This window comes from Rhodococcus sp. 66b (assembly GCF_002076325.1).
Lineage (GTDB): Bacteria > Actinomycetota > Actinomycetes > Mycobacteriales > Mycobacteriaceae > Rhodococcus_F > Rhodococcus_F erythropolis.
Genome location: NZ_MUZB01000025.1, coordinates 1 through 40,704 on the forward strand (window position 1 = coordinate 1; position 40,704 = coordinate 40,704).

General features: G+C 64.6%; 37 protein-coding genes and 1 pseudogene. 18 read left to right on the forward strand and 20 right to left on the reverse strand.

Annotated features, from left to right (window positions below; translation table 11 throughout):
- The 3 genes and pseudogenes from B0E55_RS29800 to B0E55_RS29810 form a co-directional block, all read left to right on the forward strand.
- On the forward strand, nucleotides 1-330 hold a 330-nt coding region (locus tag B0E55_RS29800; protein WP_133053430.1), incomplete at its 5' end, for a vitamin B12 dependent-methionine synthase activation domain-containing protein.
- Complete coding sequence (locus tag B0E55_RS29805; RefSeq protein WP_058037461.1) at nucleotides 323-640, forward strand: MGMT family protein; 318 nt, start codon at nucleotides 323-325, stop codon at nucleotides 638-640. The genes B0E55_RS29800 and B0E55_RS29805, both read left to right, overlap by 8 nt.
- Before the next feature lie 256 nt (nucleotides 641-896).
- Nucleotides 897-2,477 (forward strand): annotated as a pseudogene (locus B0E55_RS29810) (FMN-binding glutamate synthase family protein).
- Here the strand turns inward: B0E55_RS29810 and B0E55_RS29815 are convergent.
- The 3 genes from B0E55_RS29815 to B0E55_RS29825 all read right to left on the reverse strand — a co-directional run bounded on the left by B0E55_RS29815 (nucleotide 2,451) and on the right by B0E55_RS29825 (nucleotide 6,079).
- Nucleotides 2,451-3,056: a DUF952 domain-containing protein gene (locus B0E55_RS29815; RefSeq protein WP_080911065.1), complete on the reverse strand. Its 606-nt coding sequence runs from the start codon at nucleotides 3,054-3,056 to the stop codon at nucleotides 2,451-2,453. The pseudogene B0E55_RS29810 and the gene B0E55_RS29815 overlap by 27 nt on opposite strands.
- Nucleotides 3,057-3,140: 84 nt before the next feature.
- Nucleotides 3,141-3,620: a hypothetical protein gene (locus tag B0E55_RS29820; RefSeq protein WP_080911066.1), complete on the reverse strand. Its 480-nt coding sequence runs from the start codon at nucleotides 3,618-3,620 to the stop codon at nucleotides 3,141-3,143.
- Entirely contained in the window at nucleotides 3,617-6,079 is a 2,463-nt protein-coding gene (locus B0E55_RS29825) for a molybdopterin oxidoreductase family protein (RefSeq protein ID WP_080911067.1), read from the reverse strand. The genes B0E55_RS29820 and B0E55_RS29825 overlap by 4 nt, the downstream gene beginning before the upstream one ends.
- A gap of 145 nt (nucleotides 6,080-6,224) precedes the next feature.
- Between B0E55_RS29825 and B0E55_RS29830 the strand changes: the two genes are divergently transcribed.
- From B0E55_RS29830 to B0E55_RS29845, 4 genes are all read left to right on the forward strand, one after another.
- Nucleotides 6,225-6,731, forward strand: coding sequence for a MarR family transcriptional regulator (locus tag B0E55_RS29830; RefSeq protein ID WP_080911068.1), 507 nt, complete (start codon nucleotides 6,225-6,227; stop codon nucleotides 6,729-6,731).
- Between the two features lie 300 nt (nucleotides 6,732-7,031).
- The gene (locus B0E55_RS29835) at nucleotides 7,032-7,502 is read left to right on the forward strand and encodes a hypothetical protein (protein ID WP_080911069.1); all 471 of its coding nucleotides are present in this window, start codon (nucleotides 7,032-7,034) and stop codon (nucleotides 7,500-7,502) included.
- Between the two features lie 47 nt (nucleotides 7,503-7,549).
- The gene (locus tag B0E55_RS29840) at nucleotides 7,550-9,040 is read left to right on the forward strand and encodes a molybdopterin-dependent oxidoreductase (protein ID WP_080911070.1); all 1,491 of its coding nucleotides are present in this window, start codon (nucleotides 7,550-7,552) and stop codon (nucleotides 9,038-9,040) included.
- The gene (locus tag B0E55_RS29845) at nucleotides 9,040-9,336 is read left to right on the forward strand and encodes a hypothetical protein (RefSeq protein ID WP_080911071.1); all 297 of its coding nucleotides are present in this window, start codon (nucleotides 9,040-9,042) and stop codon (nucleotides 9,334-9,336) included. The genes B0E55_RS29840 and B0E55_RS29845 overlap by 1 nt, the downstream gene beginning before the upstream one ends.
- Here B0E55_RS29845 and B0E55_RS29850 read toward each other — a convergent pair.
- From B0E55_RS29850 to B0E55_RS29865, 4 genes are all read right to left on the reverse strand, one after another.
- Entirely contained in the window at nucleotides 9,291-9,665 is a 375-nt protein-coding gene (locus B0E55_RS29850; RefSeq protein WP_108912749.1) for a hypothetical protein, read from the reverse strand. The genes B0E55_RS29845 and B0E55_RS29850 overlap by 46 nt on opposite strands.
- Nucleotides 9,662-10,714, reverse strand: a complete 1,053-nt coding sequence (locus B0E55_RS29855; RefSeq protein ID WP_080911072.1) for a hypothetical protein — start codon at nucleotides 10,712-10,714, stop codon at nucleotides 9,662-9,664. Before B0E55_RS29855 ends, B0E55_RS29850 begins: the two co-directional genes overlap by 4 nt.
- A 131-nt stretch (nucleotides 10,715-10,845) precedes the next feature.
- The gene (locus tag B0E55_RS29860; RefSeq protein ID WP_080911073.1) at nucleotides 10,846-11,856 is read right to left on the reverse strand and encodes an SDR family oxidoreductase; all 1,011 of its coding nucleotides are present in this window, start codon (nucleotides 11,854-11,856) and stop codon (nucleotides 10,846-10,848) included.
- A gap of 26 nt (nucleotides 11,857-11,882) precedes the next feature.
- Nucleotides 11,883-13,649 (reverse strand): glycoside hydrolase family 15 protein, encoded by a 1,767-nt coding sequence (locus B0E55_RS29865; protein ID WP_080911096.1) that lies wholly within the window; start codon nucleotides 13,647-13,649, stop codon nucleotides 11,883-11,885.
- A 377-nt stretch (nucleotides 13,650-14,026) separates the two neighbouring features.
- Here B0E55_RS29865 and B0E55_RS29870 point away from each other — a divergent pair, with 377 nt between their 5' ends.
- The 4 genes from B0E55_RS29870 to B0E55_RS29885 all read left to right on the forward strand — a co-directional run bounded on the left by B0E55_RS29870 (nucleotide 14,027) and on the right by B0E55_RS29885 (nucleotide 21,646).
- Complete coding sequence (locus B0E55_RS29870; protein ID WP_080911074.1) at nucleotides 14,027-15,820, forward strand: thiamine pyrophosphate-requiring protein; 1,794 nt, start codon at nucleotides 14,027-14,029, stop codon at nucleotides 15,818-15,820.
- A gap of 9 nt (nucleotides 15,821-15,829) precedes the next feature.
- A complete protein-coding gene (locus B0E55_RS29875) occupies nucleotides 15,830-16,960 on the forward strand; it encodes an enolase C-terminal domain-like protein (protein WP_080911075.1) in 1,131 nt (376 codons plus the stop codon).
- Between the two features lie 76 nt (nucleotides 16,961-17,036).
- Complete coding sequence (locus tag B0E55_RS29880) at nucleotides 17,037-20,120, forward strand: FAD-binding and (Fe-S)-binding domain-containing protein (protein ID WP_080911076.1); 3,084 nt, start codon at nucleotides 17,037-17,039, stop codon at nucleotides 20,118-20,120.
- Entirely contained in the window at nucleotides 20,117-21,646 is a 1,530-nt protein-coding gene (locus tag B0E55_RS29885; RefSeq protein WP_080911077.1) for a phytoene desaturase family protein, read from the forward strand. Before B0E55_RS29880 ends, B0E55_RS29885 begins: the two co-directional genes overlap by 4 nt.
- Nucleotides 21,647-21,809: 163 nt before the next feature.
- Here the strand turns inward: B0E55_RS29885 and B0E55_RS29890 are convergent, their stop codons facing one another.
- Together B0E55_RS29890 and B0E55_RS29895 are read right to left on the reverse strand one after the other, a co-directional pair.
- The gene (locus tag B0E55_RS29890) at nucleotides 21,810-22,022 is read right to left on the reverse strand and encodes a hypothetical protein (RefSeq protein ID WP_133053463.1); all 213 of its coding nucleotides are present in this window, start codon (nucleotides 22,020-22,022) and stop codon (nucleotides 21,810-21,812) included.
- Between the two features lie 557 nt (nucleotides 22,023-22,579).
- The gene (locus B0E55_RS29895) at nucleotides 22,580-22,759 is read right to left on the reverse strand and encodes a hypothetical protein (protein WP_133053464.1); all 180 of its coding nucleotides are present in this window, start codon (nucleotides 22,757-22,759) and stop codon (nucleotides 22,580-22,582) included.
- Between the two features lie 134 nt (nucleotides 22,760-22,893).
- On the opposite strand from B0E55_RS29895, the gene B0E55_RS29900 reads away from it, so the two are divergent.
- Both B0E55_RS29900 and B0E55_RS29910 read left to right on the forward strand, forming a co-directional pair.
- Nucleotides 22,894-23,112 (forward strand): hypothetical protein, encoded by a 219-nt coding sequence (locus B0E55_RS29900; RefSeq protein WP_080911080.1) that lies wholly within the window; start codon nucleotides 22,894-22,896, stop codon nucleotides 23,110-23,112.
- 449 nt (nucleotides 23,113-23,561) lie between these two features.
- Nucleotides 23,562-23,891 carry a MerR family transcriptional regulator gene (locus B0E55_RS29910; protein WP_080911081.1) on the forward strand — a complete coding sequence of 110 codons (330 nt, stop codon included), beginning with the start codon at nucleotides 23,562-23,564 and terminating at the stop codon, nucleotides 23,889-23,891.
- Here the strand turns inward: B0E55_RS29910 and B0E55_RS29915 are convergent.
- From B0E55_RS29915 to B0E55_RS29940, 6 genes are all read right to left on the reverse strand, one after another.
- Entirely contained in the window at nucleotides 23,825-24,244 is a 420-nt protein-coding gene (locus tag B0E55_RS29915) for a hypothetical protein (protein ID WP_080911082.1), read from the reverse strand. The genes B0E55_RS29910 and B0E55_RS29915 overlap by 67 nt on opposite strands.
- Before the next feature lie 265 nt (nucleotides 24,245-24,509).
- Nucleotides 24,510-25,232, reverse strand: a complete 723-nt coding sequence (locus tag B0E55_RS29920) for a GAF and ANTAR domain-containing protein (protein WP_206745222.1) — start codon at nucleotides 25,230-25,232, stop codon at nucleotides 24,510-24,512.
- A 747-nt stretch (nucleotides 25,233-25,979) separates the two neighbouring features.
- Complete coding sequence (locus tag B0E55_RS29930; protein WP_157902100.1) at nucleotides 25,980-26,801, reverse strand: ABC transporter substrate-binding protein; 822 nt, start codon at nucleotides 26,799-26,801, stop codon at nucleotides 25,980-25,982.
- 182 nt (nucleotides 26,802-26,983) lie between these two features.
- Nucleotides 26,984-29,491 carry a LuxR family transcriptional regulator gene (locus tag B0E55_RS29935; RefSeq protein ID WP_198538474.1) on the reverse strand — a complete coding sequence of 836 codons (2,508 nt, stop codon included), beginning with the start codon at nucleotides 29,489-29,491 and terminating at the stop codon, nucleotides 26,984-26,986.
- A 603-nt stretch (nucleotides 29,492-30,094) separates the two neighbouring features.
- Nucleotides 30,095-30,226, reverse strand: a complete 132-nt coding sequence (locus B0E55_RS32510; protein ID WP_256066028.1) for a hypothetical protein — start codon at nucleotides 30,224-30,226, stop codon at nucleotides 30,095-30,097.
- Nucleotides 30,227-30,404: 178 nt separating this feature from the next.
- Nucleotides 30,405-31,163, reverse strand: coding sequence for a hypothetical protein (locus tag B0E55_RS29940; RefSeq protein ID WP_080911087.1), 759 nt, complete (start codon nucleotides 31,161-31,163; stop codon nucleotides 30,405-30,407).
- 1,046 nt (nucleotides 31,164-32,209) lie between these two features.
- Between B0E55_RS29940 and B0E55_RS29945 the strand changes: the two genes are divergently transcribed.
- Nucleotides 32,210-32,455, forward strand: a complete 246-nt coding sequence (locus B0E55_RS29945) for a hypothetical protein (RefSeq protein ID WP_080911088.1) — start codon at nucleotides 32,210-32,212, stop codon at nucleotides 32,453-32,455.
- A gap of 1,039 nt (nucleotides 32,456-33,494) precedes the next feature.
- On the opposite strand, the gene B0E55_RS29950 is transcribed toward B0E55_RS29945, so the two are convergent.
- Nucleotides 33,495-34,358 (reverse strand): hypothetical protein, encoded by an 864-nt coding sequence (locus B0E55_RS29950; protein ID WP_133053465.1) that lies wholly within the window; start codon nucleotides 34,356-34,358, stop codon nucleotides 33,495-33,497.
- An 849-nt stretch (nucleotides 34,359-35,207) separates the two neighbouring features.
- Here B0E55_RS29950 and B0E55_RS29960 point away from each other — a divergent pair.
- The 4 genes from B0E55_RS29960 (at nucleotide 35,208) to arr (ending at nucleotide 37,754) form a co-directional block, all read left to right on the forward strand.
- A complete protein-coding gene (locus B0E55_RS29960) occupies nucleotides 35,208-35,822 on the forward strand; it encodes a PAS and ANTAR domain-containing protein (protein WP_241896177.1) in 615 nt (204 codons plus the stop codon).
- 170 nt (nucleotides 35,823-35,992) lie between these two features.
- Nucleotides 35,993-36,223, forward strand: coding sequence for a hypothetical protein (locus B0E55_RS32360; protein ID WP_241896178.1), 231 nt, complete (start codon nucleotides 35,993-35,995; stop codon nucleotides 36,221-36,223).
- The gene (locus tag B0E55_RS29965) at nucleotides 36,166-36,654 is read left to right on the forward strand and encodes a phosphate signaling complex PhoU family protein (protein WP_241896174.1); all 489 of its coding nucleotides are present in this window, start codon (nucleotides 36,166-36,168) and stop codon (nucleotides 36,652-36,654) included. The genes B0E55_RS32360 and B0E55_RS29965 overlap by 58 nt, the downstream gene beginning before the upstream one ends.
- Nucleotides 36,655-37,331: 677 nt before the next feature.
- Nucleotides 37,332-37,754 carry an NAD(+)--rifampin ADP-ribosyltransferase gene (gene arr / locus B0E55_RS29970; protein WP_080911091.1) on the forward strand — a complete coding sequence of 141 codons (423 nt, stop codon included), beginning with the start codon at nucleotides 37,332-37,334 and terminating at the stop codon, nucleotides 37,752-37,754.
- A gap of 887 nt (nucleotides 37,755-38,641) precedes the next feature.
- Here arr and B0E55_RS29975 read toward each other — a convergent pair.
- The 4 genes from B0E55_RS29975 to B0E55_RS29985 form a co-directional block, all read right to left on the reverse strand.
- Entirely contained in the window at nucleotides 38,642-39,004 is a 363-nt protein-coding gene (locus B0E55_RS29975) for a DUF3349 domain-containing protein (RefSeq protein ID WP_080911092.1), read from the reverse strand.
- A 382-nt stretch (nucleotides 39,005-39,386) separates the two neighbouring features.
- Nucleotides 39,387-39,548: a hypothetical protein gene (locus B0E55_RS31745; RefSeq protein ID WP_157902101.1), complete on the reverse strand. Its 162-nt coding sequence runs from the start codon at nucleotides 39,546-39,548 to the stop codon at nucleotides 39,387-39,389.
- Nucleotides 39,549-39,648: 100 nt separating this feature from the next.
- Nucleotides 39,649-39,924: a hypothetical protein gene (locus B0E55_RS29980; protein ID WP_080911093.1), complete on the reverse strand. Its 276-nt coding sequence runs from the start codon at nucleotides 39,922-39,924 to the stop codon at nucleotides 39,649-39,651.
- A 298-nt stretch (nucleotides 39,925-40,222) separates the two neighbouring features.
- Entirely contained in the window at nucleotides 40,223-40,549 is a 327-nt protein-coding gene (locus B0E55_RS29985) for a hypothetical protein (protein ID WP_241896175.1), read from the reverse strand.
- Nucleotides 40,550-40,704 lie beyond the last annotated feature (155 nt).

Consider the following 40,704-nt stretch of genomic DNA (forward strand, 5'->3'; position numbering starts at 1 on the left):
GTTCACGGAATCGGCGTCCAGCTCACGGAATCTCTGGCCGAGTACTGGCATCGACGCGTTCGTGAAGAGCTTGTGCTTCCCGAGGGGCATACCGTCGCGGAGCAGGACCCGACCGAGGTTGCCGGCTACTTCGATCTCGAGTACCGCGGAGCGCGTTACTCGTTCGGATACGGCGCGTGCCCGGACCTCGAGGATCGAGCCAAGTTGGTTGCGTTGCTCGAACCCGAACGAATCGGCGTCGAATTGTCCGAAGAACTGCAGCTGCATCCCGAGCAGTCCACGGACGCTTTTGTCCTGCACCACCCGGAAGCAAAGTATTTCAATGTCTGAATTGTCGACCGAAGTAAACGAAGAAGGACCCTCTCCATTCGCTCGCCGCGTCCTCGACATCATCGACGGTATCCCTGCAGGCCGAGTAATGACATACGGACTGATCGCCACCCTCGTCAACGGACACCCTCGCCAAGTCGGGCAGGTCATGACCCGTTGGGCAGACGAAACGCACTGGCACCGCGTCGTCTACGCCAACGGCACCCCGGCCGCCTGCCACGGCAATAATGCTCTCGCCCTACTACGCGGTGAAGGAACGCCCATGCGCGGCGATCGAGTGGACCTAGCACTCGCGCTCTGGAACGACTGAGCGACGCATGCCCCAATTCGGTCACGCTGCCCTGACCGAACCCTTCCCCCGCACATCCGCTAAGCGTCGTGCTGCGTTACGTCGACTGCCTGCGACCGTGTCACGGAGCGGCGCAATCGGCCGCGAGGGTTGTTGCATCATCGGTCACCCGTCCGGGGACGCAGGTGGCCGGGCGATTATCGTCGAGCTACGTTGGTCTGGGGTGCCTGTGCGACGATCCCTGCTCGATGAGAGGTGTTCGGTGCTGCGAATTTTCATGGTCGGTTCTCTTGGACTTGCACTACTCGTGCTCGGCATCGTGGCAACGCTCGTGGGCGCGGGATGGTGGCTGTTGGTTACCGTCTGCGTTGTCCTGCTTGGTGTGGGGATTTTCGATGTCGCCCAGCGCCGGCATTCACTGCTACGGATCTATCCGGTAGTCGGGCATCTGCGCTACCTTCTCGAAAGCGTGCGACCGGAGTTGCAGCAGTACTTCATCGAGCGGAACTTCGACGGTCGTCCGTTCGACCGAGACGTGCGCACGGTCATCTACGAGCGCGCCAAAGGCATACACGGGGAGCTCTCGTTCGGTACCGAACGTGATATCGGCGAGGTGGGCTACGAATATCTCGTGCACTCGGCATCGCCTGTTCCGGAACCGGAGGAGCCGCCGCGGGTAATGCTCGGCGGACCGGATTGCAGCAAGCCGTACTCGATGTCGTTGCTCAACGTTTCTTCGATGAGCTTCGGCGCGCTCTCTGCCAACGCTCTGCGTGCGCTCAACACAGGCGCTGCCGCCGGGCACTTCGCGCACGACACCGGCGAAGGAGGCATCACCCCTTATCATCTCGACGGGGGCGGTGATCTCGTGTGGGAGCTGGGTTCGGGGTACTTCGGTGCCCGCACCCGGCGCGGCGAGTTCGACGCGGCGCAGTTCGCCGACAAATCCGCCCACGAGAATGTGAGGGCGATCTCACTCAAGCTCAGCCAGGGAGCGAAACCCGGTGTCGGCGGAGTGTTGCCGGCGGCGACAGTCAGCGAATAAATCGCCCGTTACCGCGGTGTCCCGCCGCGGCAGAAATGTGTCAGTCCCTCCGCCCATTCCGTCTTCCACACTCCCCGCGAACTCGTGCGCTTCCTCGCGCAGCTGCGTGAACTCAGCGGCGGCAAACCGGTGGGTTTCAAATTGTGTGTGGGGTCCCGGATCGAGTTCCTCGCAATCTGTAAAGCCATGCAGGCGGAAGGAACTGCCCCGGACTTCGTCATCGTCGACGGCGCGGAGGGCGGAACTGCCGCTGCACCACTCGAATACGAGGACAACGTCGGGCTCCCTCTCACGGAAGGGTTGATGACCGTGCACAACGCGCTGGTCGGCACCGGCCTGCGCGGCAGGATCGCCATCGGCGCAAGTGGGAAGATCGCCACCGGTACCGACATCGTCAAGCGGCTCATCCAAGGTGCGGATTACACCAATTCTGCCCGCGCCATGATGATGGCCATCGGGTGCATTCAAGCGCAGCGCTGTCACACCAACACCTGCCCGGTCGGTGTCGCCACCCAGGATCCGAAACGAACACGCGCCTTGGACGTGCCCGACAAATCTCGTCGCGTCCAGCGATACCACGAGAGCACCGTGCGCCAGGCAGTGCAGATCATGGCATCGATGGGGGCCCGTCACCCGGCCGAACTGACCACCGAGATGCTGCGCAAGAAAGTATCACCCACCGACATCCGGTCCTACGCCGAAATCTATCCACGGCTACGCCCGGGTGAACTGTTGTCCGACCCGCCGCCGTCGTGGGCAGCGGATTGGCATGCGGCATCACCGGATTCATTTCGCCCGATCCCCGAGCACTGACGGCGACCCGTACCAGAGAACCTCCCCGCGCACGTTCCGCAGCGCAATCATTGCGCGTCGCGCGATCGCATCACCGCGACCGCGCGGATCAATGCTCATGGCTGTCGATCGGACAGCGACACCGGCAGACCTCGGACGAGTAGATGATGGGCGAGTATCGACGAACGCACGGTCACAGTGACGTAGGCGCATCCTCGCGCACCGCAAGACCTGCCAGGTCCGGCGCGACCCATCCGCCGTCGTCGTGGTCGAGTTCGATGGCCTCGACGACGATCGGAGCCTCCATCGGGAAGGGCGAGAGTATCCGCGGAGTGAGCTGGGCGCTCCCGTCGGTGCGCCAGCTGTGTCGATTCCGGCAGCGGCGAGACTCTGTTCGTCGAGCACGATCAACAGCAGCGGCAGCTTCACCTGGCCGTAGGGTCGCTCGAGTACGGCCGGTAGGTGAGTGCGGGTGCTGGCGTGAATGTATCCGATGTCGTCGAACGAGGTGGCTACCGTGGCGACGTCGTATTCACCGAAGCGTCGACAGCCTTCCCAGTCGTCGGCCAACGCCACATGCACGATGCGTGGGCCACTCATGTCACTACTCCTTTCCTCACAGGCGGACTCCGACAATCGATCGGGACGCGGGCGTGCAGTGCAGGGTGCCCGTCCCCGTCGCTGTTAGCTGGTCAAGACTTGAGGCGCAAGCACTTTGAGCATGGCATTGGACCATCGCAGCTGCCGTAGGGTCTGAGGGTGGCAGCGTTCGGTGAGAGCGAGCAAGTCCTGATCCTTGACCGCCTGCGCGCCTTGGGCGAGAAGTTCCCAGTCGACGGACACGCCCGCGGTGACACGGTGCAAGCGGCGCAAATCCATCAACAACACCAGGGCGGGTTCTGGCCGGTGGCCGAGCAGTTCGCTCAGTTTCGCTTGGATCGGGGAAGTCAACGGCTCGGTGCGCGGTGCAGCATTGAGATCGAGATCGTAGCGGGTTCCGGCGGCTGCGAGTTCGCGAAGGTGGGTGCGTGACCATTCGGCGAGATCGTAGGCGACGTGATGGATCTCGTGTTCGGTGACGTGCCGGGCCGACACCGCAGCGAGGGTCAGGGCGAGTGTGTGTTCGGAGCGGTGCAGCTCCCGCAATGCCAGATTGATCTTCATTCGGCCACCTTCGGGGTCGAGGGCAGGTGTTCGGTCACCATCGCTGCCGGTCCCCCGACGGTCGGCGGGATCGACGTCGATGACGGTGTGGCAGGGGCGGAGGCGGTGGTGGTCGGGGCGGGCGCCGGACCGTCGCCGGCGCGAATCCGGGTCACCGCCGCGGCGGCGGTCTTGAAGATCGGCTGCTTGGACACCGGATCCCAGTCGGTGATCGTCAGTTCGTTCGCCGCGCGGTCGTGCTCATCGCCGCCGGTGTCCCAGTAGCCGTAGTGGAACGGAACGAACAACACTCCGGACCGGATGCCGCTCACCCGGGCCTGGGCGTGCAGGAGCCCGCGGGGAGAGGAGACCTCGAGCAAGTCCCCCTCCTCGATTCCGAGGCTGTGTGCGTCCGCCTGCGAGATCTCGACCCACACAGCAGGGGCTGCGTCGTCGAGTTGGCGGGTGCGGCCGGTCTTGGTGCGGGTATGAAAGTGGTACAGGGTGCGGCCGGTGATCAACGCGAACGGGTAACGCTCATCGGGTTTTTCGTGCGCCGGAAGATACTCCGCGGCCTTGATGATCGCTTTGGCCTCCGGATTGAGAGCTCGGTATTCGGTGGGTTCGAGCGGAGCCCCGGTGACCAGATCCTTGCCGTACGATTCGCAGTACTCGGGTGCGGAGAAGAATTTCCCGCCCGTGTAGAGGCGTTCGGTGCCGCCGGGATGTTCGGTGTTGCAGGGCCATTGGATTCCGGATCCGCCGCGCAGCCGCTCGTAGGTGATGCCGGTGTAGTCACACGGGCGTCCTGCGGAGCAGTCCTTCCACGCTTCGAACGCGGTTTCCGCGTCGTGCCAGGCCGGCAGTGGGCCACCGTCCTTGTCGCGGAAGTCCATTCGGCGGGCGTAGTCGAGGAAGATGTCCAGATCCGGGCGCGCCTGCCCGGGCGGTTCCACCGCTTTGTCGGACAAGTGCACGGTGCGGTCGACGTTGGTGAAGGTCCCGGTCTTCTCCCCCCACGCCGCTGCGGGAAGGACCACATCTGCCAGCTGTGCGGTCTCGGTCAGAAAGATGTCCTGCACGACGAGGAAGAGCCTGTCCTGAGACAGGATCGACCGGATGCGCGCGAGTTCGGGCAGTGATACCGCGGGATTCGTCGCGCTCACCCACAGCATTTTCAACGAGCCCTGTTCGGCGTAGCGGAACATCTGCATCGCATGCGTGGGCGGGCCGTAGTGCGGGATCTGGGAGGGGTCGATGTTCCACAACTGGGCGAGTTCGGCGATGTGAGAGTCGTTGGCCCAGTTGCGGAATCCGGCGAGGTCACCGTCGGCGCCGCATTCGCGGGTGTTCTGCGCGGTGGGTTGTCCGTTCATCTGCAGTACCCCGCAGCCGGGTGTGCCGAGCATGCCGCGGATCAGGTGCACGTTGTTGACCTGCACAGCAGCGGCAGTGGCTTGATGTGATTGGTAGAAGCCTTGCAGTACCGTCGACAGCAGGCGATCGGTCATGCCGATCAGCTGGGCGGCCTCGCGTAGATCCGCCACCGGTATGTCGCAGATCGACGCCACCTTCTCCGGTGTGTAGGGGGCGAGTTGGGTGCGCAGTTCCTCGAAACCGACCGTGTGCTGCTCGATCCACTGCCGGTCGATCCAGTCGCGCTCGACGATCTCGTGGAGCAGTCCGTTCATCAGCGCGACGTTGGTGCCCGGCAGCGGTGCCAGGTGGACGGTGGCGTGCTGGGCGACCGGGGTCGGCCGCGGGTCGACACACAGGATTGCCGGTGGATTCGGGCCGGCGAGCCGGTCCAGGATCCGGGACCACAACACCGTCTGCGTTTCGGCGACGTTGTGCCCGAACAGGGCGATCACATCAGCGTGATCGACGTCGGTGTAGGAAGCGGGTTGCCCGTCGCAGCCGAACGATTCCTTGAGCGCCTCCGCGGCGGTCGCGGTGCACAGGCGAGTGTTTCCGTCCACGTGATTGGTGCCGATCGCCCCGTGCGCGATCACCCCAAGTGTGTAGTACTCCTCGAGAAACAACTGCCCCGAGGTGTAGAACCCGATGGCGCTGGGCCCCTGAACGTCCAACAGTTGCCGACTACGTGCGACGACGGCGTTCATCGCGGTGTCCCAGTCCGTCTCCACCAGGGCGCCGCCGCGGCGGATCAACGGCCGGGTGAGCCGGTCCTTCGATCCGTTGGCCTGCCAGCCGAACAGGTCCTTCGGCCCCAACCTACCGCGGTTGACCCGGTCGATCCCGCGCCCCCGGACGCCGACGATCGCACCGTCCTTCACCGCAATGTCGAGGGCGTCACCATTGGAATGCAGAATCGACGCGGACTGCACCCACCGATCCACCGACCCCGGCTCGATGCCCTCCGCGAGGTACTGATCCACTCGTTGCGGCCACCCCTGCCCGCGTCCGTACGGGGTGCGCGCACCCCACGGTTCGGCGATCCGGTCCCGTGAAACGGTCATCGACAACAACTCCTTCCCGCACGGAGCGGATCAGCAGCCCAGTGAGTGAGGTAGTGACTTCCCCTCTGGACAGCATCGATCGCAACTCCCCTCATCAAACCCGCAATGGTTGCGACTGCGCAATGGCTGAGTGCAGGATGTGGGTATGAGCGCAGTACGAGAGCAACGGGCCGAGCCGGAGAACCATTTCACCGAACAGGTGGACGCGGTGCTCTGGGCCTCGCGGGCCCTGGTCGGCATCGCCGCAGCCTCCGTCGCCGAGGCCGAAGAACTCGTCACGGTGCCGCACCTGCGCATCCTGGTCTTGGTCGACACGCGAGGGCCCGTGAACTTGGCCGCTGTCGCGGAGGCACTCGCGGTCCATCCGTCGAACGCCTCCCGGGCGGTGGACCGGCTGATCAAAGCCGGCCTGCTGGACCGGCGCGACGCGCTCGACGATCGCCGGCACCTGACGTTGACCCTCACCCCTGCCGGGCAAGAACTGGTGGACCGGGTCAGCACCCACCGCAAGGAGGCAATTTCAGCGGTCCTGACGCGGATGACGACCGATGACCGTAATGCCCTGGCGTACACCATGCGCCGGTTCGCCGCAGCGGCCGGAGAACCCGTCGACGGCGACGTACTCACCCTGTTATGGCCACCCGCCCACTGAGCCTGCTCCCCTACTGAACCGTCGATCAGGCTCGGGCGAAGCCGCCGGCACAGAGGGGGAAAGAATGCGACGTCCGAACGAGCCGGAGCAAGGAAACGGACCCGCTGGCACGGTTCGTTCGGCCCACTCCGAGGGTGGCCTCGGCAGGTCCGCGGCCACCGGGCTGCGCGACAGGTTTCCTGCCGGAATTCGCCGAACCTGAAGTCTGTCAGCGAGTTTGGGTGATCCCTTCGAGGGTATGCCTTTCTCGCGCAAGGACAATGCGGCTCCCAATTCATCAGGTCGGTGCGAAAGACGTCCATGGCTTCCCCACTGCGGCACAGCACGGTCGGTCGGTACCTGAGCGTGTATCGATACGTCGAGATCAATCTGCCGAAAACCACGACAGCAGTGGCAGATACCCTGCTGCTCGGTAACGCCGCCGTTCATCTGTACCTGGTGATCAGCGCCGCTTTCCCGACATACGTGGCGGCGTGTCTGCTGCTGCTCGTCCTCGGTTTTCTCACCGCGGTGGTGTTGACCGTCGTCCCTGATCGGCGACCTGCCCGTCGTGGATGGCTGCTCGGTGCTGCAACCTCTGTGCTCGCCGGTGGGGGGTATCTCCTGAGCCGGTTCGTCGCCCTGCCGGGGATGCCCTACACCCCATCGTGGTGGGACTTTCCGCCCGGCAGCCTCGTCGCCGGCTGCGCCGCCTTGTACCTGGTGCTGTACGCCTCGGTCCTTCTCGGGATGAACACCGCGTTTCCGGACACCACGCGCTGGCGCGACTGAGCTACCACGAGGAGCTCAGGTACGCCGATGAAGGAAGGAGTCCCGCGATGACGCCACTCGATTTCCCCGCGTGGCTGCGGATCGAGCACTGGCTCAACGTGTTATTCCTGACGCTGCTCATCCGCAGTGGCATCGAAATCGTGGCCGGGCATCCGAAACTGTACTGGCGCGATGACAGCCGACCGGGCACCGAATGGGCCCGCTTCACCCGCAAATCCATGCCTACCGACAAGCTCTACGACACCCTCGACGAGGAGGAGAGCTACTCCTCGCTGGTGGCGTTACCCGGCCACCGGAATCTCGGGATCGGCCGGCACTGGCACTTCGCGTGTGTCGGCGGCTGGATCCTCACCGGCATCGTCTACTACGTTCTCCTCTTCGCCACCGGCCAATGGCGGCGCTACATCCCGACCTCGTGGGCGATCTTCCCTCAGGCCTGGGACGACGTCCTCACCTACCTCAGCGTCGAGCTGCCGCCGCTCCTGCCGAACGAACCGCTCGACGCCATCCAAAAATTGACGTACGCCGCGGTGATCTTCGTGCTGGCTCCGTTTCAGATTTTCACCGGCGCGGCCCAGTCCCCGGCGGTCGAGGCGCGGTTTCCCTGGTACGTCCGGCTGTGGGGTGGACGGCAATCGGCGCGCAGTCTGCATTTCCTCGGTCTGATCACCTTCGTCGTCTTCCTCGGGATTCACCTGTCGATGGTGTTTTTCTGGGGATGGGGTCAGCTGCATGCACTGATGATCTTCGGTGAGGTCCGCGATACTCATCTTGCCGTAGCGTTGTCCTTCGTCATCATCGCCGCCCTGGTCGTCATCCACGCCGCCGCGACCGTGTGGAGCCTGCGCAGACCTCGATCGGTGCAGAAGGTGTTGGGCGCGATCGTTCGCCCAGCCCGGCTCAGTCTTCTTCGCCCGTTGGCATCGGCACAGAACTACCGCGCTGACGAGGTCTCGGCGGAGCATCGCGTCAACGGGAAACCGCCCTGCAGCACCGCCTACAAAGTGATGGCGGTGCACAATTTCGCGGATTGGACGCTCGAGGTGGGCGGTCTGGTCGAGAACCCGCTGACGCTGAAGTTGGAGGACGTGATGTCCTTGCGCGAGAAGCAGACTCAGCGAGTGCTGCACAACTGTGTCCAGGGCTGGTCCAGCATCGGACAATGGGGCGGATTGCCGCTGCGGGATCTGGTGTCGATGGTCAAGCCGTTGCCCGGAGCCCGATACCTGTGTTTTCTCACCCTGCAAGAGACCGGACGCGATGAACCCAGCGCCCCGGGCAGTGGCCAATTCTACGAGGTTCTCGACCTCGAGTTGGCCGATGATCCCCAGACGCTGCTCGCGTACGAGATGAACGGTCAGCCTCTGCCGATCGAGCACGGCGCACCGCTTCGTCTGCGCGTGGAAACGCAGGTGGGATTCAAGATGGCGAAATGGATCCACCGCATCGACGTCGTCGCCGACTATGCCGACATCGGCTACGGCATGGGCGGCTGGCGCGAGGACAACGTGTACTTCGACAAGGACGTCGAAATCTGATGGGCGTCGACAGCGGCCGCCGCCCCGAGAACATCGCCGTGACCAGCCTGCAGAAACGCCGCGTCCTCGGCCATCTCGCGCGCCGCGGCAGCACCTGCCATCACTGCGGTGGCGCCGACTTCACGGTCGGTGACGCACTGTATCTGGGTTTTCTGTTCCTCGACGAAGACATCGACACGTACATGGTGGCATTGACGTGCACGAACCCGGAATGCGCGGTGCCGCACACCGGCGTCAGAATGCGGCGCTCTCAGTTCTCGCCGGGCGCCTCCGCACCTGCGGCGGGCCACCGGTAGCGAGGGTGCGCCAGCCCGAAGCGCTCGATCTGCGGTAACGCCTGCTCCAGCCGCCCACACAGGCGCTCGTACCGGCAGCGGTCCGCGGTCGACAGGTCCCCGCGGTCGCTGTAGTACGCCAGCCGCAGCAGTCGACCCGACATCGCCGTTCCCCACCGGATGCTGAAGTCGTAGCGGACCGCCTCGTCGACTGTGTCGTCATCGGCAGAGCCCGCCAACGCGTCGAGTGCGTCGACGAGGTCGATCAGCAGGTGCAGATCCGCCTCTGCCGACACGGTGCCGCGGTCCGGGTTTCGGCCGTTCATCTCGTTGTCCCCTGTCTCGGTCACAGAGCCGGTGCCGTGATCGTGACGACATACGGTTGCCCCTCCAGGACGAGGAACAGCCGCTCATCGCCTAGGGCGATACCCGATACCGCGGCGCTTCGCGGCGGTCCGTCCGGCAGCGCGGTACGAAAGTCGAGCGCGGCGACCACCGGTATCGTGCCGTCGTCGTAGCCGGTGAAACTCTGGGTCGCGAGCACGATCACCTTGTCTTGCGTCACGGCGTAGAGGCGGGTGTCGTCGGCGGCGAGGTGCCGGACCGGCTCGCCGACATCGACCGAACCGACGATGTCCAGACCTGTGCCCTGCGGCGAGGTGTCGAGGGCCAGCACGCGAGCGGTTCCGTTTTCCGCGATGTAGGCGCGGCTGACTTTCGTGCGGTCGCCGGCGGCGGCACTCGCACCGATATCGAGGTGCCCGGTACGTGTTGCCGGCGCGTGAGGTGCCGTGTAGAGATCGACGCCGTGCGGACCGAGGACGTGAAAGTCGATGGTGCGGCCTCTCGCGGCGCCCTCGATCAGAGCGGCCGGGCCGCCGCTGACCGATGTGGACGCCAGCGCGGTCCGTCGGTGCAGATCTACCGGGGTGACCGTCGATCCGTCGCGAGAGAGGGCCAACAGCGTTCGCGCCCCGGTATCGGAGGCCAGGGAGGACGGGGCGGGCCCGGCCGACAGATGCCCGCTCACCTGCAGATCGTCGAGTTGTAGTTCGGCGACCTGACCGAGATCGGGCTCGCTGACATACGCCGCGTCGCCGCCGAGGGGGCTGATCAGCACGCTGCTCGCGCTCGGGCCCAGCGGATCGGACACCGACGTCTCGGTGTCGGCATCGGTGTCGTGGTTCGTCTCCGGTAGCGCGATCCTCGCGAGACGATGGTCGCCGGTCAGCCCGATCAACGCATCGCGGGCAGCGGAGTACACCGGATGCTCGAGTGTGGTGTCGATGCGGTGCACCGTCGCCACCATGCCGGCACCCGATTGGCGGTGCGGCAGCGAGCAACTCGCGATCGCCGCGACGGTTGCCAGTGCGAGGAAGAACTGTCCGTAGCGTGTCATCGTCGACACCCTTCCTTCCCTGCCACGCGATCTCCGGTTGATCGCACCGCCCCGGCCGGGCCGAAACGACGGCCGATGCGGCGTGAACCGCGATCGGGACGACGACAGCAGCGGAGCATTGTGTGAGCGGGTCATCGCCGGAAGGTGCGGGCGATCACAGCGCTTGCGGCAAGCATTCCCGCAGCCCCGGCCAGCAAGCCGTGGTGCTGCGATGCCCACAGTTGGGCGCTGCGATTTTTCGCCGTACCGTCGAAGACTCCGTGGGCCCCGAAATCTCTGCGTTCGTCCGCCGGTTCGTACAGGTTCGCCGGCTGGTTCGGGGAGCGGGGTTCGCCGGTTTGTTGCGAGTGGTAACCGGTGCGGGCGAGGTAGCGGTCGAGCAGGCCCGGGGCCAGCGCGTTCGCCGCCAAGGTGGCGGCAGTGCTCCCCCCGACCCAGTATTCGCGGCGGGAGGGGTGATCGGCGGCGTACACCACCGCTCGGGCGGCGACTTCGGGCTCAAAGATCGGCGGCACCGGTTGGGCGTGGTTCGGCAGCGTGGACCGGACCCAGGAAAACTGAGGGGTGTTGACGGCCGGCATCTGCACCATCGTCACGCGCACCTTGCTGCGTTCGTGCAGCAACTCGCAACGCAGCGCCTCGTGGAAGCCTTGGATGGCGTGTTTGGCTCCGCAGTACGCGCTCTGCAGTGGGATACCGCGATAGGCGAGGGCGGATCCGACCTGCACGATCGTCCCGTGTCCCCGCGGGTTCATCCGGCGCAGCGCCGACATGGTGCCGTAGACGTAGCCGAGGTAGGTCACCTCGGTCACCCGGGTGTACTCGTCGGCGGACATCTCGGCGAAGGGCGCGAACACCGAGGTGAACGCCACGTTGATCCAGACATCGATCTCCCCGAAGACCCGGACCACTTCGGTGGCGGCGGCCTCGACTTGCTCGGGGTCCGCGACGTCGACGGTCAGCGGCAGCGCGGTGCCGCCGCGGGTCACCACGTCGCGGGCAGCGGCGTCGAGTCCGGCGTCGCCGCGGGCGAGAAGGGCGACCTTGGCGCGGCGGCGGCCGTAGGCGCGGGCGACGGCGCGGCCGATGCCGCCGCTGGCGCCGGTGACGACGACGGTCTGGGGGGTCGGGGTGCTCGCCATGTCTGGTCCTTTCGACGTTCGTGCAGTTACCTCTGGTTCGCGGGCGGGGCAGCGAGTCGGTGGGCGGATTCGAGCAACAGGGCGTGGACGAACGCCTGGGGCAGGTTGCCGCGCAATTGTCGTTCGACGATGTCGAATTCTTCGGTGAACAGTCCCGGGGACCCGCACGCGGCGCGGCTGCGTTCGAAGCGGCGTGCGGCTGCGGTGACGTGGCCTTGTTGGTGTTCGGCCAAGGCCATGACGAATCCGCACAGCAAGAAGGCGCCTTCCGCTTCGGCCAGTGGCCGCTCGTCGTGGCGGAATCGGTAGACGTACCCTTCGCGGCCGAGTTCGGTGCGGACGGCGTCGAGAGTGGCGCGGGCGTGGGAGTTGTCGGCGGGCACTGCTCCTCGGATGGTGGGCAGGAGCAGGGCTGCATCGACGCGTTGATCGCCCGGGGCTCGCTGCCACCGCCCGCTCGGGTGCAGGCAATCGGTGGCGGTGTCGGCGACCAGAGTGTCGGCGAGAGCGTTCCACTCCTGCGATTGTGTCGGCGGGGCCCGTTTTCCCAGGGCGCGCAGGCCTGCGGCGCAGATCAACCGCGAATGCGCCCACCGTGCGTTGTGCAGTTCCCAGATACCGGCGTCGGGCTCGGGCCAGCGTGTGGCGATCGCAGCGGCGGCCGTCTCGGCGGCTTTCCAGTGGTCGCGATCGAGTCGGTCGTGGCGATCGGCTGCGGCGAACAGCAGGAGGGCTTCACCGAAGACGTCGAGCTGGAATTGCTCGTTCACCCAGTTGCCGATGCGTGCGTGTGCTCCGGGATATCCGGGAAGATCGAGGGACGACTCGTCCGGCACTCGGCCGCCGCCGGTGGTGTAGGCGGGTTTGAGACAGGGTCCGTCGTCGAGTAATCGCTCGGAGACGAAGGTGACGGCATCGTCGAGCAGCGGGTGCGGGCCCGCCGCGGACACCGCCTGCCCGGCATAGCACTGATCGCGGATCCAGCAGTACCGGTAGTCGTAGTTACGGCCCTGCTCGGCGCGTTCGGGTAGCGCTGCCGTCGCGGCGGCGACCATCCCTCCGCTGCTGCTGGTCAGGCCGCGCAGCACGGCGTAGGCGTGGCGCGCATCGCGGTCGGCGAGAGTGCCGGTCATGGCAGGGACAGCGCGGCGCCAGGCCTGTTCGGTGCGCTCCCACAACCGAGTCGCGGAGGGGGCGTCGGCAGGGAGGGGGCGGTCACTGAGCTCGAGGACCAGCTCGTGCCGCTGCCCGGCCGCCAGAGCGAGGACGGTGCGCAACCGGCCGTCGCGGTAATGCGCCCCGCCGGCGCCGCTCCACCGCACGTGCAGTGCTCCGGCGCGCAGAGTGCGAACCCCGTCCTCGGCGGCGACCTGGTGCATCGGGTGCTCGCCGAAATCGGCGTCGACGGACAACGCGATGTCGATGCGGGCGTCGGCGTCGACGGCACGGACGCTGCGCAACACGATCGCCACGTGCGGATCACCCGGAAAGGCCAGTGCTTCACGGCATTCGATCACCCCGGTCGGGGTGATCCACCGACTTCGCCAGATCAGTGACCCTTCTTCGTAGTAGCCGCCCCAGGTGAAACGTGTCGTCGCCGGCGAAAGGGCGTATTCGCCGGTGCCGCCGAGCAACCCCGCGAACACCGCTCCCGAATCCCACCGGGGAGCACACATCCAGGCGAGGTCGCCGCGCGGGCCGATGAGCGCGCCGCGCTCGCCGTCCGCGATGACCGAGTACTCGCGCAGCACGTGCGGTGGGCGGTCGGCGACCCGATCAGTCGGTGATCGCATCGATGTCCGTTCGTCGGGCAATGTCACCACGAGTCAGACCGTGACGGTGCTGCTCGCAATCATTGCGGGATCGCAAATGCTTGAGCCCTTCGGATCCCCACCTCGAGCCGCTCTCAAACCCTGACGCCGGCACAACTCTGGGGAGGCGAACCTGTCGCCGGAACGAATCGCGGTCGGCCCGCGGTGGGCGTGCGCCGAACATCCGCGCAGCCCTTGCGGTATCGCAACCATTGCGCGTAAGGATGAAAGGGAGGACATGCCGTCCACCGTGTCGGCTTCGAGGTGCCCACCACTGACACTCGCGCATGGGCGTATCCCCTGCCCCCGAAGCCACAACATGGACGCCCTCATCGCTCGGATGTGAGGAGGAACCACCTATGGCCAGTAACACTGTTGCCGACTACCTGCTCGAACGTCTACGCACCTGGGGCGTCGAGCACGTGTTCGCCTACGCCGGAGACGGCATCAACGGCATTCTCGCCGCGTGGGGGCGCGCCGAGAACGACCCGCAGTTCGTCCAGGCCCGGCACGAGGAGATGTGCGCGTTCGAAGCGGTGGGTTACGCCAAATTCACCGGCCGGGTCGGGGTGTGTATGGCCACGTCCGGCCCGGGGGCGATTCACCTGCTCAACGGCCTCTACGACGCCAAACTCGATCATGTACCGGTGGTGGCGATCGTGGGTCAGACCGCGCGCTCGGCGATGGGCGGCTCCTACCAGCAGGAAGTGGATCTGCTCAGCCTCTACAAGGACGTCGCCGGTGACTACGTCCAGATGGTGACCGTTCCCGAGCAACTGCCCAACGTGCTCGACCGCGCCCTGCGGGTGGCGATGACCCAGCGCGCCCCCACCGCGATCATCATCCCTGCCGACGTCCAGGAACTCGAATATTCCTCTCCCTCACATGCTTTCAAGATGGTGCCGTCGAGCGTGGGGATCGACTGGCCCACCGCGGCGCCGGACGATCAGGCTCTGGCGCGGGCCGCGGAGATCCTCAACGAGGGCGAGAAGGTCGCGCTCCTGATCGGACAGGGGGCGCGCGGCGCCGGTGAGGAAATCGCCCGCGTCGCCGACCTCCTCGGTGCCGGCGCCGCGAAAGCGCTCTTGGGCAAGGACGTCCTCTCGGACGAACTCGCCTGGGTCACCGGATCGATCGGGCTGCTCGGGACCCGGCCGAGTTACGAGATGATGACCGACTGCGACACCCTCCTGACTGTGGGGTCGAATTTTCCGTACAGCCAATTCCTCCCCGAATACGGGCAGGCTCGCGGGGTGCAGATCGACATCGACGGACGGTTCATCGGCATGCGCTACCCCAACGAGGTCAACCTCGTCGCGGACGCGAAAACTGCTCTGCAGGCGTTGATTCCGTTGCTGCGCCGCAAGGAGGACCGGTCGTGGCGCGAGCGGATCGAATCGAATGTCGCACGGTGGTGGGAAACGATGGCCAAGGAAGCTGCGGTCTCCGCCGATCCGGTCAATCCGCTCGCGCTGTTCGCCGAACTGTCCCCCCACCTGCCCGACGACGTCATCGTCACCGCCGATTCCGGCTCGTCCGCGAACTGGTACGCGCGGCAACTGCGGTTCCGCGGCAACATGCGCGGATCCCTGTCGGGGACACTGGCCACGATGGGTCCCGGCGTGCCGTACGGCATCGGAGCGAAGTTCGGAAACCCCGACCGGCCGGTGATCGTCTTCGCCGGAGACGGCGCCATGCAGATGAACGGACTGGCCGAACTGATCACCGTCAAGCATTACTGGCAGCAATGGACCGACCCCCGGCTGATCGTCGCCGTACTGCACAACAACGACCTCAACCAGGTGACCTGGGAGATGCGGGCGATGTCCGGGGCACCGAAATTCGTACCCTCGCAAACCCTTCCGGACGTCGACTACGCGGCGTTCGCGCGCAGCCTCGGCCTGCATGCGGTGACCGTCACCGATCCGGGGGAACTGGGTCCGGCATGGGATGGAGCATTGTCGGCCGATCGCCCCACCCTCCTCGATGTCCACACCGACCCGAACATGCCGCCCATCCCCCCGCACGCCACGTGGGAGCAGTTCACCTCCGCGACCGCGGCTGTCCTCCACGGCGACGAGGACAGCTGGGGTTTCGTCAAGGAAGGCATCAAGACCAAAGCGCAAGAATTCCTTCCGCACAAGGGCACCTGAGGATCTGTGATGATCGACCCCCCGATCACGGATCTGAGCGCCACCGTCTACACCATCCCGACGGACTTCCCCGAAGCCGACGGCACGCTCGCATGGGCCTGCACCACGATGATCGTGGTGCAGGCCCACGCCGGCGCCCGCATCGGCACCGGCTGGACCTACGGCCCGGCCGCGTGCGGCGCCGTCGTCACCGACACCCTCGCCCCCCTCGTTCTCGGAGCCAGTGCGATGGATGTGGGAGCCGCGTTCGATCGGATGGTCCATGCGGTCCGCAACGCCGGGCGCCCGGGCATCGCCGGATGCGCGCTCTCGGCGGTCGACGTCGCCCTGTGGGACCTCAAAGCGCGACTGCTCGAGATTCCGCTGCACCGATTGCTCGGCGCAGTCCGCGGCGCGGTCCCGGTGTACGGCAGCGGCGGCTTCACCACCTACGACAGCGCCCGGTTGACCACGCAGCTCGAGCAGTGGGTCCACGAGCAGTCCATCCCGCGGGTGAAGATCAAGATCGGCGAGGCCGCCGGCACCGAAGAAGACCGCGATCTCGCACGTATCGAGCAGGCCCGCACCGTGATCGGCGACGAGACCGAACTGTATGTCGACGCCAACGGAGCGTTCCACCACAAGCAAGCCGTCCGGTTCGCCGAGCGCGCCGCCGCCGCGCACGTGTCGTGGTTCGAGGAACCGGTCTCCTCCGACGACCTCGACGGACTGCGGCGCGTGCGCGCCGCGGTCACCGCCGACGTCGCGGCCGGTGAATACGGCTACGACCTCACCTACTTCCGCCGCATGTGCGAGGCCGGGGCGGTCGACTGTCTGCAGGCGGACCTCTCGCGGTGTGGCGGTATCACCGAATGGCTCCGAGTCGCGGCGGTCGCGGCCTCCTACCATCTCCAGATTTCCGGTCACTGCGCCCCGCATCTGCATGCCCATGTCGGTGCCGCCACCCCCAACCTGCGGCACCTCGAGTGGTTCCACGATCACGTCCGCATCGAATCCTCGTGCTTCGACGGAGCTCTCGATCCCGGCGGCGGTTCGATCCGGCCCGATCCGCAGGCCCCCGGGCACGGGCTGACCTTCCGCGCGCAGGACGTCGCGCCGTATCTCGTGCGGGGCCCGGCCCCGCAACCGAGTCCTGCCTAGAGGTAGGCCGACGTATGGGCAGATACAAGCATCTCACCGAGGTAATCGGGAGCTCTCACAACGCGAGGAGTTCGCTATGACCATCTCCCGCTCCCCCGGGACACGCCCGCGGTTGCTGTTCGAGGAGCTCGCTCAAGCGCTGCGCGAGCACGTCGACGGGGAGGTCCGCTTCGACGCCGGCTCGCGGGCGACGTACTCGACCGACGCCTCGAACTACCGCCAGGTACCCATCGGGGTGGTGGTTCCCCGATCACCGGACGCGGCAGCCGCCGCGGTGGCGGTGTGCCGCGACTTCGACGTGCCGGTCTTCTCCCGCGGCGGCGGCACCAGCCTGGCCGGGCAATGCTGCAACGTCGCGGTGGTACTCGACTGGAGCAAATACTGCACCCGGGTCGAATCGGTCGACACCGATAACGGGATTGCCGTCGTCGAGCCCGGGATCGCGCTCGATCGCCTCAACCACCACCTCGAAGCCTCGGGATGGATGGTCGGACCCAAACCCTCCACCCATGTCAGCTGCACGATCGGCGGAATGATCGGCAACAACTCCTGCGGCTCCACCGCCCAGGCGTACGGAAAGATGGTGGACTCCGTCCGCCGCCTCGAAGTGCTCACCTACGACGGTGAGCGGATGTGGGTCGGGGAAACCTCCGACGCGGAGTTCGACACCATCATCTCCGCCGGCGGCCGGCGCGCCGACCTCTACCGCGGCCTGCATCGCCTACGCGAGCGCTACGCCGACGACATCACCGCCCGCTACCCCGACATTCCGCGCAGAGTCTCCGGCTACAACCTCGATTCCCTGTTGCCGGCGAACAACTTCCATGTCGGAGCGCTGCTGACCGGGTCCGAGAGCACCCTGGTGACGGTCTTGCGCGCCGAACTCACCCTCGTCCGGATACCGGCGGCGAATGCGCTCGCGATTGCCGGCTTCGACAACATCTGCGACGCTGCCGACGCCGTACCCCTCGTCCTCGACCACAACCCGGCCGCACTCGAAGGTATCGATCACCGTTTGGTCCAGCTCGAGCACAGCCGCCATCTCGCCGAAAAGGCACTCCGACAGCTGCCCGACGGCAACGCCTGGTTGATGGTCCAGTTCGACGGCGACGACCAACACGAGGCGGACAACAAAGCCCACGTGATGCTCGAGCACCTCGAGCGCGCGGTCGGGGCGAGCACCGAAGTTCTCGACGATCCGGTCCGAAAAAAAGAGGTGTGGGCCGCCCGCGAGGCCGGGCTGGGAGCCACCGCCTACCCGCCCGGTGAACCCGAGACGCACGAAGGATGGGAAGACGCTGCGGTCCCCCCACTGCGGCTGGGCGACTATCTGCGCGATTTCCGCGACCTCCTCGACACCTACGATTACAGCTCCGCGTCGCTGTACGGACATTTCGGGCAAGGATGCGTGCACACCCGTATCCCCTTCGATCTGCGGACCGCAGAAGGCATCGCGAAATACCGGTCCTTCGCGCAAGCCTCCGCCCGCCTGGTCGTCGACTACGGCGGCTCCCTCTCCGGCGAGCACGGCGACGGACAGTCCCGCGGTGAACTCTTACCCATCATGTTCGGCGAGCGTCTGGTATCCGCCTTCGACGAGTTGAAGGCGTTGTTCGACCCCGACAATCGCATGAACCCCGGCAAAATCGTCGCCCCGTACCGACTCGACGAGAACCTCCGACAAGGCGTGAATTACCTCCCGCTCGAACCGGCCACTCATTTCGCCTACCCCGACGACGACCACCGCTTCAGCCGCGCCGCCGCCCGCTGCGTGGGCGTCGGCAAATGCCGCGGCCACGAATCCGGGGTCATGTGTCCGAGCTACCGCGCCACCGGCGAGGAAGAACACTCCACCCGCGGCCGATCGCGCCTGCTCTTCGAAATGCTCCAAGGCGACGTCGTCAGCGACGGATGGCGTTCCACCGAGGTACGCGATGCGCTCGATCTGTGCCTGGCCTGCAAAGGGTGCCTGTCCGACTGCCCCGTCAACGTGGACATGGCCACGTACAAAGCCGAGTTCCTCTCTCACCACTACCACGGCCGGATCCGGCCCCTGGCGCATTACTCGATGGGCTGGATCCCGCTCTGGGCGCGGATCGCCGCCGCCGCGCCGACCCTGGTCAACACTCTCACCCACGCCCCTGCAATATCGGCGGCGATCAAGTCCGCCGGCGGCGTCGATCGCCGCCGCCCCTTTCCCCGCTTCGCGCCCATCCGTTTCACCCGCTGGTGGCAACACCGCCCACCCCCCACCCCACTCCGTGAACGCAGTCGCGGACCGGTACTGCTGTGGCCGGACACCTTCACCAACAACTTCGATCCCCAGATCGCCGGTGACGCCGTCACCGTCCTGGAAGCCGCGGGATTCGAGGTCACCGTACCCACCCGCACCCTGTGCTGCGGACTGACCTGGATCTCCACCGGCCAACTCGGCACTGCCACCGCCGTTCTCGAACGCACCCTCGGCGAACTGCAGCCCGCACTCCGAGGCGGCACCCCCATCGTGGTGCTCGAGCCCAGCTGCGCCGCCGTCTTCCGCTCGGACCTACCTAACCTGTTGCCCGGCAACGAAGACGCCCGGCGCCTCGCGAAACAGACCTACACCCTCGGAGAACTTCTGCACACATACGCGCCCGAATGGCGGGCGCCGACCCGAGATTCGAGATCCGCGCTCATCCAACCGCACTGTCACCAACATGCCGTGCTCGGCTACGACGCCGACCAACACGTCCTCGACGATGCCGGAATCCGCACCACCGTCCTCGATGCCGGATGTTGTGGCCTGGCCGGAAATTTCGGGTTCGAACGCGGCCACTACGACGTCTCCACCGCCTGCGCCGAGGACGCACTCCTACCCGCTCTGCGCGAAGCCGACCCGCACACCCTGATCCTCGCCGACGGATTCAGCTGCCGCACACAGATCCGCGACCTGCACCCCGATACCGAGCCGTTGCACGCTGCCCAGGTGCTCGCGGCCGCGATCCGAGGACGCCCGGTCGGCACCCCGCCGGCATCGAATATTGCTGCACAACAGGATAACCGGCTCAGGCACGTGGGCCGAGTCGCCGCTGTGCTCGGTACCGGCGGCGCGCTCGCGTTACTCCGCCACCGCCGCCACCGCCGAATTCAACGACGCGAAACAGTGAGGGCGAGCTCATGACCCGGGCACTGCGGGACGCTGTCATCGTCGGGTCCGGACCCAACGGCCTCGCCGCCGCGGTGATCCTCGCCCGCGCCGGACTCGACGTCCAAGTCCTCGAAGAACAACCCACGCCCGGCGGCGGCTGCCGCACCCACCCCCTCACCCTTCCCGGCGCCCCGACCCTGCCCCACGACCTCTGCTCGGCGGTGCACCCGATGGCCGCGGCCTCCCCGTTCTTCACCGCCTTCGACCTCGACGCGCGCGGCGTGCACCTCCTTCGCCCCGAGATCTCGTATGCCCATCCCCTCGACGACCACCCCGCCGCACTCGCCTACACCGATCTCGGCCGCACCATCGAATACCTGCGAGCCACCAGCGGGGGCCCCGACGCGCGAGCATACGAAATACTGATGCGCCCGTTGGTGGAATCCTTCCCGGCCATCGCCGCACTCTGCCTGTCCGACATGCGCAGCCTCCCCCGCCCCGCACGGACCGTTACCGGCCTCGCCGCCGGCGCCGCATTCGGGCGCCGCGTCGTCGAACAAGGCAGTCCGGCATGGAATCGGCGTTTCACCGCCGAAGTCGCCGCAGCCCAGATCACCGGTGTCAGCGGGCACGTCAGCGCCCGCCTGCCCTCACTCGCCCCGTCGGCGACGATGCTGCTGCTCGGCGCCGCCGCCCACACCGTCGGCTGGCCCATCCCCGAAGGAGGAAGCCAAGCCATCACCGACGCACTGATCGCCGACCTGGCCGATCACGACGGCGACATCCTCTGCAACCACGCCGTTGTCGACCAGCGCCAACTGCCGCCGGCGCGGGTGTACCTGTTCGACACCTCACCGTGGACCCTGGCACACATCTACGGCGCTCGTCTCGGCCGGCGCTACCGACGAGCGCTCGACCGCTTCCCGGCGGGCAACGGCATCACCAAAGTCGACTTCATCCTCTCCGGACCCGTCCCCTGGGCCGATCCGCACATCGGCGGCGCCGGCACCGTCCACTGCGGCGGCACCCGCGCCGACATGGCCGCCGCCGAAGCCGACATCACCGCCGGCCGACACACCCCCCGCCCCCTGGTCCTGGTCAGCCAACCCTCCGCAATCGATCCGACCCGCCGACGCGACGACGGCATCGAGGCCTTGTGGACGTACACCCACGTCCCCGCCGGATCCGACCGCGACATGACCGACACCATCACCGCACAGATCGAACGCTTCGCACCCGGATTCCGCGACACCATCCTCGCGTCACAATGCACCACCGCCCACCACCTCAGCGACCACAACGCCAACTACCGAGGCGGCGACATCGCCGCCGGACAAGTCACCATGTACCGCATGATCGCGCGCCCCACCCTGCGCTGGAACCCGTACCGCACCCCCCTCGGCAACGTCTACCTGTGCTCCTCCTCCACCCCACCCGGTCCCAGCGTGCACGGCATGTCCGGCTACCACGCCGCCCACCACGTACTACGCCGCCACTTCGGAATCCACACCCTCCCCGACCTTGCCCCACACCGCCGGCCGGCGGGAAACCCTCTCTGACACCGCGGCACGGCTCACTGCTTCGGAGCGTTACCCTCCGCCGTGAACACACAGCCACCCGCACTAGATGTCCGTAATGTCGACGTCGTCCAGTCGTGTATTCAGAGCAACGAGATCGGTGCCCACACCTCGCACGGCGAAATGGGCTTCGAGTATCGGAAGATCATCCCCGGCTCAGGATGGCGACACGGTCGGCCATGCGCACCCCGAGATCTCGAAGCGCGCCCGCCCACCGATACACAACGATCATTGACCTGCACACCACCGATGCATCATCGACAACAGCCACAGCATCCGGCCTGATAACTGCAGCACGTCTGATGAACGTGACCGCGCTCAGCTCAACGTCATTGCGCCCCAACTGATTCACCGTCATGGAACGGTCTCCTCCTGAATAGGTGCCCACGTCGTGTCGCACGAGTTCCACTTGCTGGCAGCGCCCGCCAAACATCGTGTGAGTCACGCGCAGGTTTAGTTTCGCGCCGGAAGCAACACCCGCCTACAACCCTTCCCAGTGTCCGCGGTCCACCACACCTGGCCATGACCGAACCACTATTGGCGGGTTCATGGCCCCGGTGGGGTAAATCGAGATGCCCCTACCGATTTCGGCACCTCCGCCCAGTGGAGCAGCGGAGTTCGGTCAGGCAATTTCTGTATCGGTCCGCGTCAACCTCACTCAGCTCCACCTCTGCGCCGTGAGAGATACGCCGAGATCAGCTCACCGCATCGCCCGGCGAAGGCTCGTGCACTCGGTCCACCGGTACGTCGGTGGTGAAAATGAACAGAGCCAACCTGGTGACTTTAGCGCGCACGGTTGAACCTGGCGTCGATCCCGACGTCAGTCGCCCGCCGTCGGACTCCCAGTCCTGCTCCCTGCTCCCAGCGGCACCCCAAAGGGACGAAATACGACGGCCCGAGAACTGTGCAGTTCTTTCATCTCTCGACTGCACCATGAGCTCCGCCCGCAGTCGGGGACCGCACTGTCAACGTGCCACCTGCATTTGCCCCACCGATGTGGTGATCGCGAACGGTGGCCTGCCCGACAACTCCGACACCGAGAGCATCCGGAATCTCACCCCGGACGGAGGACATGTGGGCGAGTGCCTCACTCATCCTCGGAGGATGAAGCGCTCCGGCGTGCCGATCGACATACTGGTCGAATACTGTCGCGGCGCACTGATAGCCGGTCATCGAGTTTGTCCTCGAGTACTGGTGGGCATGAGCCTTGGTGGCGAGAAAGGACGACGATGTCCCTGACATTTCCTACCCGATACCAGTTTCTGATCGACGGGGAAGTATCCGATCGCGTGCGGGCTGCATTTCCGCAGCTCCAGGTAGGGCACGCCGTAGGCGGCTTCACCACACTCTGGGGCCCCGTCGCCGACCCCACGAGTATGCGCAGCATCATGGCACGGATCGACGCGCTCGGACTCACCGTGGCAGAACTACGGCGCTTGCCGGACTGAGCTTGTCGTAGGCTCGTGCACACACTAAAGAGCATGGTGATCGCCAAGGCCAGCACCAACATCGGGGAGAACACCACAGCATCGAGAATGAGAGCATCCGAGCCCTGGCTACTCGTCTGAGAAGATCCGGAGCCTTCAGAGGGGTTCTTTCGTAACGATCCGAGCGTGGCCCGCGCGTACCCTCGCTGCGCGCTACGTCCAAGCGCCCCACGCCTTCGCTGAGCGATGGTAGAGCGCAACTCTCATCATCGGCGCTCTGAACATCATCGACAGTGGTTCGCAGAGCAGTCTCCCAGCCCCGCCACCAGCTCAGGGCACGGGCCTTCGTGATCTCTTTCGGCGCTTCGACAAAAGAGAATCGTCAACTTCTGGTAGTCCGCCTCCGCGAGATCAGAGAGCAATCTCCGGCCTAGTCCCGGCCAGCTGAATGTTCCTTCCAGCACGATGTTTTGACCGGCCGCGAGGCAACGCTCGGTGACGGCATCGACGATGACCGTGGACTCCGTGTGCACCAATGTCGTCAGTTCGCGCGGCATCACCCGGTGTCCATCTGCCAGTTCGGAGGAACCCGCCGCTACAGCGAAGCGGACCTGGCCACGTTGCGGCGAATCAGCGCGTTGATCGCCGACGGAATCAACCTGACCGGGATCGGTGTCATCCTCGACCTGGAAACCCAGAACGCGATCCTGGCCGAACGGATCGCCCAGGTCGCTCAGATGCCCACGGAGGGGTCCTCGTCCGAGCGCATACCGCACTCCGGTGATCGCTCGTCGGCATGAGCGATGGCACCGAATTCCACATCGGCAACGATGGCATGTCCGGCGGATTCGAGTTGGTCGATCGCGGCATCGAAGGCATCGATGAGCCACGGCTTCTGCGCCTGACTCAATAGTGTGTCCGTGCCCACGTCACCGATTTGCATGATGCGCACCCACCACGAACCGCTCGCATCAGGGTGGTCCCACAAACCTCGCGGAGAGTTCGTCGCCAACACGTAACGACCGTACTCGAGATCGACGCGAATAGCGTAGTGCCCCTCGACGTTCACGACAGTAGCCGGCCGCTGCGACGCCGCAGCCAATGCCACCAACGCATCGTCGTACATCTGCGAAAACTTCTTCGTCAGAGGCACATCGCCCTCCCATCCGTTCGAGGCCGGCCGTACAGAAAGCACGGTGCGACAGACAGTCCCCTGCCACAGCCATGACGAAGAACCGAGACCCATCCTAACCGCGCGATGCGCACATAACCGGGAAGCATCCCACTCGGCAATCAACCATCTGGACAGCCTTGCCGTGCCGGCGGCTTCGCCACAAAAGCCGAAGGAATGGCCAGTGTCTACAGTGCAGTACTAGGCGCTGGTCCTGAGGTGACTTTCCTTCGGCACTCGGCTACCGCTACGTCAGGGTTTCCACGACCTCGGCCGCAATCGCCGCGACCCGAAGATTGCGGGACTGGGACTGCTCGACCAGCACCTCGAACGCACGCTCCGCACTGATCCCGTGCAACACCATCAGCATTCCTTTGGCCTGCTCGATCGAAGCCCGCGTCTTCATCGCCTCCTGCAGGCCCTCGACCTCGGCACGCCACTGCTCCGCCCGCCGCGCATTCCACACCGCGCCCTCCACGGCGGCGACGAACACCTGCACCAGCACCTCGTCGATCTCGCTGAACCCGTGATCGTCGTAGCTGTAGAGATTCAGTGCCCCTACCCTGTCGTCGTCCGTGGTCAGCGGCGCTGACAGGTAACTTGCCACCCCGATGCCGGCGACGTTCTTCGCGAACTCGGGCCACCGTAGTGCGGCGTCGTCGATACGCACCCGCACCACCTGCTGGGTGCGTGCCGCTTCCAGACACGGGCCTTCATTGGCCCGGTACTGATCGACGTCGACGTCGAGGGCGCGCTCGTCGGTGCACGCGACCGTCTCGGGCTCTTTGTCGCGGGCGGAGAGGATCGTGACTCCGGCCATGTCCGCAGTGGGGATCGTCGCCACCACTTGCGCACACACTGATTGCAGCAGCGAAGGTAAGGGCATCGGGGTTCGCAGGAGCGCGCCGAAACGCTCCACCGCGACCGCTATTTCGTCGGAGTCGTACTGATGCGCGGTGATGACGTCCACATGCGCACAAGAACCCATCGATCCTGGTTGGCATCCCGCATACACCTGCCAACACTCGATTACAGCCGGACAATCGGACGATTCAACGGCGGCGTGTACCGCGAATAACGCCCCCGCACAGGACTTCTCCACTGTATCGGCTCACTGAACAACTCCACCCGCCGCAGGTCCCGAAGAAACCCACTCACACACTCCCACAACACATCTGCGCACGCAGGAGCAGCCGGGCCCACCACCCCGATCAACAACCCGAACACCACCTCGTCGTCACTCTCGACGACACTCTCGTACGAATCGATCACCACCTCGTCATCGGGAAACCGCTCGCGAAGCTGACCCAACTCCCGTAGAAACCGTTCCCGACGCAACTCGGCACTCACGACGGCCCTCTCCCCTGCTCGGCCGGGCACACCCACGAACAAGCGATAACGATCGCCCGGATGCCCGCTCACCTACGCCTACGCCTTCGCCTGACTGGAACATTGTGGCGCCGCTACCGCCGTATTCGATACAACATCATCGACCACGCAAGGTGAGAAGACACCAGGAGCGGAAGAACATACGAGTCTCGACAGAAGAACCCCAGGGCGGATACCGAAGACTGTGGTGGTGGCCCGTTCACTTGGCCCGACAAGCAAGGGCCTGCGCTGAACGCGTGTGCGATCACGTTCGCCGATCGTTGGCCGGGATCGGAAACTTACTGATGGAAATCCGCCGAAACACCGTTAGCGAGATAGACCCCGAGGCTCATGATGCCGATCCGACTTGCCGAAGTTGTGGCTCGAGGGTGCGTAGGAGGTAGGCGATGGCGAGGACGCTGGGGTCGCTGAGCGCCGCGGACAGGGGACCGTCGATGTGCGCGACAGCGCCCGATCGCACCGCGGGCAGGTTGCCCCATCCCGGTATCGACGCCTCCAACAACGCGGCTTGCCCTTGAATCAGAAGTAGGTCGGCACCCATCATCGGCAGTGCGTTCTCGACGGCAATGTTGGTCCGTGTTATCCCCTTGGATTGGGCGACGATCTCGGAATCCATGTGCATTCCGAGTTCGACGAACAACACGGCTGCCGGGTCGGTGTCGGAAGCGATCAAGGCGAGGGCGCCGGGGCGGGCTGTGGCGATGAGGAAGGTCCGCCCAGCGAGGTTGGGATGTCGTTGCGCGAGATCGGCGATGGCGTTGTCAGTGTCGGTGATCAGACGCTCGGCGCGGTCTGTTTCGTTGAAGATCTGTCCGAGGACGCTGACTTGTGTGCGCCACGGGTCGACGTAACCAGTCGAGGCGAGTGGGGCGATGGTCGGTGCAATAGCGCTGAGAACGTCATACACGGCGCCGTCACGGGCGGAGTAGTCCGCCAGAATCAAGTCCGGTGCCAGGGCCGCGATTTGTTCGTACGCAGGCGCGCCGAGAAGAGTGAGCGTGATCGACGTCGACGCGTAGTCACCTTGCCAGGGAAAGTGCCCGCCGGAGGTGCTGATACCGGCAATGGATCCGACACCGACGGGGGTGCGCCCGAAGGCGATGACGGTGTCGGCCCAGGATGAGGACAGCGCGACGATACGTTCCGGCACGTGTGCCACGGTGGTGGTTCCCCTGCTGTGAACCACTGTCCTGGCTGCTGCGTCAAGACTTGCACTGTCGTCGGTGTTGGGGTGCGGCGATGTGCAGGCGGAGCAAGCAAGAGTGAACGACAGAAGTACCAGCATCACCCACCCGTGGTGGAGACGCTGCGGCGGGGAGGGGCGGGAGCTCATCAGATGATGGACAGGTGCTTGGCCATGATGACGACATCATGGCGGTTGTGGGCCCCGATTTTTTGGTACAGGCTGCGCAATTGAGTTTTGACGGTATTGATGGACACGAAGAGTTCCTTTGCTATCTCGGCTGTCCCCATTCCTGTTGCGAGCAGGGCCAGTACGGCGTGCTCGCGTTCGGTGACCACGACGAGCGGCACGGCGGGAGGGAAGACCGGACGAATGTCGGTGCGAACATTGGACACGAGCTCCGAATGTTCGATTTTCTGCAGTTCGTCGATGTCGGCGTCGGCGATCGTGGTGAACGGGCGCAGGGCGCCGGTTTGTTCGGCGATGGTGACGGCCCATCTCCAGCAGTTCCCGGCGCGCACGGGGTGCCCCATACGAAGATGGATGCTTGCTTCGAGCAGGAGGGCTTCGGTGTGCAGGCCTGGATATCGTGCTTGCTGGTCGGCGTCGAGTTCTCGGCACAGGGTCAAGGCTGCGTTGTAGTCGCCGGTCAGATAGTGCAGTCGTGCAACGGAAATCAAGGTCCAGGGATGGGATTCGGGCGCGGTCAGGGTCTGCGCCAAGGCAAAGGCATTGTTGCCTTCGCCGCAGGCGAGCATGAGATCGATTTCCATCGCAGCCAGGAGGGGCATCGCAGCAGATCCAGCTCGCACGCGGTGCGGGTGCGCGGCGCGTTGGCGGCGCAGAAAGACCAGCGCGGAGAAAGAGGTACCGGTCGCCAGCGCATGCAGGCAGCGCGCATAGACGATGTACGCCCACAGCTCTTCTCGATGCGATGGTTCGCCGAGTGCCGCTAGTGGGTCGCCGGCGGTTTCGACCTCCAGACGGTCCAGAGCGAGGAGGGTACGAGCGACGAGGCCGCTGACTTGAACCATCTGCTCCAGCCAGCCCACCGGGATCGGATGCTTGCTCTGGTACTCCAACCACAATTGTGCGCGGGTCGGTTCGCCGACCATCGCCCAGTTCATTGCCGAACTGCCGGCTGCGTTGGCTGCCACGAATCCGATGTCGGCCGCTTCGCGACCGCGATAGGCCATGTTGAGTTCGATCGAGGACGTGGTCAGATCACCGGCAAGTTGGTGCGTGATGCCCCATTGCAGCCGGAGGACGGGAAGTTCCTCGGTGATCCGCTCAGGGTTGATTTCGAGGATGTACCCGCTCAGTTGCGAAAGGTGTACGGCCAACTCGGCCGCAGCGGGGAAATCGCCCGAGACGCGATGCATGATCGATTGAACGGAACCGATCCGAAGTCGGTCGATTCCCTCATCGGTTGCGGCCAACTGCCGCAAAGTTTCGACAGTGCGGGGGAGTCCATCGGTCATGCTGGTGGATCGTGATCCGTTGCGTGTGAACAGATTCAGTCCAGCTTGAACGGCAACCTTGTTCTGTGTGTACTCGGGCGGAATGCGCACAAGGACATCGCGCAGTAACGCCATGTGTTGGGCGAGCATGGACACCCACGACTCTTCGACTACATCCACGACCAATGGCCACTCGTGTGCCTCAGCGGCGTACCGAAGTGCGAGATGCGGTGTCTGCGCTCGGCGATGATGGTGCGCCAGCGCGATCATGCGCTCACCGCGTGCGGTGTCTTGCGCACGGAGGTGAAGACTCAACAGTGTTCGCAGAGGTGCCGTCATCGTCCACGCCCGAGGCGTGTCGCCCGAAGATTGCACTGCGAGAAGAATTCCCGACTGTTCGAGCGCCAGGAGGTCTTCGGTGGTCGCTGCGTTGTCGGTGAGCACTGCCGCGACATCGGAATCGATCAGATGCGCAATGGACAACGCCTCAAGAATAATCCCGAGACGGCTGCTACGCCCGCTGGGCGTGAGGGTCGCCAGGTAGCGGGCAACACACCGCTCCGCGGCGGCACGCCACTGATCGGGCGACCCTGACACGGCAACGGGGCGGAGCGCCAGTTCGGTGATCGTATCCATCACCACGGTCGGGATTCCGGCCGTGCAGTGACGAACCACCTCGGCGACCGATGCGGGGAGGTTGACGCTGGACGCGAGGGCGTGGACATCGTTCTTGGTGAAGACGAGGTCGTCAGCGCTGATGGTCTGGACCGTGAGTCCACCTTCCTGGGCAGCACATTCCAACCGACGGTGGGTTGTGGAAACGATCAGATCGACATGGCCGTATTGCTCGAGCAGTTCGAGGAGGTAAGCGTGTACACCGGGATCAGTGACTGGGTCCGGGTGAAGGAAGGTCAGAACAATGCGTCCCCCAGGCGACTCAGTACCGGCGATGAGGTCGTGAATCTCGTCGACAGCTTCGCCAATGGGACGGTGCACTGGTGCAACCAGAGCGGCCCGCGAAGACCCCGACGACGCCCACATTCGCAGCACAGAAGCGGTACTCGACCCAGGGAACGAATGAACGGTAGTAAGCCGAGCTGTTTTCTCGAGCATCGCCACGAGCTTGTGCCGCAATGGGATCAACTCGGCAGATGCGAGGGTCTCGGATGCGTACGCACGAATATCGGCTGAAACCACGAACAAGAACTCTTTCATTTTCATCGGTGCACGGCACAAAATGTCGGCACAAATAACCACAGGAACCCAACCTGCTATGTGTATCGGGCATCTGGAGCGATGCGAAGGCTCACCCGCCTCTCATCCCTGAAATCACCCCTGCAATCACCCCCATTTGCGTCACCGAGACCAAACGATTTCATGAAGGCGACGGCATGTGAGGACCGGTGGTCCCTAGCCGGTATGGAAGCAACTGGCGGACAGATTGCCGCGATCACACGCGGCACAGGTTGTGCTCGCGACTGGCGGGCTCGGGCGGAGGACGAGTTCGTCGTGATGCCGGCCGCTCGTCACCAAGATGGAACATCGGGCGGGGTGCACATCCAACCCGCAAAGAGAACCCGCCGACAAGGAGGTGAACCTACAGACGGGTCTGGCGCGCGAGAACCGAGGCGGAAGCCAGCGTGCTGAAGGGACCCACCGACGCTCACCAAAGATCACTGGTGAAATCCACCGCCTTCTGCATTGGCCCGGGTTCACCCTGACCGCCACATCAGCCGACTCCGGCGGCGGTAAGTTCCCGAACACCGGCTAGATTCTCCTCACCTCAACCCGAGGCAGCGCTCAGCTGAGCGAATTCAGGGCGGTGATGAAAGAGACAGCGGTGATGCCCAGCTTGAGCAGCTCGCTGACCTTGCCGAGATTGAGATCCTCGAGCGATTCGGTGCTCAGCGATGCGGTGTCGAACGATCCCATGAAAACTCCTCAGAAATTATCGATTGAACGGTAGTGACAAACAGCAAAGTAAGGAGGGGCAGACCCCCGCATACACCGGGGTCCGCCCCCACCCTTCTGCGACTTGGGGCTGCCAGTTCGCCGGGCGGTTGCCGTTCGTGACCGCCACCGCTCCAGATGTCACGCCCCGGTCGTTTCCCTAGCTGCCGAAGATGTTGCCCAGGTTGCCGAGCGAGCCGGTACCGGTCTCAGCGTCCTTCTTGGCGAAGTTGGTGGTGCAACCGTTGAACGTCACCGCGTCGACGAGGGTGGAGGTTGCGGCTGAGCCGCGACCGATACTCACGCCGTAGTGATCGACGACAGCATTCGGCTGCGCTTCGGCGATGGCGTCGAGGCTCACGCGCGCGAAGTCCTTTGCGCCGTCGATGTTCTGGGTGCTCCACCACTGCCCGTCCTGCAGGTCGGTGTGCACGGCGCCGTCGGCGGTGTCCGGCGCGGTGACTCCCGGAACCCACACGAGGGTGGTGAAACCGGTGGTGCCGGTGAACTTGCCGCCGGTGGTGCCGCTCAGCCGCAGCTGGAACGATGCCTTCGCGGTGGCCGCGCGTTCGGCGAAACTGATGTCGGTGTCAAGAATGTCGGAGAGCTTCACACCGCCCGCCGAGTGATACGACACGGAGCGGTCTTCGACGCCATCGACCGCGAGCTCGAGGGAGCCGTCCTCGTCGAGAACGTTCTCGGCCGAGTACGAAGCGGTCTGATTCTTCTCGTCGTCGAACGGGATTCCCCAGCCGTTGGCGGTGGTTTCGGTGGAGGTTGCATCGCATGTGACGCCGGGAGCCGTCTCGTCCGAGCCGAGCGAACCAGTGGGCAGCGCGCCGGCGAAAGCGGGGGCGATCAGGGCTGCAGAGCTGACGAGTGCGGCGACGATTCCGGCGCGGCGAGCAGTGGTGGACATACGAGTTGAACCTCTCGATAAGGAATGCAAGTAAAGATCAGCAAAAACTAGCACAGACTGTCCGGTTTGTGAATGTTTAACTATCGCGTGACCGTAATTCACAGACAACCGGAAACCGTTGCTCAGTAACGTGTTTCAGTTCTCGGGCCGCGGTTCCAATTCTTACAGAATGGGATAGTGGGTCCATTGACGTTCCTCAGCCAGATTCCGCGTTCACCGAAGCCGGTCCGCGCCGCGATGGTCCTGACTCCAGCCTTTCGCCGTTGGCGGGAACCGTCGTCCGAGACACGATACGAACGAAAAAGGGCTCCACCGGCAAGGGAGTGAGACTTCGCCGGTGGAGCCCTGGCGCACTGAGAACGTGACAGAAGCCAGCGCACCTAACAGGGCCGTCGACGCTCATGTGTGAGACCGACAAGCCCCGGCGCCATCCTCTCAGGGTTGGGTCGAGAACACGGCGACGCAATCGACACTACGACCAGGAACAGGCCGCAGTGCTCCGGACACACCGCCATGCTGCCCCTCGGTGTCCGGCATCGGAGATTGCTCTATCGACCCGGCGCCGAGAACAGCCCCTGTCCGAACACGAACCCGTCTGCCTGGACATACTTCCGGAGCACGAAATTGCCGACATGCGTTTTCTCCCAGGGCACCACCGTCACCAGTTCGGATATCACTCTGCGTGGGCAGCGTTTCGCCCGCGAGAAATGCAGAGCACTTGCCCACTCACCATCACAACAGTCCGGTATGACGACGCAGTGGGCCGGCCGGACTTCCACGCGGTGCTCGTGTTCGGCCCGACCACGCTCGCCTGAAAAATCTCAGGCTAATCCGCGGTTCGCGAAACAGTTACCGCCGTCCTTCCCGTAGCTCGTGGATAACTGAACCGCGGCGATGCGATGCTAAAGTCCGTATTGATCAAAAAATTGCACTGTCTTCATCAGGTCGGGACCGAATGGAGCGTCACGTCCCATGCCTGACAACACACTTGCCTCCGATACGTCGTGGAGACGGTACGACCGCTGCCATACCGAGGTGAGACAGCAGTGTTGAGTAAATTTCGGCGCGACGCCGCCATCCTCGCCGCGTACCTCGCGCAATTCGAGAACACCGATACGAACTGCGCGGACCCTCACACCGCCGCGACGACCCTCACGCCCGAGGAACGACGACAACGTCGACGCGACTACACCGACAGCCTCGCCTGGGCGGCCGCGAGGCAGGTCAACGATGAAGACATCGCGGCCCTCACCCGGATGCGGCAGCGCTACGGTTTCCCCACGCGATCATGACTGTCGGCAGCCCCCACACGCCCGCCGAGACTCGTCGCCGAGAAATAACGAAAGGAACCCGATCGATGAGCGAAGGCTACTTCCGAACCCAGTGCCGCGGATGCGACCTCCGCGTCTACGAAGGACCCTGGATCCCACCGCGAGAGCGTCACCTCCTGCACGAGCAGCACCGCGCACTCTGCACCAGTGCGCCGCCCACAGCCCCGACTACAACGACTCCTACGTCGGTGACCACCGTGCCCACCCCGTTGTTCCTCCTGCCCACCGAGCATCGGGAACCCAGACCGCCGGCAGCCCCATCGTCCGCGAAAAACACGCTGCTACAACGAATGCGATAACGCAGCGAACGGCCATTACCGAATCGCGGCCGGGACTTACCAGCCCGCCGACCGGAACCCGAAGACTCCACGTCCACCGAATACGCAGGCAAGAGGTCCATCAGCAGGGCTCCCTGAAGAGGTAAGAACAGACCTCGGCCGCGCACAGATCGAATCTCGACGAACTCTCTGACCTCGCCGACCTGTCAGTCATCGTCCCTGAAATCGGGAACTTCCTGTGCAGTAGCCGATTTCGCAGCTATTGTTGCCTGTGGGCGCCTGTCGACCGGCTGGTCACTCGACGGGAGGCGGGACGCCCGTCTCCCCGCCACCACATTCAACCCTCCCCCCGCTTCGCCGGGCGGCAGGTGCAAGCGCTGAACCGCACTCGCGTCGGAGAGCTTCACCAACGTAATTCCGGGGATGGGATGCGCCAGACCGAGACGACTGTTGCCCCGGTACCTACCTGGCGTACAACACACACTTCGTCACCTGCCCTTCGCGCGTCCGGCGAAGTGGGTAGGTAACGACCACGGACACTGCCCACCTCCCCGCCCAACAGACTGGACGAGTTACGCGCGGAACCTCACATGACGCCGCTGATCGTTGCCACTGCGTTCGCTGCCGACCCGATCAGAGAAGGCCACAAGGCGATCCGCGTCAGATGGTACCGATCACCCACACCATCGGCGACCACTGATGAGCCGCCCAGCGTCTGGCCGTTACTCTCCCTCGCCCAGGGAACGGCTCTGCAACGCCGCCAACTCCTCACGCGCCCTCTGGGCCACATCCGACCGAAACCCCATCAGCGCCATCGACGCCACCGCTTCCGCACCGACCGCCGACACACCGAGAAGGTCCGCGATCGCCTCACTCGCAGCCCTTCCACCCTTTGAGGCAACTACAACCTCGAGCACCTCTTGAGGACGGTCGAGAGCCGCCACCAGCGCAGTGAGCTCCGCCACCCGCGACGCACCTCGCTCCTCCCGATCTCCGGCAGGGCGGCGCCGAGCAGACATCGGCGCATCCACCGACGACCCGTCCCACCGAAACAACTCCGCACCCAACTCGCCGTGCTCGGTGAGATGGAGGACCTCGAAACCGCCGGCGTCCTCCGGACCGGTCAGTCGCACGAGCACACCCGTGCGACTGTCGAACGCCAGATCAACCGCCACACCCGACGACTGAGTCACGGCGATCGACCACGCCGCTCTTCCCCCGACCACATCCAGGCACGGCTCGGATACATTCACCTGCACACTCATCCGCCGCAACACCGACTCCGGCCCCAACAGATCCAACGGACTGAACACCGATCCCAGATGCACAACCCCGAAGCCGCCGCGATGGCGCTGGATCTCGTTGTCGATCCGCACGAACGCCTCCCCGTCGACGCTGGACATGTAGACAACCTCACCACCACGCTCGACGCGCCACCGCCCTCCGGCGCCGTGCCAGAACCGGAAATCCTCGCCTGGGGTCTGATCACCCGCCTGTCCGGTCATGCGCATCGATCCCGACACGCAAACCGTCTCCGCCGCAGCATTTCTCCCGACCAGCTCCACCCACGACGGAGATAATGTCATCAGACCACGATAACCAGACAACCAAAGGGTCACGAGCGAAATCAGCGAAACGACAGCATCGCCCCCGACATCTCGAATCGGAGGGAAGTTCTGCTACGCCGATGTCGCCGGGGAATGGTCAGGACAGTCACGCTTTGCAGCGGAGTGTTGCACAGGCAACGAGTCGCCGATCGGGCCACCCAGGCACGCACCAACCGGAAACTGCAGGCGAATCCCATGCGCGCGGGCAACGGATACACACACCGACCCGTCGTGGGCACACCTGCACGCCGTTCAGGGTTCGCATCCCGCATTCATTTCCGGCACTCGATTACAGCCGAATGACCGGACGTATCGGCGGCGGCGTGTACCGCGAACAGCGCCCCCGCGCAGGGCCTCTCAACTGGATCGGTTCGCTGAACAACTCCACCCGCCTCAAGTCACGAAGAAACCCGCTCACACACTCCCACACCTCATCAGCACACACCGGAGCAGCCGGGCCCACCAACCCGATCAACAAACCGAACACCACATCGTCGCCGCCGCCGACGACCGCCGCGTAGGACCCGATCAACACCGCATCCTCGGGAAACCGCCCACGAAGCTGCCTCAACTCCCTCAAAAACCGCTCGCGGCACACACCAACACTCACGCGCTTCCGTCCCTCCCCGCTCGGCCGGCCGGACACAGCCCACGACCAGACGATAACGATCGCACTGCTGCCTGCTTGCCTGCGCTCTCCCTGACTGGAACCACGCGTCGCCACCCTCCGCCCGATCCGATAAATTTCATCGAACAAGCAAGTTGAGGACAGGCAAGATCGGAAGGGCGTACGAGTGCCGACAGAGGACAACAGAAACATTAGAGCCGATCGCGAAAGCCGGTGCCCCACACCGAGTCGGAGGATTCCTCTACCACCGCGACGGCGACCGATGGGAATGGTCCGACACCGTCGCCCGCATGCACGGATACGACCCCGCCACCGCCGCACCAACCACCGAACTGCTTCTCTCCCACAAACACCCCGACGACAGAGCCCACGTCGCCCACACCCTGCACACGATCCGCACCTCCGGCGGAGCATTCAGCAGCCGCCACCGCATCATCGACACCCACGGGCACACCCGCTCGGTCGTCGTCGTCGGCGACCGCGTCCTCGACGACGACGGTGAGGTCATCGGCAGCTCCGGCTTCTACATCGACATCACCGACACCATCGACAGCACAGTCACCGAAGCAGTCGACGACGTCGTCGCCGACCTCACCGCCTCCCGCGGAGCGATCGAACAAGCCAAAGGCATGCTCATGCTCATCTACCGCATCCCCGCCGACCGCGCCTTCGACGTCCTCGTCTGGCACTCCCAACAAACCAACACCAAACTCCGCGACATCGCCGAAGGACTCCTCACCCGCGTAGCCACCGACCTCGACGTCCCCACCGCTGTACGCACACGCTTCGATCATCTCCTGCTCCACACCACCTGACACAACGCTGCGACGCGGTCGCGGCGTGTGTTCTTCATGGCCGCGAGCACCGGAGCGCTGGTCCTGTGGTGACTTCGACTCGGCACTCGGCTCGGTTCGGGTCCATATCGGCCGGCGCGACTTGCTGTCAGTCTTGGTCGCACACCATTCGGCACGCTTAAGGTGAGCAGATGCGCACACACTTCGCCGACAGTCTCGACGACCTCGCTGCCGGTCTCGCCTCGATGTGCGCTCTGACCGTCACAGCAATTGCCGACGCAACAACAGCCTTGCTGGATGTCGACCTCCCACCGCCGAACGAGTACTCGACGCGAACACCGACCTCGACAGAGCCGCCGCCGACTTGGAACACCAGGCATTCTCACTCCTCGCCCTACAGGCCCCCGTCGCCCACGACCTGAGATTCACCGTCGGCGGCCTGCACACCGCCGCCAGTCTGCAACGCATGGGCGGACTCGCCACCCATGTAGCCAAGATCGCGCGCCTACGCCACCCCACACCGGCGGTCCCACCCGAAGCACGGCCAGTCATAGAGGACATCGGGAAGACAGCGGTAGCCCGGGCCACCGAAACCCAAGTGGTACTGCGGCACCTCGACCATGAACGCGCCGAAATGCTGGTCGCAGCCGACACCGTCATGGACGAACTGCACCGGCGCCTGTTCACCGTCACCCAAGCCCCACGGTGGCCACACGGAGTACAAGCAGCAGTCGACGTCACCCTCCTCGGTCGGTTCTACGAACGGTTCTGCGATCACACCGTCGACATCGGACGACGCATCATCTTCCTCGAAACCGGACAACTCCCAGCCCGACCCGAAACCCTTCTCTGACATCCGAACCCGACGATCACCGCCATTCCGCCAACGTCAGTGGCCTCGCACTTGAGCGACCTCGCCGACCGCCAAGCTCACACCCAGCGAAATCGGCACGCGCACGTCATTTTCGAATCGTGTGCGAAGGTTCGCAGCCCCAACGCTGTCATGCGATCGGAGATACTCACTGCGCGTTGACGCGGAAGCGGACGTCGCCGAGGAGCACCTCGGTCGGAGTCAACGCAACTGCCGGAGATCAGCACAGCGTCGGCGATCACGCGTCATCCAACGAGCTAAAGACGATATGGATGCGAAGGCGGGAAGGATCGCCTGCAACTCAGGTTCGTTCACAACCGGCCGCTCACGTTCGTTCACGAGAGGCCAATGTCGAACTCGGGCCGAATTGAGTAGCAACGACTCGAATAATTCTGTGGGAGTGCAGTCTTGGACAACTTCGGAGACGGCGATAGAGGTCCTTCTCGACCACCAGAACATGTTGCGGCGAATACAAATCCGCCGCAGACCAAGCAGTGTTCACGTCGGCCGAACTCGGCCAGACCTCCACCGGCGAATAAAAGCAGATAGTTTCTCCGCACTTGTCACCTTCAGAATACCGCGGCGATAGGGGCTTGCGGCAAGGCCCCGGTTATGCGGCACACTAACTCCTCTCAGCCAGATAGACGAGAGGATTGCAGGTGTCCGAACTGCTCGACGAGGGACCGTTTTTTCATGGCACGATCGCCAACCTCCGCGTGGGTGAATTCCTCACCGCAGGCCGTCCATCGAACTACCGCCCCGAGGTAGTGATGAACCACATTTACTTCACAGCTCTTGTCGATGGTGCCGGCCTCGCCGCCGAGATCGCTGCAGAACTCTCGGACAGCGACGCGGTCCCACGGATGTACGCGGTCATGCCGACCGGGTCGTTCGAGAACGACCCGAATGTGACCGACAAGAAGTTCCCCGGTAACCCCACCCGGTCCTACCGCAGTCGCGCCCCACTACGCATCATCAACGAGATCACCGAGTGGACACGACTGACACCTGAACAACTCCAGACTTGGAGAGAACGGCTAACCGCGCTCCTCTCCACCGAACGCGGCGAAATCCTCAACTGAGATGCGCAGGACCGTCCATGTACGCCTTGGTCTGACAACCAGCATTTCGCGGACGCATCTGTGCAGATGGATCGGTTGATTTCGAGAACGATCCCATCCCCTCACCGACAATGGCCCAAGGATCGTCGTCGAACTAACGGGCGAGCAGGTCCCCCGCGACGTAGCACCATCAAGCATCACGGATACTCGCATTACCCGGCAGCAAAAAACCCTCATGCACAGCTGCGCCGCACATGTGCCCCGTCACTCCACCGCACCAGTTTCGCCGCCTCCGCAGCCGGGTAATCAACCTGGTGGCGCAGCGCTGCACACGCAACGAGTCGCCGACAGGCCCCACTCCCGGCCACGACCACCCGGCAACGGTCTGCGTGAATCCCACGCACCCGAGCACCGGGATACGCACGCTCGCCGGCTGCCGTCACCAACAGCTGGCGAACCGTCCACACCACAGCATCACCGCCAGGCCCAGGGCACACAACAGCCAACCGTCTACGGGTGGCATCCCGCGCCAATTTCCGCGATTACAGCCAGATGATCGGGCCGTACCGACGGCGGCGTTAACCGCAAATCCCGCCCCACTCAAGCCTTCTCGACTGCATCGACTCACTGAACATTTCCACCCGCCGCAACTCCGGGACACTCAGGCGACGCTCCCTGCCGACAGTCCAATTCGTCCAGCACGATGTCGAGCGGTATCTCCTTGCAGCGGCTCATTTCGTCCAGAGCCTGCAACCGGTCGCGTTCCTCGGCGAGGTCCTGATTGCCGACCTACATTCCGTCGGATCGCAGATTCATCGAGTCCTTGGCGCCGACTGTGGATGGCGCACGGCTGAAAGGCGCAGCCACCCGCTCGCGGGCGCACCCCGGCATTAACTGCTGCACGACAACTACTTCCGAAGCGTGTTGTGGGAAATGGAATCCGCCGCACGACTTTCTTCGCCGTCGTGCGTCTCGGAGTGCGCCAACAGACCACCCCCTTCGTCGAGTCGACGAGTAACGCGTTCGATGTCCTCCTCGGAAGGTTCCTCACCAATGGTTCCTGCGATCAGCTCACCAACACGCTCGTAGTTGATGTGGCGATCCGGAGTCTCATGAGCATGCTCGACAGAGAGCGCCACCACCTGATCGATCTCGGCGTCACTGAGCCGACGGCGTAAGACAGCCAACACCGCGAAATGATCCTTCTCAGGAATACCCTCCGGGTAGCCACTGCGAAGCCAGTCCAATACTGCCTTCAACGGGTGACGCACCTACCGCCTCCTCTCACCGATCGATACGCCGCTCTGCATCTATCCGAGACCTACCGCGTGCGCCGGAAGTTCGGACCTGCTGCACCCCAGCCACTCAGCGCTGCCTGAGGTCAAAGCGGGCAACGGCCAACGCCCATCGTAAGAAATTGAATTAACTCGCACATCCTGCCCGACAAGAACCGCGGACTCCGACGAAACGCGGAGGGTCGATCTAATCGTTCGTCAGTAACGACCAGACGGGCCTGCACGTCCTATCCGCCAGGAAGAACGCACAACTAACTCCTCTAAAGGTGCCGCGTCATCCCGGATGGGAACTTTCAACCTCCACAAGGGGACAAGCGGTACGGCACCGCCATACAAGGCCGGCGCGGTGTCGACGAATCTACGCCGCGTGCTGAATCTGTGGGGGTGCGTCCTCGACATGCCGCTTCGGCGTCATCGTCGCCGACAGTGCATCTTGACTCGCTCCGACAATCTCGCGCCACCACGCTTCACGTTCCTCGGATTCCGGCCAGACCACCACATCGAGGTCTTTGACATCCATGCGATTACTCCTTCATCTCATCTCACCGCCTGTTACCCATCTCGCGGTCCTGTAAACGCAGCGGCCCCGCAGGTCCTGTAAACGCAGCGGCCCCGCACCCCTACAGTCCCGCAGCCGATTCGGCCACCGCCGACGCCCGGGTGGTCGGCTCCCGCACTGCACTCGTAGCGGGGGTCATCGGGCACCGTGTTCCTCGGTGCCCGCCGGGGGGAAGTTTTGTGGGCAACAACAACCCGCGATGGTCGTAGCGTTGGACATACAACCCCCGACTACTGCCGCCGTTGGCGGCCGTGGCCGCGACGATCGCCTCGTTGTCCGACTCGAAGAATTCCTCGACACTCGATTCATCCGCGAACGTGAACTTGTACCGCTCCATGACACGACCTCACCGTCAGTCGAAAATAACTCGTACACATGGCGTTCGGACAAAAACTCTGACAACGTGCGCTTTCGCGCTGCCGACGGAAAAGATGATTGCCGAGCCGGGTCACACTTCTCGCACTTTTCAGCGTCGAAGGCCTGTACCCACAACTGCTCGGGTATTCGTAGGGACGTCACAGTGTGTAAGCGTCTCGGCAACCACTACGGAAGCGCGGAAGCGCCTGAGTTCCTAGGGCCGAGGGTTCCTCGCTTCGCCGTCGGGGGCCGGACAACGAGGAACCCGCCCACGCCCCCTAACCTTGCGGAGGGGAGCGTTGGGTAGCCCGGGGCCGCGTCACCGGAACGCGATACGTAAAGCGGGGCAGCATCATCGGCGGGGTCGGCCCCACAGGTCCCTCGAAGGCGCCCACCTCGATCCGGGTGAGTAACACCCACGCCGCCGGAGTGAGCGCATCGGCGAGAATCCGATCCGAATCCCCCATCACAGCAGCATATTCCAGATCGTGCCAGAGGCGGATATCCAGCCCCTCCCACCCCGAGTGGTCGCGCCGGCCCCCGCCGGCTACTTCACGCTCGTCCTCGGCGATGCGGGCGCTCTCGACATCATCGACCCGTACCATTTTCTCTGCACCCTCACCAAACATGCTGTTCTGAACTGCTGTTCACGCATCGATCTGCTTGCTCCCTTGCTTGTATCCCACCTCCTTGCTGCTCCCACTGCCGTTCCCGGCGCTGCTGATCTCGATCTTGCGGGGCTTGGCCCGCTCCGCGAGCG

Bases quoted from the DNA above. Each gene is read 5' to 3' on its own strand.
- B0E55_RS29825 (WP_080911067.1), bottom strand. From the start codon at position 6,079: ATGACCGTTTCACGGGACCGGATCGCCGAACCGTGGGGTGCGCGCACC.
- B0E55_RS32510 (WP_256066028.1), bottom strand. From the start codon at position 30,226: ATGGGATCGTTCGACACCGCATCGCTGAGCACCGAATCGCTCGAGGAT.
- B0E55_RS29820 (WP_080911066.1), bottom strand. From the start codon at position 3,620: ATGAAGATCAATCTGGCATTGCGGGAGCTGCACCGCTCCGAACACACA.
- B0E55_RS29980 (WP_080911093.1), bottom strand. From the start codon at position 39,924: ATGGAGCGGTACAAGTTCACGTTCGCGGATGAATCGAGTGTCGAGGAA.
- B0E55_RS31745 (WP_157902101.1), bottom strand. From the start codon at position 39,548: ATGGATGTCAAAGACCTCGATGTGGTGGTCTGGCCGGAATCCGAGGAA.
- B0E55_RS29890 (WP_133053463.1), bottom strand. From the start codon at position 22,022: ATGACGGTGAATCAGTTGGGGCGCAATGACGTTGAGCTGAGCGCGGTC.
- B0E55_RS29985 (WP_241896175.1), bottom strand. From the start codon at position 40,549: ATGGTACGGGTCGATGATGTCGAGAGCGCCCGCATCGCCGAGGACGAG.
- B0E55_RS29940 (WP_080911087.1), bottom strand. From the start codon at position 31,163: ATGTCCACCACTGCTCGCCGCGCCGGAATCGTCGCCGCACTCGTCAGC.
- B0E55_RS29875 (WP_080911075.1), top strand. From the start codon at position 15,830: ATGATCGACCCCCCGATCACGGATCTGAGCGCCACCGTCTACACCATC.
- B0E55_RS29880 (WP_080911076.1), top strand. From the start codon at position 17,037: ATGACCATCTCCCGCTCCCCCGGGACACGCCCGCGGTTGCTGTTCGAG.
- B0E55_RS29860 (WP_080911073.1), bottom strand. From the start codon at position 11,856: ATGGCGAGCACCCCGACCCCCCAGACCGTCGTCGTCACCGGCGCCAGC.
- B0E55_RS29845 (WP_080911071.1), top strand. From the start codon at position 9,040: ATGGGCGTCGACAGCGGCCGCCGCCCCGAGAACATCGCCGTGACCAGC.
- B0E55_RS29840 (WP_080911070.1), top strand. From the start codon at position 7,550: ATGACGCCACTCGATTTCCCCGCGTGGCTGCGGATCGAGCACTGGCTC.
- B0E55_RS29885 (WP_080911077.1), top strand. From the start codon at position 20,117: ATGACCCGGGCACTGCGGGACGCTGTCATCGTCGGGTCCGGACCCAAC.
- B0E55_RS29870 (WP_080911074.1), top strand. From the start codon at position 14,027: ATGGCCAGTAACACTGTTGCCGACTACCTGCTCGAACGTCTACGCACC.
- B0E55_RS29900 (WP_080911080.1), top strand. From the start codon at position 22,894: ATGTCCCTGACATTTCCTACCCGATACCAGTTTCTGATCGACGGGGAA.
- B0E55_RS32360 (WP_241896178.1), top strand. From the start codon at position 35,993: ATGCGCACACACTTCGCCGACAGTCTCGACGACCTCGCTGCCGGTCTC.
- B0E55_RS29835 (WP_080911069.1), top strand. From the start codon at position 7,032: ATGGCTTCCCCACTGCGGCACAGCACGGTCGGTCGGTACCTGAGCGTG.
- B0E55_RS29950 (WP_133053465.1), bottom strand. From the start codon at position 34,358: ATGACATTATCTCCGTCGTGGGTGGAGCTGGTCGGGAGAAATGCTGCG.
- B0E55_RS29805 (WP_058037461.1), top strand. From the start codon at position 323: ATGTCTGAATTGTCGACCGAAGTAAACGAAGAAGGACCCTCTCCATTC.
- B0E55_RS29815 (WP_080911065.1), bottom strand. From the start codon at position 3,056: ATGAGTGGCCCACGCATCGTGCATGTGGCGTTGGCCGACGACTGGGAA.
- B0E55_RS29855 (WP_080911072.1), bottom strand. From the start codon at position 10,714: ATGACACGCTACGGACAGTTCTTCCTCGCACTGGCAACCGTCGCGGCG.
- B0E55_RS29895 (WP_133053464.1), bottom strand. From the start codon at position 22,759: ATGAGTGAGGCACTCGCCCACATGTCCTCCGTCCGGGGTGAGATTCCG.
- B0E55_RS29830 (WP_080911068.1), top strand. From the start codon at position 6,225: ATGAGCGCAGTACGAGAGCAACGGGCCGAGCCGGAGAACCATTTCACC.
- B0E55_RS29865 (WP_080911096.1), bottom strand. From the start codon at position 13,649: ATGCGATCACCGACTGATCGGGTCGCCGACCGCCCACCGCACGTGCTG.